We start from the raw sequence: 57,671 nt of genomic DNA, 5'->3' as shown, positions 1-57,671 counted from the left end.
CCGCATGGAGATCGAGGAGCTGGCGCTGAAGAAGGAAAAGGACGCCGCCAGCCAGGACCGTCTGAGCAAGCTGCAGCAGGAGCTTGCCGACGAACGCGAAAAGCTCGGGGAGCTCAAGGCTCGCTGGGCCAACGAGAAGAAGGCTATCGATGAAGTCCAGCACGCCAAGGAGGAATTGGAGGATCTGAAGCGCCAGGCCGAGATTGCCGAGCGCGACGGTGACTACGAGAAGACTTCCGAGCTGCGCTATGGTCGCATCCCCGAGTTGGAGAAGCAGCTTGCCGACGCCGAGGTGCGCGCCAACGCGCAGTCCAACACCATGCTGGTAGAGGAGGTCACCCCAGACACCATCGCTGAGGTGGTTTCCGCGTGGACCGGCATCCCAGCGGGCAAGATGTTGCAGGGTGAGACCCAGAAGCTGCTCAACATGGAGGCCGAGCTGGGCCGCCGCGTGGTGGGGCAGAAAGAAGCGGTCAAGGCCGTCTCCGATGCCGTGCGCCGCGCCCGTGCGGGCGTTGCGGACCCGGATCGTCCGACCGGCTCCTTCCTCTTCCTTGGGCCTACGGGCGTGGGTAAGACGGAGCTGGCCAAGGCTCTGGCGGACTTCCTCTTCGACGATGAGTCCGCGATGGTGCGCATTGACATGTCTGAGTACGGGGAGAAGCACTCCGTGGCTCGCCTCGTCGGTGCCCCTCCGGGATACGTTGGCTACGATGCCGGCGGCCAGCTCACGGAGGCCGTGCGTCGCCGTCCGTACACGCTCGTGCTTTTCGACGAAGTGGAAAAGGCGCACCAAGACGTCTTCGACGTTCTGCTGCAGGTCCTCGATGAGGGCCGCCTGACCGACGGCCAGGGCCGCACCGTGGACTTCCGCAATACGGTCATCATCTTGACCTCGAACCTCGGTGCCGGTGGCACCAAGGAGGAGGTCATGGAGGCCGTCAAGCGCAACTTCAAGCCGGAGTTCATTAACCGTCTCGATGATGTCGTGATGTTCGAGTCTCTGTCCTCTGAGCTGCTGGCCGGCATCGTCGACATCCAGCTCGATGCTCTGGCATCGAGGTTGCAAGGGCGCCGCCTGAACCTGCAGGTTTCCGACGCCGCGAAGCTGTGGCTCGCCGAGCGCGGCTACGACCCTGCTTACGGCGCCCGCCCGCTGCGCCGCCTAGTGCAGCAAGCTATTGGTGACCAGCTTGCCCGCCAGCTTTTGGCCGGCGAGGTCGTGGACGGCGACACCGTCCACGTTGACGTCGCTGACGGCGGCGAGCACCTGGAGCTCAATAGCAAGCGCGGCTAACCTGCGTAAGAAGCGCCGAAGTGCTCATGGCCCTAGAATCTAGAGCCATGAGCAATTTGGTTTCTCCAAGCGAACTCCAGCAATCCATTTACCGCGGCAAGCGCGTCGCACTTCTTGCATCTTTGTGGGCACCAGGTGAGGGTGAGGCATACAACCAGTTCGCCTCCCTGCACATTCCTACCGCGCAGTTCGCCGACGCTGCGCACTCCTTCGTCGGCCTTCCTGGCTCCAAGGTGGGCCGTAACCCGCTTGTTAACCCGGAGCGCTTGAAGGAGAGCTGCGAGGCATGGGGACTGCGTCCCGATTGGGAGATCGTGGTCTACGACGAAGGCCGTGGCCTCTTCGCTGCACGCGCTTGGTGGACCCTGCGCTGGGCGGGCTTTAAGAACGTACGCATGCTCGATGGTGGCTTGGCTAATTGGCGCCGCCAGGGCTTTGCCACCCTTACGGGCCCAGGAAACCTGGGCCTTGCCACCGAGGTCGAAATCACGCCGGGCTCTATGCCGACTGCCACTATTGAGGACGTCAAGGCCCACGACGGCCTGTTCATCGATACTCGTACGGCAAACCGCTTCGCTGGCCGCCGTGAGCACCTCGATCTGAAGGCTGGCCACATCCCCGGTGCAGTGAACCTGCCGGAGCGCCAGTTCCACAACGAAGACAAGACCATCAAGTCTGACGAGAAAATCCTAGAGATCCTCGACAACGCTGGTATCACCAAGGAAAACGTCAAGGACGCCATCATCTACTCTGGTTCCGGTAACCACTCCGCGCTGACCATCGGCATCCTTGAGGGCCTTGGATTCACCGGCCTGCGCCACTTCGTCGGTGGCTGGTCCCAGTGGTCCGCAGACCCATCCAATCCAGTCGAGCGCGGCGACCGCACGACTGTATAAATAACCTGCGTAAATTAACCAGCGCGCCAGCCTACTCACCCCAAGACTTCCTACTAAAGCCTACTCACCCCAAGACTTCCTACTAAAGTCTTGGGGTGATGCCTATTCTGATCCTTGCCCTAGTCCTCGCCGCGGCCGGCGTCGCGCTTCTTCTCCTCGACAAGCGCCAGCGCACCAACCAGCTTGACGGCACTACCCCTGTCGAGAGCCTCGAATCGCCAGAGCCTCCCACCGCTGACGAGGCACAGGAAGCCGAAACGTTTGAACAGCACGAGGAAGGACTTGCGTCTGCAGAGAACGCAGTGGAGCAAGAGCCTGCCTCAGTAGAGAAGGACCAGGTGGCCACTGAAGCAGCCATAGCCGAGCAGCAGCAGGAGGCGCCGGAGCGCAAGAACGAGCACCTGCTGCGTGCGCGTGACTTGGTGCCCGGGTCGCTGCGCCGTGAGCGTAAGGCTTGGGGCGAGCGTCACCAATTCGAGTACACCAAGCAGGATGACTATCTGGCTGATGAATGGATGCGTGGCGCAGCGGCCCTGGGCGCGGCGCCGAAGGATATCGTGGCAGGGTTCGTGCATGGTCACGAGATGCTGCTGATGGACTTGGGCGGCATCAACGTCATGGCAATGCGCACCGGTGCGGCATCAGACATCGTGGTGGATTTCCGCCGCATTGGCTTCGCAGAAGAACACTTTTCGGAGGACCTGATCAAGGTCGACGACGTTGAAGGATTCGAGATGTTCGCAACCGACGCGGGCGTCGGCAAGCGGCTCATCGATGAGCGCCTGGAAGTAGCCCTTGAGCAGGTGCCCGAGGAGGTCACCGCGGCGTGGATGGAATCCGAATGGGTGCTTGCCCAAACCACCAAGCACGCGCGCGGCGCGCAGTGGGATGCCATGCTGGCGCCACTGGCAAAACTTGCCGATTGCGCCCGTGTTCTGCCGCCGCGTTCGGCCGCGATGCAGGTGCTGCGCGTGGCTGAGCTGGATCCGAGCCGCGAGATCCCTGAGCCGCCGCAGCCTGAGCCGACCGGGCCCACCCTCGTGCCGGACCACGAGGAAATCCAGCGCCCGCACATCCAGCGCCCGGAAGAGCCGGTAGAGCTGCCGAGCCGCACCCGCAGTGAGACCCTCGGCGAGGTTGACCACAGCGCGCTGGGGGCAGACGAAGTCGACGCCATTGCCGACGGCCGCGAGCGCCCCCTGCTCGATAAGGCGCAAGCGCGCATGCGCCGTGATCTCAACGGCCGCTCGACCATCTTCGGCGACGAAGAAGCAAACGAGTAGTCTTAAAGCGATAATCCCGCAAAACATGGCGGGGACAAGAAGCGGCATAAGAAACAAAAAGGAGAGCCATGAGCTTGGATGCACAGAAAAAGGCCCGTCTGGCAGAGCTGGTCAAGGAACTGGCTGTTGTACACGGCAAGGTCACCTTGTCCTCCGGCAAGGAGGCTGACTACTACGTTGACCTGCGCCGCGCCACCCTTCAGCACGAGGCCTCCCGCCTCATCGGCTCCTTGCTGCGCGAGCTGACCGCGGACTGGGACTACGTGGCAGTTGGCGGCCTGACCCTGGGTGCTGACCCCGTCGCTACCTCCGTCATGCATGCCGACGGCCGCGATATCGACGCCTTCGTGGTACGCAAGGAAGCCAAGAAGCACGGCATGCAGCGCCGCATTGAGGGCTTCGACGTCACCGGCGCTAAGGTCCTCGTGGTTGAGGACACCACCACCACCGGCAACTCCCCGCTGACCGCCGTCGAGGCACTGCGCGAGGCAGGCGCCGAGGTCGTCGGTGTGGCCACCGTTGTGGATCGCGCAACCGGCGCCGGCGAAGTTATCGCCGCTGAGGGCCTGGAGTACCGCTACCTGCTGAGCTTGGAAGACCTTGACCTCGCCTAATAACCCATCCGCGCAAGAGCCTGTAGAGACAGGCAAGGGCCCTACCGAGTGGAACGAAGGCCGCCACGGCGTCGGGCCGTGGGAGGGCCCCTGGCCAGACGGTGCGCAGTATGACCCAGAGCTGCTGCGCGAGGGTGATCGCCGCAATGTGGTCGACGCCTACCGTTACTGGAGCAGGGAAGCGATCACCGCGGACATCGATAAGCGCCGGCACGCCCTGCACATCGCCATCGAGAACTTCGAGAACGATTCCAACATCGGAACCGTGGTGCGCACCGCGAATGCCTTCGCCGTCGACACCGTGCATATCGTGGGGCGCCGCCGCTGGAATCGCCGCGGGGCCATGGTCACTGACCGCTACCAGCACCTGCAGCATCATGCCACGGTGGAGGAGCTTTTGCAGTGGGCCAACGCCGAAGGGCTAACTGTTGTCGCCATCGATAACACCCCCGGATGCGTTCCCCTTGAAACGGCCGAGCTGCCGGAGCGCTGCCTGCTTTTGTTTGGTCAAGAAGGCCCCGGCGTTACCCAAGCAGCCCAAGATGCAGCGTTAATGACCTGTTCCATTGCCCAATTTGGCTCGACTCGTTCGATCAACGCGGGCGTTGCCGCGGGCATCGCCATGCATGCGTGGATTCGTCAGCATGCTGACTTAGAAAAAGCGTGGTAAATCGTTATCTCGAGTAGATAAGATGGGGTAACGAAACCATAATCGAGAGTGATAGATCTACAGTGGAAGAGAAATGGGCACACCGCGCGGACCTCGCGGAAACCGCCATCAATGAACGCCATGCGCAAAACGTATGGTCAATTCCGCGTACCAATCTTGCGGTCGTCAGCTGGCCGCCGACTGGTAAGGAGAAGCTCTTCGTCCACTGGCACTACTGGTGGCAAGCTCATTACCTCGATTGCCTGGTAGACGCCGCGCTGCGTAACAACACCAAGGCGCGCCGCGCCCGCATCGTGGACACCATGCGCGGTATCCGTATTCGTAACATGAGCCAGCTTACGAAGAATCGTTATTACGACGACAAGGCGTGGCTGGCCCTGGCTATGGAGCGTGCCGAGCAGCTCAAGCGCATCAAGCCGCATAAGCGCCTAGGCTCCTTGCAGCGCAACATCCTGGAAGGTACCGACCCCCAAATCGGCGTGCTGCCGTGGCGCGAGGGCGAGACCTTCCTGAACGTGCCATCCAACGGCCCCGGCGCCATCATGCTTGCCCGCATGGGGCGCATCGACGAGGCCCGCCACATCGTGGACTGGATCTATGACCATCTGGTTGATGATGACGGCTTCATCATGGACGGCGTGCGCATGCGTATGGACGGCCCGGAAATCGTGAAGGCTATCCACCCGTATTGCCAGGGCGTGGTTCTGGGCGCCTGCCTGGAAATTGCATTGGCACTGCGCGAGAAAGCTGGGTTGACCTCCCTGGAGAGCATCGACACCATTCAGGAAGCCGAGCTGGCAGCGGATACGATGCACTACATCACCAACATCCGTGGCCTAGTGCAGGCAGTGGCAACCGGAATGGCTACCCCGTCCGGCGTTATCAACTGGATGACGGGCGACGGAGATGGTGGCCTGTTCAAGGGCATCCTCGTGCGCTACCTCGCGGACGTTGCTGTGCGATTGCCGGGCGATTCCCCGGCTAACCGCGCCACCAAGAAGCTTGCGGCTCGCATGGTCGTGGCCTCTGCTGAATCCGTGTGGGAACACCGCCTGGAGGTAGATGGTCTACCTATCTTCGGCTCCGACTGGACCACCGATGCTCGCCTGCCACATAATTACGGCTTCGGGCCGCATACCGTCGGCGAAAAGGTAGGCATCATCCGTGTTGCAGAGCGTGATCTTTCGGTCCAATTGTCAGGCTGGATGCTGCTCGAGGCCTGCGCACGAGTCATGAAACACCAGTCCCAAGAAAAATAAAAACGCATTACAACCGTACTATTTTGTGGTTTCACCTGCGTATCGGCAACCGCCCACCAGGCGCCTGCCTGCATTAAGGAAGTTCACAAAAATTCTGGCGGCGAAATCGGGCAAAAACAGGCATACTTGGGACTTGGAACGTGATTGCCCCAACACACTAAGGATGGAACTTCATGCCAATCGCAACTCCTGAGGTCTATAACCAGATGCTGGATACCGCCAAGCAGGGCGGTTTTGCATTCCCAGCCATCAACTGCACCTCTTCTGAGACCATCAACGCGGCTCTGCGCGGTTTCGCAGAAGCTGAGTCTGACGGCATTATCCAGTTCTCCACCGGCGGCGCTGAGTTCGGCTCTGGCCTTTCCGTGAAGAACAAGGTGGCAGGTGCTCAGGCTCTGGCAGCTTTCGCTCACGAGGCGGCAAAGCACTACGGCATTAACGTTGCGCTGCACACCGACCACTGCCAGAAGGAAGTTCTGGACGAGTACGTCCGCCCCCTCATCGCCATCTCCCAGGAGCGCGTTGACCGCGGCGAGCTGCCTTTGTTCCAGTCCCACATGTGGGATGGCTCCGCAATCCCAATCGACGAGAACCTCGTCATCGCCCAGGAGCTGCTGGAGAAGGCACGCAAGGCAAACATCATCCTCGAGGCTGAGATCGGCGTCGTTGGCGGCGAAGAGGACGGCGTCCAGGCGAAGGCCGGCGCAAACCTCTACACCTCCGTTGAGGATTTTGAAAAGACCATCGATGCACTTGGTACCGGCGAGAAGGGCCGCTACTTGCTGGCTGCTACCTTCGGCAACGTCCACGGCGTTTACAAGCCGGGCAACGTGAAGCTGCGCCCAGAGGTTCTCGACGAAGGCCAGAAGGCTGCCGTCAAGAAGCTCGGCCTGGAAGAGGGCTCCAAGCCATTCGACTTCGTCTTCCACGGCGGCTCCGGCTCCGAGAAGGAAAAGATCGAGCAGGCTCTGTCCTACGGCGTTGTGAAGATGAACGTTGACACCGATACCCAGTACGCGTTCACCAACCCGGTTGCCCGCCACATGTTCGCTAACTACGACGGCGTCTTCAAGATCGACGGCGAGGTTGGCAACAAGAAGGTCTACGACCCACGCTCCTACATGAAGAAGGCAGAGCAGTCCATGGCTGAGCGCGTGGTTGAGGCCTGCACCGACCTGCACTCCGTGGGCAAGTCCATCTCCAAGTAAGACTGACCACCAAACCACACCACACAGAGCCGTTCCCCCCAGACCCCGCAGCCGCTGGGAACCCCGCAGCCGCTGGGAGGGAGGAGCGGCTTTGCTGTGTTTAGCGTCAAAGAATGCGCCGGCAAAGTCCCTGGCCAACATCCTCGTCCGAGTCAAACCGGAATCAAAACCCAAATGGTGAGGTCACCGCACAACAAAAGGGACTAGTGTAAACCAATGGGGCAAATGGGAACCGCAGATGGTGAGGTGACCTCACCATCTAGAGCGAACCCAGCCACGACCCAGCCACGACCCAGGCCGACCTCAACCAGAGCCAAGCAATCCACACGGGCGAACTAAGATAAGGAAACCATGGCGGAAGCAAAGGATAAGAGCACCAAGGAACGGGCCAAGCTGACCACGCGCCAACAGCTGCGCAGCTTTGACCGCTCGGTCAAATCCCGGTTTGCGCGCGTGAAGTCCCGCTTCCTCTACATCGTCCAGTCCACCCTCGGCGCCGGCCTGGCTTTCTTCGTCGCGCACGTCGTCTTCGGCCACGCTCAGCCGTTCTTCGCGCCGATGTCCGTCATCATCATCTTGGGCCTGTCCGGCGGGGACCGCCTTAAACGCGCGGTGGATCTCTCCATCGGCGGCATCGTCGGCGTTATCGTGGGCACCCTCCTGGTTGACGGCCTGGGCACCGGCCCTATCCACATGACCATAATCATCGGTTGCTCGCTGCTCATCGCGTCCTTCGTGACCGAGTCGCAGCTCATCAGCAACCAAGTGGCCATCGGCGCCATCCTGATCGCCACCATCATGCCCCCGGAGGAGATGGGCGGACTCTCCCGCGCCATCGATGCCATCATCGGCGCCTTCATCGGCATCTGCATGGTCGCCCTCATTCCGACTTCCCCATTGCGCGCCGTGCGTAAGGAAGTATCCAAGGTTCTGCGGGTGGCTTCTGCAGTGCTTTCCGACGTCGCCGGCGGCCTCCGCGCCGGCGATGAGAAGGCGATCCTGGAAGCTCGCGACGCCGTCCGGGGTACGCAGAGCGATATCAATGACATGCTCCAGGCGGCCAAGGGCAGCGCTGAGACCGTCAAAGTTTCCCCATTCCTGTGGAGCTGGCAGCGCAACATCCGCTCCCTGGAGCGCATCCTCACCCCGGTGGACAACGCTATCCGCGGTGTGCGCGTGCTTTCCCGCCGAGCCTTGGTGCTTTCGGAGGACGGCGACCACGTCACCGAAGCCCAGCTTGATCTCATCGACGAGCTTTCCGACGTCACGTATGAGCTCGCCGAGCTCTACGGCCGGGCCAGCAGCAAGGAATCACGCGCCAACGAGGCCGTGGTCATCCCGGAAATCGTGCGCCGCCTACGTGTCCTTGGCGCGAACGCCACCATGGACGTGCTTGGCAAGGACGGCGTTCTTTCCGCCTACTCACTCCTCGCACAGACCCGCTCTATCATCGTCGACCTGCTGATGGTCTGCGGCATGTCCCGCGAATCAGCCGTGGCGCAGCTTGCCCCCACCTCTGACCATCCGGCCTACCCACCGGAAGTTCTCGACACCGACTAAACGCACGGAGTAAAGCCGCGATAATTAAGGCCGTACAACCTGCAGATCACGCAGGTGCCGGTAGAAGGTCACGCGTTTGACGGCTCGCTTCGCGCTGACGCCATCGACGATTACGCGCAGCTCCGGGCCGCCTGCTTGCACCGCGCGGCCGGTGCAGATGCTGGTTTCATCGAGCTGGCCGGAGGCGATGGGGGAGGAGAACTTCGATCGCAGCCATCCTCCGAAGCCGGACTTTTGCTCTGCATTAATGCCTAAATCTGCGGATTCAGCAATGGGGGAGACAGCCTTCGCTGCCAAAATTCCCGGTGCATCGATCATCGGTACCAACCGGGCACCATACGTACCGATGCCGGCCTTGCCGGTACCTTCGTGGCGGACGACAACATGATCATCCACGATGATCTCGCCGGTGATGTCCGTGTTATTCCACTCGGAAATCGAAGCCGAGCCTGCCACGGCAAGACCTGCATCGTTGCGGATGAGTGGCACTGGGTGAACCGGTGCTGAAAGCGCAACGATGAGCGCAGATTGCAGATCAGTAGGCAGGCCCCAGTTGCGGGCAGCGGGCGAAGAAGAATCCGTGGGCACATAGGCGAGCTCGGCCCACAGGTAGTCGCCGCGCATCATGCGGCTAAGAACTGCGCTCAAGGCGGCGTCGTCTCCAACCACGACGATGCGTAGTGGTTCCACCAAGTGGGGCGCTTGCGGCGCGAAGGCGGGGGTACTCAAATGCCGGACGTCTGGCTGGGCGGCAATCTCATCGAGGGAAGGGGTGGGATCTTCCGGCAGTGCGGTCTTCGCGGCTGCGTCTAGCGGACGAAGCTCGGAGCGGGTTGGAACCGCGCTGACGTCGAGAACCTCTGCGTGTGGGGGCAAATCCAGGCTGAGTCTGCTTCCGCAACGAACAACGATTAGGGCCACCGTGAGTTACCTTGCCTTTCCCAGCGAATCACCCCGCGAATTGGGGCATAACTTCTACACCCTACAGCGCAAATTACCCCCATTGATAACCGCCAATTGGGGTGGAGGGGGTCACATGGGGATATATTTTTAGTCCACACTACTTTCAACTTCACATTTTATTTATCTTCGTGCCGTGGCACACAGGTAACTATCCCGACAACTTCACGGAGGCTTCATCTTGGCAATTGAATTCACCATGATCCAGTCCATCGGCATCGCTGTCGTGTTGCTCTTGCTGGGTATTTGGCTCAAGCAGCGGATTTATTTCTTTGAGCGCTTTGCTATTCCGGCCCCGGTTATCGGTGGCTTCCTCTTTGCTTTGATCAACCTGGTGCTGCACCAGACTGGTATCGCTGAGATTACGTTCGATACCACGCTGCAGAGCTTCTTCATGGTTATCTTCTTCACCACGGTGGGCTACGGCGCATCGTTGAAGGTGCTGCGCGCCGCCGGCCCGAAGGTAATGGTCTTCCTCGTTGTGGCGATTGTTCTGACCATTCTGCAGAACGTAGTTGCCGTGGGCCTGGCTCCAATCGTTGGTGTCGATGCCAAGCTGGCCTTGATGACGGGCTCTGTTTCCATGACCGGTGGCCACGGTGTTTCGGGCGGTATCGCGCCTCTCGTCGAACAGTCTGGTGTTAGCGGTGCAGAAACCGTGGCCTACACCGCAGCTACCTTCGGCCTCATCATGGGCTCGCTCATGGGCGGCCCGCTGGCAAACCGCCTGATTACCAAGGGCAATCTGATGGATCAGAAGGCAGTAGAGGTCGACGTTGACGAGTCGCTGATTGCTCACGTCGCCCGCAAGCTGCGCGGCGACGCCATGCTGCACGCCTTCGTGATGATCCTGGTTTCCATGCTCATCGGTAGTTTCGTGACCGATGCGATGAACCACTTCGTGGGCATGCTCACCGATAAGGCAGCCTTCCCGCTTTACTTCGGCTCCATGATCGTGGCGATCATCCTGCGCTTTATCAATGACTCCCGTGAGCAGAAGGAATACAAGGAACTGGTCCCAACCCAAGAGGTTGAGATTCTCGGCGTCATTGGCCTGAACTTCTTCCTGGCGATGGCACTTATGAACATCAAGCTCTGGGAGCTCGCTGAACTGGCTGTCCCGATGCTCATCCTGCTGGTGGGTCAGACGGCACTCATGTGGCTGTTTGCCAACTTTGTCACCTTCCGCGTCATGGGCCGCGACTACGACGCCGCGGTTCTTACCGCTGGCCACTGCGGCTTCGGTATGGGCGCTACCCCGAACGGCATGGCAAACATGGACTCCGTGGTCACCAAGTTCAAGGAATCCAAGCTGGCTTTCTTCATCCTGCCGATCATTGGTGGCATGTTCATCGACTTCGCGAACATCGTTAATATCTTGGTATTCCTGAACATCGCGTAAACGCGGTGAGGCAGCCGTGTTAAAAATGAGAGCTGTCAATTAATACCCGTCTGCACACTTCTAGGGGTAAAGTGGTTGCGTATTTGGCTTCAATCATTAGGAAGTGACACCCAGACATGGCAGCAATCGTCATCGTTGGCGCTCAATGGGGCGACGAAGGTAAAGGTAAGGCCACCGACATCCTCGGTGGCAAGGTTGACTACGTAGTCAAGCCGAATGGCGGCAACAACGCTGGCCATACTGTTGTAGTTGGCGGCGAGAAGTATGAGCTCAAGCTCCTTCCCGCTGGCATTCTCTCTGAGAACGCAACTCCGGTATTGGGCAACGGCGTTGTCATTAATCTTGAAGCTCTCTTTGATGAGATCGACGGCCTTGAGGCACGCGGCGCGAATGCCTCGCGCCTGCGAATCTCCGCGAACGCTCACCTGGTAGCGCCGTACCACCAGACCCTGGACCGCGTGCAGGAGCGTTTCTTGGGCAAGCGCGCCATTGGCACCACGGGCCGCGGTATTGGCCCGGCTTACTCCGATAAGGTCGCTCGCATCGGTATCCGCGTGCAGGATATCTTCGATGAGTCCATCCTGCGGCAAAAGGTTGAGTCTGCGCTGGACATCAAGAACCAGATGCTGGTGAAGATGTACAACCGCAAGGCGATTGACCCTGACCAGATCGTGGACTACTTCTTGAGCTACCGCGAGCGCCTAGCACCGATGGTTATCGATGCAGAGCTGGAGCTCAACAAGGCCTTGGAGGAGGGCAAGCACATCCTGATGGAGGGCGGCCAGGCCACCATGTTGGATGTGGATCACGGCACCTACCCGTTCGTTACGTCCTCGAACCCGTCTGCCGGCGGTGCTTCCGTGGGCTCCGGTATTGGCCCGACCCGCATCAAGACCTCGCTGGGCATCATCAAGGCCTACACCACCCGCGTGGGTGCCGGCCCGTTCCCAACTGAGCTCTTTGACAAGTGGGGCGAGTACCTACAGACCACCGGTGGTGAGATCGGCGTTAACACCGGCCGTAAGCGCCGCTGTGGCTGGTACGACTCCGTCATTGCGCGCTACGCCACGCGCGTTAATGGCTTCACCGATTACTTCCTGACCAAGCTGGACGTGCTCACCGGTATTGGCGAGATTCCGATCTGCGTGGCTTACGACGTCGATGGCAAGCGCTACGATGAGATGCCGCTGACCCAGTCTGAGTTCCATCACGCAACGCCAATCTTTGAGACCATGCCGGCATGGGAGGAGGACATCACGGGCTGTAAAACCTTTGAGGAGCTCCCGCAAAAGGCTCAGGATTACGTCCTGCGTCTTGAGGAACTCTCAGGTTGCCGCATGTCCTACATCGGCGTGGGCCCCGGCCGTGACCAAACCATCGTCCGCCATGACGTCATGACCGACCACTAGATGTACGTTACTTAAGTTCGACAAATGCGAGATATCTAATCCGATATCTCGCATTTCTATTGCTGTATCCGTGTTTTTCGGATCACAGTGAGCAGGTTTTTGGCGGCGCGGCACTGGTTGCTACAGGGGCATTGGTAATTAGTCTCCTGGCTTAGCTAGATGCATCCGGATATGCCTGCGGAGCTTGATAAGCCTGCGAAAGGCCAGCCTGGCTTTTCGTTAATATGTCTGTGGGGTTGGTATGCAATAATTCAAGGATGGATATTTCAGGCGACATCGCAGGTCATATAGGTACCCCCCTTACCGGTAACGCCACCAAAGTGCTGCTGCTTGGTGCAGGCGAGCTGGGCAAGCAACTAGTCATTGCCTTCCAGAACTTGGGCCTTGAGGTACACGCTGTTGACCGCTACGCCGGCGCCCCTGCACAACAGCTCGCGCACTTTAGCTACATCGCGGACATCACCGATGAAGCCAAAGTCCTTGAAATCGCCCAGCGCATCCGGCCAGACTATATCGTTCCCGAAGTTGAGGTTGTGGCCGTCGAGGCGCTGTCGCGGCTTGAGTCGGAGACCCCCGCCGTCGTCGTCCCTAGCGCCCGGGCGTGCGAACTGACCCAGTCCCGCCAGACCATCCGTGAGGCGGCCGAAAACATTGGCCTGCCCGTAACCGCATACCGTTTTGCCAGCTCCGCGGAGGAGCTTGCCGAAGCCGTCCATGAGCTCGGCATGCCGTGCATCGTAAAGCCGGATGTGGCAACCTCCGGCAAGGGCCACATGCTGGTCAAGGACGAGGAAGATCTCAAGGACGCTTGGAACCTCGTGCGCCGCGTGTCCTCCGATGAAAAGCGCGTCATCGCTGAGCGCTTCGTGGACTTTGACTACGAGGTCACCCTCCTCGCCGTTCGCTCCATCGACCCTGCAACGGGCAAGCTCTGCACCTGGTTTAGCGAGCCCATCGGTCACCGCCACGAGCGCGGCGACCTCATCGAATCCTGGCAACCGCTGGCCATGAGCGAGATCGCACTTGAGAACGCACGCTCCGTTGCCGCGCGCATCTCCAACGAGCTAGGCGGACGCGGCGTCTACGGCGTCGAGCTCTTCGTCGCCGGCGAGGATGTGTATTTTTCTTCCGTCTCCCCGCGCCCTTCCGATACCGCCATGCTCACCGGTTACACGCAGCGCTTCTCCGAGTTCGAGCTGCACGCCCGTGCCATCTTGGGCTACCCAATTGACGTCACCCTAACCTCGCCAGGTGCCAGCGTGGTGCTGCATGCCGACGCCGCGACTGACGACGTCGCTTATAGCGGCGTTGCAGAGGCCATGGCCTTCGAAGAGACCGACGTCTGTCTCTTTGGCAAGCCCGGTGCCTACGCTGGCCGCCGCATGGGCATGGTGGCAACCACCGCAGAAGACGTCGAGACTGCGCGCGACCGTGCCGCGCTTGCCGCCGCCAAGATCAGCATCAGCCAGACCCCGAACGCGCACGTTGTCGCCAATGCACAGGCCGTGGACCCAGTAGCTAACGACGCCGCGGACATCGATTTCGTCGAGGTGGCTGAGCCCGTCGTCGAGGTCGACCCAGTTCTCAACCGTTCCGCAGACGATTAGCTCTCGCGGCGCAGAATCATCGGCTGGTGGGGGATGCCCTCGTCGTCGAAAAGCGCGCCGCACACCTTAAAACCATAGGCGCCGTAGTAATCCACCAGCGGTGCCTGTGCCTCCAAGTAGACCGGCTGGCCGCTCATGGCCACCGCGGCATACTGCAAAGCCGCTTCCATGACCTGCTTGCCCAGCCCCGTGCCGCGGGCCTGCTTGTCCAACGCAAAGCGGCCAAACTGGGCTACCTCCTCGCCATCCAGCGTGGAGGGGAAGACGCGCGCGGTGCCAGCCAACTGCTGGGTCTCATCATCAATTGCCAGGATATGCACCGTGCTGTCGCGTGCATCCGTATCGTCAATCTCTGCATACGGGCACTGTTGCTCGTGCACGAAGACGTCCACTCGCAACTTATACAGCTCGTGCACCTGCAGCGGGCTGAGATGAGACAAGTTCGCAGCGGAAATCGTGTAAGTCATGGCACACGATTGTACGTGAGCGTTAGCCCTGTTCGATGTCTTGCGTGGACGCTTTCTGCAGGCGCGCAATGTGCAGCGTCAGGTAGCTGACCTCATCCGCGGTAAGTTCCGTGTCCATGCGCAGCTCGATGAGCTCTGCGATAGTGCGTGAACAGTCTGCTGCCTGCGGGTACTGGGCGTTGATTGCTTCGCCGATTGCGGTGCCCTGCGAGTCCAATTGCGTGTGCTCTGCCATGCGGACGAAGAGATAGCGCAAGTGTGTAATGAAACGCGCGACGGAGATTTCCTCGCTGTTTAGCTTCACTCCGGCATGCTGGCCGATGATGTCGAGCAGCTGCTGGATTAGACCCGTCATGCGGTAGGTGCCAGACAAGTCGCCCACCAAGAACCCCGCATTGACCAAGTGCAAAGTGATGGCAATGGCCTCTGACTCCGCTAGCGGCGTGTGCAGCTGCTCGTTAATTACGCGCAAGAGGCGCTTCGCTAGTTCGAAATCCTCCTGATAGAGGTGGCGAACCTCCGCTTCGAGCGGATAGTTGATGGTGGCGCCGCGTTGGACTGCGGAGTGGACGTGGTCCGCCAATGCGACGACGAGGGTTAGCTTGTTGCGGTAGCTCTCCGGCACCGCGGCCTGATCCATGGCCTCTAGCACCAGCTGGATGAACTCGCCCGGCACGGATGCGAGCATGAGGGCCGAGTGGTCGGGGTCGCGGCCGGAGGCTGGCACGAAAACCTTGACCACCTTGGCAGGGTCCACCTCGTCGCCGGAGCGGGCCTTGAAACCGATCCCGCGCCCGGTAACGATCACTTCCTCTGCTGCGGCACCAGTGCCGCGGCGAGCGAGGATGACGTTGTTATTGAAAACGCGCAGGATCTGCATGAGGCCCGATGATAATAGAACTCATCGGGCCTCATGGAATAGCGCGCCGCATACGCGCCGAAGTGGTTTTAGCGGGTAGCGGTGATGATGGTATCGCCAGCCGTAGCCTTCTTAATTCCGGCCGGAGTTACCTCGGCCAGGGACTTGGTGTTGGTGACTGCTACGACGATGGTGGTGTCGAAACCGGCGGCGCGGACTGCGTCGAAGTCCACGGTGGCTAGCAGATCGCCAGCCCCCACGGTATCTCCCTTCTTAACGGCAGGAGCAAATCCCTCGCCCTTCATCTTCACGGTGTTGATGCCGATGTGGACGAGGACCTCGACGCCGGACTCGGTCTTGATGCCATAAGCGTGGCCGGTCTTCATCGCGCTGACGATGGTGCCCGTAACAGGGGAGTAGACCTTGTCATCAGCAGGGATGACTCCCACGCCATCGCCCAGCGTGCCGGCGGAAAAGACCGGGTCATCGATCTCGGCCATCGGGATAACCTCGCCCTCTGCAGGGGAGGAGATGTCGGTGACGGTGCCGGCAGTGGCGGCTGCGGGTGCGGCTGTGGACTCGGCCGGGGCGTCGGCAAGCGGTGCGTCCTTCTCCTCTGCGGCTGCGGCCTTGAGCGCTGCGCGCTCTTCCGGGGAGCGGTAGTCAGTGATGAAGACCGCCAGGAAGGCTACGACGAATGCCACAGCAATGGCGATGGCGTACTTGGCCATCGGGCTAAACACGGAGATGGTCAGCAGGGAGGTGAAGACGAAGGCATCCGTGGTGATGCCGTTGGAGCCCAGGGTCAAAAGTGCCACGGTCAGGCCACCGGCAAAGCAGCCCACCAGCATGCGCGGGTAGATGCGCTTGTAACGCAGGTGAATGCCGTAGAGAGAAGGCTCGGAGACGCCGCCCAGCAGGCCCGCAACCAAGGCGGAGCCGGCGGTCTGACGCATTACGGTGTCCTTGTCGCGGATGGACAGTGCCAGCACGGCGGCGGTGGCGCCGAAGCAGGCGAAGTTCCAAGCACCCATTGGGCCTTGGATGAAGTCATAGCCCAAGGTCTGGATGTTTACCAGCATCAAGGCGTTCAGTGGCCAGTGTAGACCCAGCGGAACCAGGAACGGGTAGATCATCGGGATAGCCAGGGCGAAGACGAATGGAACGTTGTCATTCATCCAGGACAGGCCGGCGCCGATGCCGTTACCGGCCCATACGCCGAACGGGCCGATGATAAATGCCGTGAGAGGGATGACGATGAGCATGGTGAAGAACGGGACGAACACCATGTGCAGAGCCGAAGGGATGATCTTCTGGAAGAAGCGGTAGACCAGCGCTGCCACAAAGGCCATCATCAACGGTACGAAGACGTTGCCGCCGTACCCCGGAAGCTGCATGGTCATGCCGAAGATAGGAATGGAGCACTGCTCGCTGCCCAACGTATCGTTGACCACGCACTGGACGGCAGGGTTCTCAGAAAGGCCCAAGAACTCCGGAGTCAGCAGGGCGGCCATGATGGCGCCCGGGACCCATGGGTCGATGCGCAGCTTCTTGCCGGCGTTGTAGGCCACCATCAGCGGCAGGAAGTAGAAGACGGAGCGCCACATGGCGTCGACGAAGAACCACGAGGCGGGCTTGTCCTCGGCGCGGAAGTCGACGATTCCGAATGCGTCGAGGATCGACGCGAAGGCGATGATCAGCGAGGCGCCGAGCAACACACCCAGAATTGGTCGGAAAGAGTCGGACAAGTACTCGAAGAACTCGTCCATAAAAGGAACCTTGCCCTTCGCCTTCGAGCGGGCCGCGGCTTTGATGTCCGCATCCGAAGCGCCGCCGCCTTTCATCTCCGGCAAAGCGTTGATCTCGTCGTAGACGGTAGCGACGTCGCCACCGATAACTACCTGGTAATTTGAGTCGCCTTGCGGCACGGCGCCGAGCACCTTGGGGATGGCGTCGAGCGCTTCCTTGTCGGCCTTCGAGGCGTCGTTAAGCTGGAAGCGCAGGCGGGTGGCGCAGTGCGTGAAAGAGGCAATGTTTTGCGCGCCGCCGATGCCATCCAAGATGGCCTCAGCTGTAGAGCGCGTTTGCGTCGACATGAGATTTCCTTTCGAACTTCTTTCAGGGCGCAATGCAGTTCGCGGAGGTTCCGGGGGCCTGCCCAGGAGGCCTAAAAACTACAAAAAGACCCAGGAAGCTGGGTCTTTGCATTTCACAGTTCAGTGGAATGCGCGGTGCACACAGCATCCTAGGTCTTGCCCGAAGTAACAATCCTTATAAATTGAACCTACTCCGCGGCTCTCACTCTGGGCAATTTATGTGACTCACCACACCGCTTTTTCGGGCGGCTGGGCGATTGGAGGTTCCTAAATGTGTTTTAGATTGCACTAAGCCTTTTTAAAACGGCTAAATTCGGACATCTCCAGTATGGTGAAGAGGTCACTGTATGTTGTGCCTCGTGACGCGCAACACACAACATCGTCTACTCTTTGGAAAGAGAAAGGCTAGCAGTAAATGTCTTCACAGAACTCCGCACTCGTGAGCGTCATTGGCCGTGGCTTTGACGGCCTCGATATCGCCTCCCTGGCAACCGACCTCGGCGCGACCTTCGCGCAGCTCGATGACCTGGGCACCACCCTGGACCAGATTCTGGTCACCGTTCCAGAAGGCGACGTCGTGTTGCAGGGCACGGGTGTGATGGACTTTGACGCCAAGGCCGCAGCGGCCCTGGGCATCCCGTTCGTTCTGATTTCCAACGCTCCGCAGCGCACCTCCGACCTGGCCCTTGCACATGCCCGTTCCCTGGGTGCTGAGGTAGTAGGCGCGTTTACCGACGTCGCGTCTGTCCCTGGTGCGCTCGCAGCCATCGAGTCCGTCGCGCCGGTCATGAGCGCGGAGGTCTTCCAGAAGCAGTTGCTTGACCAAGCCCGTGCCGCCGGTGCGCACATCGTTCTGCCGGAAGGCGAGGACGACCGCATTATCGAGGCAGCCGGAGCGCTTATGGCGGGCAAGGTGGCGAAGCTGACCATCCTGGGTGATGAGGCGGACGTCGCCAAGCGTGCGGAGCTCCTCGGCGTGGATCTCACTGGCGTGGACGTCATTGACCACCTGAACTCCCCGCTGGCAGAGGAGTTCGCGGCCGACTTCGCGGAGCTGCGCAAGAAGAAGGGCGTTACCCTCGAGCAGGCGCGCGAGACCATGAAGGATGTCTCCTACTTCGCCACCATGATGGTGCACAAGGGCCTGGCAGACGGCATGGTTTCCGGCGCTGCGCACACCACCGCACACACGATTAAGCCTTCCTTCCAGATCATCAAAACCGCGCCGGGCGCATCCGTTGTTTCCTCCATCTTTTTGATGGTGATGCGCGGACGCCTGTGGGCCTTCGGTGACTGCGCGGTCAACCCAAACCCGACCGCCGAGCAGCTGGGTGAAATCGCCGTGGTTTCTGCGAAGACCGCAGCGCAGTTCGGCATCGACCCACGCGTGGCCATGCTGTCTTACTCCACCGGCACCTCTGGCTCCGGCCCGGACGTCGACCGTGCAGTTGCTGCTGTTGAGGCTGCCCGCGGCATCGATTCCTCCGTCAAGGTGGACGGCCCGCTGCAGTTCGACGCCGCTTGTGACCCAGGCGTTGCCGCCAAGAAGGCACCGGAGTCCGAGGTGGCTGGTCAGGCAAACGTCTTCATCTTCCCGGACCTGGAGGCAGGCAACATCGGCTACAAGACCGCCCAGCGTACCGGCGGCGCACTGGCAGTCGGCCCGATTCTGCAGGGTCTGAACAAGCCGGTCAACGACCTTTCCCGCGGCGCTACCGTTCCGGACATCATCAACACCGTCGCAATCACGGCTATCCAGGCAGGAGTCAAGTAAATGGCTTACGTACTCGTTCTTAACTCAGGTTCCTCCTCAGTCAAGTTCCAGCTGGTTGACCCAGCAGGCAAAGCTACCGACGCCCCGCTGGTCTCCGGTCTCGTGGAGCAGGTCGGCGAGCCGATGGGTGCCGTCACCGTCAAGACTGGTGGCGAGGAATACAAGGAAGAGTTGGAGATTCCTACCCACTCTTTCGGCCTGGAGCGCGCGTTCGACATCATGCACCAGCACAATGTGGGCCCGATGGACGTTGAGGTCATCGCCGTGGGCCACCGCGTTGTGCACGGCGGCCGCCTCTTCTCCGATCCACAGCTGATTACGGACCAGATTGAGTCCATGATTGAGGACCTCATCCCGCTGGCTCCGCTGCACAACCCGGCCAACCTGGACGGCATTCGCGTGGCTCGCAAGATGCTGCCGAACATTCCGCACGTGGCCGTGTTCGATACCGCGTTCTTCAACACCCTGCCGCCGGCTGCTGCGCTTTACGCCATCAACAACGAGGTGGCCTCCAAGTACGACATCCGTCGCTATGGCTTCCACGGCACCTCCCACGAGTTCGTCTCCCAGCAGGTTCCGCGCCTTCTGGATAAGGACCCGAAGCGCGTCAACCAGATCACGCTGCATCTGGGCAACGGTGCTTCGGCAGCAGCAATCCGCCATGGCCGCCCGATTGACACCTCGATGGGCCTTACCCCGCTGGCTGGTCTGGCAATGGGTACCCGTTCCGGTGACATTGACCCGGGCATCATCTTCCACCTCTCCCGCCAGGCGGGTATGTCTATCGATGAGATTGACAACCTGCTCAACAAGCAGTCTGGCGTAAAGGGCATTTCCGGCGTCAACGACTTCCGTGTGTTGCGTGAGCGCATCGAAGCCGAGGACCAGGATGCATGGCTGGCATACAACATCTACATCCACCAGCTGCGCCGCTTCATCGGCTCGTACATGATTGCGCTGGGCCGCCTGGATGCGATCACCTTCACCGCGGGTGTGGGCGAAAACGACACTGAGGTGCGCCAGGATTCGCTGTTCAACCTGGGAATGTATGGCATCCACTTTGACAAGGAAGCAAACCTTGTGCGCTCGAAGGAGCCGCGCATGATTTCCACGCCGGACTCGCCGGTCAAGGTCTTCGTGGTGCCGACCAACGAGGAGCTGGCTATCGCACAGAAGTCCGCTGAAATCGCCGATATGGCGCGTGAGGCGGGGCTGTACTAGTCCGCGTTTGGAAGGGGCCAACCTGGTGGTTGGCCCCTTCGTCGCGATGAGTTATCCACAGATTTGACCTGTTGCGCCAATTCCCTCTTGCGCTAGTACTGGCCCTGCTAGTGGACTAGCCCTATGGAACAATTCGGGGGAGTAGTAGAAGGGCAGTCGCTGCCTTGGCATGAAGAGCAGCTGGCGCGGTGTTTGCGGGCGGGCCATTGTGCTAGGCGGGCTGTGCTCGTGGGAGTTTCGGCGGCGCGGGTGCATGGGTTGTGGGTCCTTCCGCCGCGGTGCGGCGAGGAGCCGGTGACGCTCGCTCTGCGCTCTGGCGTTATGCCGCCGCGGAGAGACTGGGGCCACGGCCGAAGTTACAAGAAGATGCGTCTGCCAGATTCTATGGTCGAGAAGGCGCAGGGCGTTCGCGTGACGTCTGCTTTGCGCGCCGCGTTGGATGTCGCGCGCTTCGAAGGCTGGATTCGCGGCTTCGTGGCACTCGAATCATGGTTCCGGATGCATCCTGAACTCGATGTCGAGGCTGCTAAGGCTATGGCTATGGATTGCCTCGAAACTATGGGGCGGGTCAAAGATATCGCTGAAGCACGTCGAGCTATATCGCTTCTCTCTGGTCAATGCGAGTCGCCCTACGAGGCATTATGTATCGCGTTATTGGCACACGCAAAGATGGGTCATTCCATCCAACAGCAAGTCTGGGTGATTCCCAGTGTTCGAGTTGATGTTCTGATTGATGGTTGGCTGGTATTGGAAATTGATGGAGCCGTGAAGTATGACGGCGAAACCTATGGCTCGGATACCCGGCGGGTAATCGTGGAAGAGCGTCGCCGCGAGGTGCGATTGCAGAATGCCGGCTACACGGTATTCCGTGTGACTTCGACTGAGCTGTTTCATCAGCCGCAGAAGTTCCTCGCAGAGCTGCGGGCAACTTGGGTGTCTGGCCGTGAGCGGGGACTGCAGCAAGTGGTGCGCCAGGCGTAGGCGCTTCCTCTCACCAGGGTCCTCACCATTTGCAGGTGGTTGGCCTAGATGGTGAGGTCGAGCTGTAACTACTGTGACTGGCGCTGTCTGCTGGGGCTGGTGATCACTCACCTCACCATGTGGTCCTCACCATTTGGGCTGAGGCACGACGCGAATAGTCAAATGGTGAGGTCGCGATGTGGCTAGTGGAGTCAGTGTTCATGGTTGGGGCTAGTGATGGCTATTGAGGTGACGTTCGGGACGGTTGACCTCACCATTTGGAAGGGCAGACATGGCGGAAGGCAGAGCCATCGAGGGGAGCCGCGGAGGCGGACCAGGCTAAAAGTTGGTCACCGGCCGCACCTGGTTCGCCAGGTCCACCAGCGCGTAGCGGTGCCGCGCGAAGGGCGCCTGCCGAGCCAGGGCGCGCAGAGTATCGGCCAAGCCGTAGCGTAAGCCACGCTGCGTGAAGGCGAACTCGAAGAGGTCATTCGGAGAGGCCGCCGCATCGAGGTCACAGTCGCGGAGGAAGTTCAGGCCCGCGGAGATGACTGCCGCCTTGACCTGCAAGAATCGCGGCTCATTTTGCGGGATCTCCTCCAGACGGCGGGCAGCGCGGCGGATACGAGATTCGGAAAGATCGTGCAGTACCAGTTGCAAAATGGTGGTCAGCCGGGCCATGCGGTAGTGGCGCGAGGCGTTGGGCACGCGATCTAGCGTCGTCACGGCCAGCTCCACCTGCTGCTCCGAGCGCAGCTGGCGGGCCAGGCCGAAAGCGGATGAGACCGTGGTCGGGTAGGTGGCCCACACGATTCCGTACAGACGCATCGAGTTAAAACGCAGGTGAGCCGGGTCATCGGTGACGTGATCCCAGATTCCTCGATCGTCGGTAAACAGTTCGTTCGGCAGCTCGTCCAGGCTGGTAGTGAGGTTCGCACAAGCCCGCGCGATGGCAGGATCGATGAGCGAGACTTCGTTGTAGCCCAGCTGCTGCAAGATGAGCTCGTTAATCGCCGCGATAGCCAGCTTCGGCGCCGGCTCGCCCGGCAGTAGGTTGAGGACGTTCGCGAAGTGCACTTGGGCGGCGCGATAGTCGTCGAGAAGCAGCACGGCGACGCCGGAGTACCACTGGAAGCGCCAATCGTTTCCGAGCTTGTCCTCGATCGAGGCGAGCCATTCGCGGGCCTGGCCGGTATAACCCAGGTCGATCATGGAACGCACCACGCCGAGCGGGATTTCTGCGGATTCCTCGTACTCCGGGGCCTGCATGGCCTGGCGCAGCGTTTCGAGGGCTTCCTGCGGCTCCGTGTAGGAAGCACCCTGCAGGAGCGCGGCGCCCACGTCCGAGCGGTCCACCAGGGGCGCCGGCAGTGCCGAGACCACCTCGGAGGCGGTGATGCGCACGGTGCGGTCGATGCCGTCAATCAGCTGATCCGTGCGAAAGACCAGGTGCTTGGTGCCGAAGGTCGTACGCTGTGGGGAAAACAGCGAGTGCTGCGAGGGATGCTGAACGCCATCGCGCAGGGCGATGACCTCGCGGAGCACACCAAAGAGCTGGTCCCGCAGCTGCGATACGCTCTGAAAGCGCTTGGCCGGATCTGGGTCCGTGGCGCGCAGCAGCAGCCGGTAGAAGGAGAGGTAGCGGCGCAGCAGCGGCTCCTCGGCAGGGGAAGGCAGCCCGGGTAAGTAGACGCCGTCTTCCTGCGGCAGATGGAAGGTCAGGCAGGCCAGCGTGCGGCCGATGGTGTAGATATCGGAGGCTACCGAGGGGCCATCCTTGGCAATCTCCGGGGCTTGGAAGCCCTTCGTGCCGTAGATGTGCCCGAAGGCGCCGATGCCGGAGACCGCGCCAAGGTCAATCAGCTTGACCTGGTCCTCGGTGATGATGATGTTCGAAGGCTTTAAGTCGTTGTAGACAACCCCGCGCGCATGGAGATAGTCCAGCGCCGGCAGCAGCTCCAAGATGTAGGCAATCGCGGTATCGACCGGGAACAGGCGGTCTGCCTGGTCGTTGCGCCGCTGTTTGAGCGAGGGGCCGCCCACGTACTCCATTACGATGAAGCCGCCGTCCACGCGGGGGTCATCGATGAAGTTGAAAATCTTCACGATTCCCGGGTGCGTAATATCCGCCAGGAACTCGCGCTCGACCTCTGCGGTGGCGGTCTCGTCTGAGGACTTCTCCGCCTGCATGCCCTTGAGCACCACGATGCGCCCGGAGACGAAGTGGTCATTAGCCAGGTAAATCCAGCCCAGACCGCCGTGGGCAATAACGCCCAGAATTTCGTACTGACCTGCCACGATATCGCCGGGAGAAAGCTGCGGCGGGGCAACCTTCTCCTTTGCGGGGTCGATGAGCGCCGCCGTAGGGTTGCGCGGCACGATGAAAGGCAAGCGCGCCATGCCGTCGGCCACCTCGCGGTCGGTGCGCTTGGCCGCACGCCGCTGGCGGAAGGTATCGATGGCCGCGCGCCGCGAGCGCTGCGAGGCATCCTCCTGCTTGCGGCGGTCACGCAGCTGCCCCAGCTCCGCAATCAGGGCGCCGATATTATCCGGGTCGTTGAAGTCGCTGTCCGCATCCGCGCCGTCCTCGTCCGCGAAGGGGTCGAAGGCCACGGCCGAGGTACCCTCCTCATCTGCAAACGGGTCGAAGGGCACTGCTTGGGTGGCATCATGCGCCGCGCTAGCCGACGCCGCACTGGACGCCGTGTGCATCGCCGCCGCCGTCGCTTGATCGTCCGCGTGCTCGCTGGGCTCTTCCAGCTTCTCCGGCTCCAAGTGGTCGAGCTCGTCCTCGCTGAAGCTATGGCCTTGAGTAGGGCTCAACGCTTATGCCTCCTCATCGTCTAGGTAGTCAGGGCTGCCCAAAGCCGGCTTGGCCAGGTAGTCACCGAGCCAGCGATCAAAAAGCTTGTCCCAGGTGCCGTCGCTGTGGATGCGCTCCAGGGTGGAATTGACCTGGCGCAGCAGCGGCCGCGAATCATGGGTGGAATCGGGCTTGCGCACGGCCACGCCGTAGTCCTCCGTGGTCAGCGGCTCGCCGACGATCGAGGTATAGGAGTCTTGGGCCACCATGCCCGAGAGGAGGGCGTCGTCAGCCACCACGCCGTCGACCTGGTTGAGCTGCAGCGCCATGAGGCAGTCTCCCCAGGCGCGGGTCTGCAGGATATTCGCGGTGGAGGCCTCACGGCGGATGGTGTCCACGATGGTGGAGCCCTGGACCGCGCACAGCGTCTTGCCGGCGGTGTCATCGATCGAGCGGATGCCGGAGCTGGTCAGCACCAAAAGGCGGGTCTTGGTGGTCATATACGGCGCGGAGAACGCAACCTCACGCTGACGCTCGGCGCTAATGGACATCGTGCGAATGACAATATCCACGCTTTCATCGTTGAGCGCTCTCGTGCGCTCTGAGGACTCGACGAAGCGGAAGTCAACCTTGTCCGGGTCGCCGAAGATATCGCGGGCAATCTCGCGTGCGATATCCACCTCAAAGCCACGTACTTCGCCCGTTGCGGTGTCGCGGTAGCTCATCAGGTTATTGGAGCGGTCCACGCCGACGATAATGCGCCCGCGTTTATAAATGGCAGGAATTCTTTCCTTCGCGCTCTTGCCGTCCGGTTTATAGGTTCCTTTCAGCGGCGCGTCCAACACCGGCCGGGGCTCGGCGCTGCCGGCGGGCTCGAAGATGGAGTTATCGGGAAGGGGAGGGCCCGCCTCTGCGTCTAAGGAAGCGCGCGGAATCCTTTCCTCCTTGCTGCCTAAGTCGGGGACACCGCAGGAGGCGGCACACAGGGCGGCCGCAGATAAGACGGCTAGAAGGCGAGTGGAATGAGCCATTAGAGGTACTCCTGGAGTCGCGGACGAATACCCAACCAGACGGCGATGATAGCGCCCATGGTCAGCAAGAATACGGCCGTGGCCACCATGGTCATCGCGTTGAGGCCTTCTTCCAGATAGGAACGCATGGCCACGCGCGCCTCGCCGATGAGCTCCGCCAGCGCGGAATCCACGTCGTTGAAGGAGCTCGCGGTGGTCGGAGCGCCGTCCGGGGTAATCGCCGTGGCTTCGTGGATAGCGTCGTCATAGTGGCCGTCGGCAAGCGCGTTCATGAAGACCTCGTGTGAGGCCTCCCATTCTTTGGTGGCGCTTTGTGCGGCTGGCAGGAGGGCGGGATCGGTGACGGGAATGTCGTCGTCGGCAAGCGCGGCTTCGTAGTACTCGAGGGCCTGGTTGATGGAATAGACCGTCGAGCCAAAGCGCACCGTCATGTCGGACTCGGAAGAGCGCAGGACCAGCGCCAGGGTCTCCGAGGTGCGGGTCTGCTGGGCCTCAATCCGGGAGGCGGTGAGCGAGTCCCACGGACGGGAGACCGTTTCGAAGCCGTGATAGCCGGAGCTCCAGGTGGCGAAGTTCGCCATCGCGGCCCAGGAAAGCGCCAGGAAGAGCAGCACGCTGGCGGCTAAGAAGCCACGGTTGAAGCGGCGGCGCGTCAGGCGCCACAGCCACCACTGTGCGACAAAGAGGAAGAAAAGCGCCGCCACTAAGCCGGAAAGCGGGACCCACTGGGGGCTGGTCAGGCGCTGCTGTTGCTCCTTGACCTTGGCCGTGGTGAGCGAGAAAAGCTCGGCGGCCGCGGGCAGGATCTTGTCACTCATCAGCGAAGAGGCGTTGGACATATACGAGTTCGCCACCGCATTGCCCGCGCGGTGGTTGGTTCGCGCCTTTTCCACCAGGGCGGTATAGACGGGCAGCTCGCGCTGGATAAAGGTGACCAGCTCGCGAATGCGGGCGTCGTTAGTGTTGGTGCCCAAAACGGACTCGGTGGCCGCCACGGAGGCAGCGTCGATGGCCTTGTTATAGCGCTTGCGGTTGATCTCGGAGTCCACGCCCGCCTGGACGAAGCCCGTGGTGGCGACGGTATCCGCCAGCGAGAGGTTGGTGTAGAGATGGTGCGCCGCGTTAGACATCGGCTCGGTGGAATTGAGCAGCTCGTCCAAGGCCTCGTGGCGGCTGGCGGAAGTATTCGACATCGACAAGCCGGCGGCGGCGAGCGCCACCGTCAGAATCACAGTGACGGTAAAAAGCTTGCCTGGGGTAGTGGCCGCGAAGTGGTAGAGACGGCGGGCCAACCGCGCCGGGCCAGCGAAAGAGCTCATGGCCAGCTGCGTGGCGTTGTTGAAGGCCGGGGTAGCGGGCTCGGTGACTTCGTCGAGCCAGTGATCGCCTGGATGCGCTTCGTGCGCGGCCGGATGCTCGCTGGTACGTGCGGCAGCATCCTCCAACCCTGTGCCAGTCATTCCCATAGAATAGCGCAGTTCCGCGCCGCTTTGGTGATGCACGCCACCGCTGTGCGCTGTCGCCTGCAGCGAGCGAACCGTAGGATGGGCGCCATGAAGCAAGGAGAGCACATAAGTGGCGATGGCTGGGCAGCCGGCCCGGGCGGGATAAAGCTATGGGGCAAGTTTGGCGCGGCCGGGCTTTTCCTCCTTGCCGGCGAGCGCGTGCTGCTCCAGCACCGTGCGGAGTGGACCAACCACGGCGGCACCTGGGGCATTCCCGGCGGCGCGCGGGATTTCCACGAAAGCGCCGTTGCGGCTGCACTGCGAGAAACGCAGGAGGAATGCGCCATCGCGCCTGCCGACGTCCTGGTGCTCGGCGAGCGCGTCACCGCCGGGCCCTATCCCGCAGTGGGCGAGCTGCCCGGCAACTGGACCTATACCACCGTCATCGCACGCACCCGTGGCGATGAGCCGTTGGACGTTATTGCCAACGAGGAGTCCAACGAGCTGCGCTGGGTGCACCTCGACGAGGTGGAAAATTTACCTCTGTTGGGGGCATTTCGTGAGGCCATCCCCTCCTTGCGGGCCTTTATTGCGGGCCAACCTCGGTGAGGAGGCTGAAACTATGGCACCCTTGACAGCATGATTGAAGTTGAGGGACTGACGAAACAATATAAGTCTGTCCGCGCAGTAGACGACCTCACCTTTAAGGTGGAGCCAGGCATCGTGACCGGCTTTCTAGGTCCGAACGGTGCGGGCAAGTCGACGACCATGCGCATGATTCTGGGCCTGGATACCCCCACGGCGGGCCAGGCCCGTATTAACGGCAAGGCCTACCGCGAGCTGAAGAGCCCGCTGCGGGAGGTCGGCGCGCTGCTCGACGCCAAGGCCGTGCACCCGAACCGCACCGCGGCCAACCACCTGAAGTGGATGGCGCAGTCCAACGGCATTCCTACTTCCCGCGTGGACGAGGTGCTGGGGCTGGTTGGGCTTTCCGACGTCGCCGGTAAGAAGGCCGGCGGCTTCTCCCTCGGCATGGGCCAGCGCCTCGGCCTGGCCGGCGCCCTGCTGGGTGACCCGGGAATCCTCATCCTGGACGAGCCGGTCAACGGCCTCGACCCAGAAGGTATTCGCTGGGTTCGCTCCTTGGTCCGCGCGCTCGCGGCAGAGGGCCGTACCGTCTTGATTTCCTCCCACCTGTTGTCGGAGATGTCCATGACCGCAGACCACCTCGTGGTCATCGGCCGTGGCCGCCTAGTGGCTAGCCAGTCCACCTATGACTTTGTAAAGCAGCACTCGGATTCCTCAGTCATCGTGCGCTCCGATCACCTCGAAGAGTTCGGCGGCGCGCTGCGTGAGGCCAACGTGGCTTATACAGACGGCAGCGACGAGGAAGGTCGCAAGACCCTCATCATCAATGACGTCAGCACCGATTTCATCGGCCAGCTGGCATATTCCACAGGCGTTCCGCTCAACGAGCTTAGCCTGAAGCGCGCTTCGCTGGAGGATGCGTTCATGCGCATGACCGGCGAGGACGTGCAGTACCACGCCAGCACCCCAGGTGCTGGGCAGCCGAACCAGCCTAACCAGCCTGCCGCATAGGAGGAATGCTAAAAGTGATTATCAATACCCTCCGCGCCGAGTGGACCAAGCTGCGCACCACCAAGTCCTTTTACTGGACCACCGGCCTGATTTTTCTCCTGTCCTTCCTGTGGGCGCTGTTCAACGGTCTCAACGCTGAGATGGACCCAGCGATGCCGATTAGCCCGCTTACTGCCGAGGGCATGAACTCCATCCTGCTGATGCTGGGCATCCCGATCATCATGATCCAGGCCATCATGATCGTGACCACCGAATACCGCTTCGGACTGCAGTCCACGGTCTTCATGACGAACCCGAATCGCTCCATCGTCGCGCTGGTCAAGCTCCTGATGTATGCGGTTATTGCGGCGGTCATCCTGTTTCTGGCGCTGGTGCTGATTTACTTTGTCTCGGACCTTTCCGCATCCAAGGAAATCGCGGACATTTACAAGCCTTTCGAAGAAGACGGCGGCAAGCGCGCACTGTGGCTCTTACCTCTGCTGGGCTTTATGGTCGTGATCTTTGTGCAGGGCTTGGGCTGGCTGCTGCGCCAGACCGCTGGCACCGTGGCACTGTCCCTGATTCTCTACCTGGGCATTGAGAACGTCGTGCGCCTGCTGCCGAAGGTCGGCGACGACCTCATCCCCTACATGCCATTTTCCGCCTTCGGCAACTGGGCTTCGGACACTGTGCCGGAAAACGTCCCATGGGACTCCTCGGCGGGAAGCGCCATCGTCTTCATCGTTTGGGCGGTAGCGCTGTGGATCCTCGGCGTCTTCGTGCTTGAAAAGCGAGACGCATGATCTCTTGGCCACTCCTGGCTACCTTGGCGCTGTTGTCTTCAACAGCGCCTTTTGTCACTCGTCGCCATTTGCAGCGTGCTTCCTCACCATTTGGCTATCTACCCAGGGCTGAAAACCCAGACCTCCTGTTCGTGGATCGCTGCGCTTGCCGACGCCCCTCATTCCAGCAGAGAGCTGCATTTCCAGGTCTGGGTATTTAGTGGGGAAGGGGCCAAACGCGACGGGAGCGCAGGCAGTGTGCGGGGGAGGGCGGCCCAGGCGGCGCTGACGGTGCCGGTGGCGCTATTGCAGCGCCGAGGTCAGGCGCATCACGTTGTCCATGTAACGGCGCACGAAGCCGCGCTCGTTCCATTCCTCCAAGGTCAGCTCATGGCACACCGCGCGGTAGTTGCTAGCAAGCTGGTTAAACTCCGCCAATAAGTTGCCCTTGGCCACCAGCATCGTGGATTCGTAGTTCAAACCGAAAGAACGCATGTCCATATTCGAGGAGCCGAACATGCACAGCGGGTGGCGGCCCGGCTCGTCTGGGTCCGTCATGATGAACTTCGAATGCAGCACGAAAGGCTCTGGGAATTGGAAGATCCGCACCCCTGCCTCCAAAAGTGCCTGGTAGTAGGAGGACTGCGCGTGGTTGACCATGAACTGGTCCGCCTTGGCCGAGACATAAAGCTCCACGTCCACGCCGCGATAGCAGGCAGTGGTGACCGCCTCCATCAAAGATTCATCGGGCACGAAATAAGGCGAAACCATTACCAGGCGGTCTTTGGCGTGGTGCACCAGTGAGTTGAACATGCGCAGGTTTGGCTCCGTGGTGTAACCCGGGCCGGACGGGATGAGCTGGAGGAAGTTGGAGTCCTCGGTATCCGCGTCGTCGTAAGGCAGCGGCTCCAAAGAAAGTGCTTCTTCTGATTCCAGGTACCAGTCCACCGCAAAGACCGCCGACATGGAGGTGACCACCGGGCCGGTGAGCTCTACCATGTAGTCCACCCAGTAGCGGTCCTTGGTGCGGTAGCTGCGCTTAATCATGTTCATCGAGCCCAGAAAGCCCGTTTGGCCGTCGATGATGACCAATTTGCGGTGGTTACGCAGGTCGGGGCGGCGGAAACGAAGCTTGTGCAGCTGCAGCGGCAGCATCAAGTGCCAGTCGACGCCGATGGCGCTAAGGCGCCGGCCGAATTTCCAATAGCCGTGGTACTTCAGGCTGCCAATCTGGTCTAAAAGCAGCTTGACTTCCACGCCTCGCGAGCGGGCGCGTTTGAGAGCCTGGTAGAAGACATCGGTGGCCTCGTCCCAGGATTGGATATAAATCTCGATGTAGACGTACTTCTCGGCGCGGTCGACGGCGCTGGAAATCGCGCGTATTGCCTCGTCGTAGTCGGCGTAAATGCCACGATTGTGGCCCACGAGCGCCGGGAAACCCGTCAGATTGCGATTGAGCGCAATGACGGATTCCACCTCCGGAGAAAGCCTGCCCAGCGGATGATTCGGCGTACTCGCCGTGACGTCTTCCATCAGGTCATGGGCCTCCTGCTGGATGCGGTGGCGGCGGCGATTGATATATGGCGAGCCCATCAGCAAAAACAGCGGCAGGCCCACGATGGGCAGCAGCAAAATAGCCAGCAGCCAGGCCGTAGAGCTCGAGGGTCGGCGGCCTTCGGGCACAAATCCGATGGCCAAGATTTTGATGCCGTAGTCCAAGATGAGGAAAAACAGCTGCCAGAAAGAAAGATCGATGTTTAGTGAGAAGTCCATGCCCCAGTAGGTGCTCCTAACGCACCGAATCGAAGTCAGGCAGATCGAAATCTGCCAGCAGCGGGCAGTGGTCAGAGGTCTTGTCGCCGGCGCGTTCTACCATGTCTACCTGCGCAGATTCCACCGTCGCGGCCAAGGACTTCGAAGCCAGCTGGAAATCGATGCGCATGCCCTCGTTCTTCTGAAAGCGCATCGACTTGTAGTCAAAGTAGGTCCAGCGCTGCTCTTCCGTAAAACGCCGCGTAACCTCCTCAAGGCCTGCCTCCTCCAGCATCTGGAAGGCCGCACGCTCTGGCTCCGTAACGTGGGTCTTGCCGCGGAAGGCCTCGATATCCCAGACGTCCTCATCGCGCGGGGCAATGTTGAAATCGCCGGTGAGCAGCAGCTTCGACTGCGCGCGGCTCTCGCTGTAGTGCGCCAGCGCGTAGAGGAAGCGCAGCTTGTAGTCGTAGTGGCGGTCGGTGATTTCGCGGCCATTGGGCACATAGAGCGACCAGATCTCTACGCCGCGAATCCGCGCGCCCACCGCACGGGCTTCCAAATCCTGCGGCTTTTCTGGGTCCTTGGCAAAGCCTGGCTGGCCGGGGAAGGAGTAGAAGACTTCCTCCGGCTCCGCCTTGGAGACGATGGCCACGCCGTTCCACTGGTTCAGCCCGTGATGGGTGACGTGGTAGCCGGCGGCTTCGAATTCCATGACAGGGAACTTATCGTCGGCAACCTTGGTCTCCTGCAGGCACAACACGTCGATGTCGTGTTTGGCCAGCAGGTCTACCGCCCGCTGCACGCGGGTGCGGACCGAGTTGATGTTCCATGTGGCTATGCGCATGGACTACAGGGTACCGCCTTTGCGCACGGCATACCCACGGCGATGGTGTTCTAAAAACCCGACTTCACTAAGCAGGGCCAACGCTGCGCTTTCCGACGCCTCCACCTCCACGAATGCATTCTCCGCACCGTTTGCTTTGCCCCAGGCCAAAAGCGCCTCCAGCTGTGAGGGGGTGGCGTTTCCAAGCAGCGAGATTCCCAGCCACACGCGCTCGTCGCCGGATTGGCTGAGCGTGGCGTCGAAAAGCGCGGAGTCAAGGTGCGGCTCGGCGCTCGCAGTGTCTAGGGAGCGGGTAAACACGAGGACCTCGGGCTCGAGCTGCCATGCCGCGGGCTCGTTATCGAGTACGCGCAATGCCGCCTTGCCGATGCGCTCCGGGATGGCCAGGCGGGTGGGCAGGTTGTGCTCGGCGTAGAAGGCGTCGATTTCTTCCATGGGCGCGGGCATGAAACCTGCGGAGGGGCCCAGAGGAATGGCGGAATCGGTGCCTTCGCCGAAGCGCATGAGCCATTGGCCATCATTGGTCCAGACTTTCGTCCCGCCGCGCGCTGCCGCGGCTGCCACCTCGACGGCGCGGATTTCGGAGTTGCGCACCGTGCGCGGCGAGAGCTTCTTGATGATCTTCAGCTGCTCGGCGGGGATTTCCACCGCCTCTAAGTCGGAAGGGTAGCCACCCACCGCCTGCGGCCGGATGACAAGCGGTGAGGTGCTCAGCACATGGCCGATGACATCGGAGTGGGTGCCGCCGAATTCGCGCCGGGCAACCACGCGGTCGCCGACGCTGACGGCATCAGAACGGAAGATATAGCTCATGTCGATTAAGGGCGATTAGGGGCGATTAGGGGTGCAGTCTATTTACGCGCCGTGGCCGAAGGGATCCTCGTCCTCGCCTGGCATCCAGGTCCAGCCGGCCTCGGTCCAACCGTTGCGCTTGATGGTCTTCTTGGCCTGGCGCTTGAAGCGGCCGGTGAGCACGTCGGTGTAGACGTAGCCGTCCAGGTGGCCGGTCTCGTGCTGGAGCATGCGCGCGAAGAATCCATATCCTTCGATGGAAATGTCGTTGCCGTGCTCGTCCTTGCCTGTAACGCGGGCCCAGTCGGCGCGGCCGGTGGGGAAGCCCTCACCGGGCACGGAGAGGCAGCCTTCGTCCTCGGAGCCGTCGTCGGCAGGCATGCCCTCGGGAATCTCGGAGGTCTCCAGCACCGGGTTGATGACGCAGCCCTTGCGCATGCCGCTTTCTCCAGCACCAAGCTGCTTGGCGCTACCGTTTGGGCCGTCGGTGTCAGGGCAGTGGTAGACAAACAGGCGCTTGTTCACTCCTACCTGGTTGGCGGCAAGGCCGACGCCATGGGCGACGTCCATGGTCTCGTACATGTCGGCGATGAGCTGCTGCAGCTCTGGGGAGTCGATGGGCTCAGTGACCGGCTCGGTGGGATTGTGCAGAACCGGGTCGCCGTGGATAACGATGGGGCGAATAGTCATGCCCTACAGTTTAGGCATGCAATCCTTGTCAGACCTAGACGCGGCCATTTTGGAGTTCGAATCGCATGCCCCGCGCGGTATCGGGCCTAAGGAAGAGGCCATTCGCGCGGAGCTGGATATCTCGCCGGTGCGTTATCACCAGCGCTTGAACGTGCTTCTCGACGCCCCCGCTGCCGCCGAAGCCTATCCGGTGCTGGTTGCGCGCTTGCGGCGCGTGCGGGATGGCCGTCAGGAGGTGCGGCGCGCCGCGCGGGAGGATGCACCAGATCTCCCTAATTAGAGACTAGGGTTGCTGCTGTGACTAATGTGAATTCAGATAAAGCAGCAGAATCCACCTCCACACAGGGCTCACAGGGCTCAAAGGCGGGTGCGCACCGCAGCTCGTCTAGCGGCCTGCCGCTGCGCGGCTTCGCAATGGTGCTCATTGCCGTTGCTGTCATGCTCGGCATGTGGGGCCTTTACACGCTGACCTCCAAAGACTCCACCGATACTGCCCAGACCGGCAGCACCGGCGTCGCCACGCTGCCGGCTCCCGCCGAGGGCGAGCCCGGCGCACAGGGCGGCCCATCTGCGCAGCCGGGTGCTGCCGGCAGTGCCGCGCGGGGCACGCAGGATGCCAAGGCTGGCCAAGACGCAGCCGGACAGCCTGCCAAGGAAGGCCAGGATGTAGCCGGCCGCGAGGCAGCCAACAAGGACGGTGCCGCTGCTGGCGCTGTAGGTGCAGAAAGCGCTGCGGGTGCCGAGCGCGCCGCCAAGGACATCCCGGTCAACGTCTTTAATAACTCCGGCCGCGCGAACTTCGCTGCGGAGCAGGCAGACAAGCTGAAGGAGAAGGGCTTCAAGATCGGCGAGGTGGGCAACCTAGCCGGTGATATCCTCACCGTTCCGCAGACCACCGTCTACTTCCCAGCAGGCGATAAGGACGCAGAGAGCCTCGCACGCGAGACCGCAGCGCAGTTCTACGGCGCGCAGTCCATCCCGGAGGGTGCCATCGCCGAGTACCCGGCAGAGCTCAAGGCTGAATTCACCAAGGGCAACGCAGTCGTTGCAGTTCTGGCCATCCCGCAGGCCTAAAAGATTCGCAAGATAGATGCACGGTGGAATAAAAGACAAAATCCACCGTGCATTTAATGCATAAGAAAATGCTCTAGCTGGACCTTGCTGCGGATAGACTCACAAGGGTGAACATTCCGGAAGAATCCTTCACCCGTTCGGCCGGGCCCACCTTGGGCGTTGAATGGGAAGTAGCCCTCGTCGATCCGCACTCTTGGGATCTGGTCCCACGCGGCGCCGAGCTGATTGAACGCGTGCAGGCGGCCACGCCCGAAATCCAGCTGGAGAAGGAATTCCTCCAAAACACCGTGGAACTGGTCACCGGAATTTGCCACACGGTGCCGGAAGCAATCGCGGATTTGTCGCACAAGCTAGAGCATGTGCGTGCCGCTGCTCAAGGAATGGGCGTGGCCCTGTGGGCCTCCGGCGGGCACCCTTTCACGGACTACCGCGAGAACCCTGTCTCGGATAAGGCAAGCTACTCCGAAATCATCAACCGCACCCAGTACTGGGGCAAGCAGATGCTGCTGTGGGGAACCCACGTGCACGTGGGTATCCGCCACGAAGACCGCGTGTGGCCCATCATCAATGCGCTGATGACCAAGTATCCGCACCTGCTTGCAATCTCTGCCTGCTCGCCAGGCTGGGAGGGCATGGATACTGGTTATGCTTCCAACCGCACCATGCTCTATCAGCAGCTGCCCACCGCCGGCATGCCTTATCAGTTTGCGGATTGGCGCGAGTGGCAGGACTATATGCGGGATCAAGCCATCTCCGGCGTTATCAACCACACCGGCTCGATGCACTTCGATATTCGCCCGGCGGCAAAGTGGGGCACCATCGAGGTGCGGATCTCGGATGCCTCTTCTAATCTCCGCGAGCTTTCGGCCATCGTCGCGCTCACGCATTGCTTGGTGGTCCACTATGACCGCATGCTTGATACAGATCAGGAGCTGCCCACGCTGCAGCCGTGGCACGTGGCTGAGAATAAGTGGCGCGCCGCCCGCTATGGCATGGACGCCTTGGTGATTACCTCTCGCGCCACGGATGAACGCTGGGTCAAAGACGAGTTGGTTGACTTGGTCGAGGAGCTAACTCCTCTGGCTCGCGAGCTGGGCTGCGAGGCCGAGCTGCAGCTCATCCATGAAATCATCGAGCGCGGGGCCGGCTATGAACGCCAGCGCCGCCTCTACGAGGAGACCGGCAGCTGGCAGAAGGTCGTGGAGGCCACGAGTAAGGAGATGGATAGCCTCCGTCCGCTCTAGGCCCCTCAACTCGGCCTACTTGCGCACTACCGGAATGCGCACGTCGGTGGGGTAGTCTGCCACGTTACTCTGGCGTGCGGCATGCTTGCCGGATGGCTTGCCGTGCGGGAAGCACCCCCAAATGCCATAAACCGCGATGTAGAGGAAGCATGCAAAAGGCCACAGCAGCCATGCCCACGGATGCAGGTTCTCCATGGCCTCTAGGCCATGGGAGGACATCAAGCGCCACACCGGTGGGGAGACGAAGGGCAGCTCCACGAGCAGCAACGCCACGAAGGATGCCAGGCCCGCCAGCTGCGCACCCCAGAAGGAGGGCAGACGCTTGCCGACGGCCTCATTGACCGCCAGCATCACCCATACGCCGAGCGGTACTACCCAGACGAAGTGGTGGTACCAGGAAAAAGGCGAGACCAAGCAGGTGGCCAAGCCCGCCAGCGCCAGCGCGGCGGAGGAATTCCTATTGATCCAGGCGGTGCGCAGCGCCAGCATGGTCACCATCACCACGATGACCACGGCCAGGACCCACAGCGCGGTGTTCTCTTCGCCGTTGAGACGCGCGATGATCGAGCGCAATGACTTCGCGCCGGGGTGGTCCAGGTTGCCCACGCGATCAGAATTGAACATCTTATCCGTCCAGAAATCCCAGGCATCGGGGATCGTCCGCACTCCCACGTAGACGGTAAAGAAGAAGGTAAACACGCAAGCGAAGGCGGACCACCAGCGCTTCTGGAATAACAAAACCAGGCCCATGAAAGCAGGCGTTAGTTTCATGCCAGCGGCAAGGCCGATGCCGATGCCAGGCAGGCGCAACTTACGCGGCAGCAGGTCGAGGGAGACTAGGAACATCAAAAGGATGTTGATCTGGCCATAGAAGAAGGTGCCGTTTACCGGATCAGTAGCCAAGCTGCTTATAAGCAGCGCGAGGCCTACGAACCAAGAGGCTGGGCCCATCTTGTAGCCACGCTCGCGGATGACCAGCATGATAACGGCGAAAAGAGCGATGCCCGTGATCCACTGCCAAGTCACCATCAGGCCATGGTCGGAAAAACCAGCCATCCACTCGAAGAACCAGCCTGCAAACGGCGGGTAGGTGAAAGGAAAGTTGTGGATATACGGGGCGTCGTAAAGATCGCCGCCCGCCTTCACGTCGGCGCCGGCGAGCTGGTAGATCTTCAGGTCGAAAGGAATCCTGCCAAAGAAGGCGCGCCCGCGCTCATCCGAGACGTTGAAGCGGTAAATCACGAAGGCGGCGAAGGCCGTCAGGACAGTAGCCAACGTGGGCAAGCCGTAGAGCTTTTTCACCTGCTGTTCCCTTCAAAGGTTATTTTTTACGCAAAGCACGGGTTGCTGGTTTGTCGTTTCGGGACATCAGTTCCGGCGACCCGTAGAGGCCCTCACGGCGCGCGATTCGGGAAGTGCGCTGCGCCGTAACGGGACTCGTAATCATGGCAAACAGTACCAGCAACAACAGGATTCCCAGATCACCACGCTCTGCCGGGCCGAAGGAATCTGCGCCGGTGACGCGGAAGAATGCACCCAGGATGCTCAAGATGAGACCTGTCGTTTGCGGCTTAGAAATGGCATGCACGCGCGACATGGTGTCGGGAAAGCGCGCGACGCCGATTGCGGCTGCCAGCACCAAAAGCGCACCGGCGAGGATCAAGATGATCGAGATGATGTCGGCGAAAAGGTGATAGCTCACTAGGCATCCCTCTTTCGGAATCTGGTGACAGACACGGTGGAGATAAATCCCAAAAGGGCCACGACCAACATCGCGGAGACCACCGAGGTGTTCAGCGTCCAACAAATATAGGCGGCCATCGCGCATTGGAACATGGCCACGAACCCGTCCATGCCCACCAGGCGGTCCAGCGAATTCGGGCCGGTGATAATCCGCCAAGTGGTAATCAGGAAGGCCACGACCAAGATGCCGGCGGCAACGCCCAGAAGAATGTCATAAAGCTGGGGATCCATTAGGGGTGGCTCCTTTCAAAAATCTCAATCATGCTTGCTTCGAGCCCCGCGACGTTCGCGATTTCGCGCTCTAAAGCGGCTTCCGACGCCGCGTCCAGGACGTGGATGGTCAGCATGCGGTTGGCGATGTCGATGTCGGTTACCGTGCCGCCTGGCTGCAGGTTGTACAGGCTAACCGCCAGAGACAAGATAAACTCGCTGTCCAGGCGCATCGGCAGCTCGAGGATGGCCGTCTTCGGTGGATCTTGCGGGCGCACCGCCAGCCAGGCCACCTTGAACGAGGCGTGGAATAGGTCGATGGTCCAGCCCACCATGAATAAGGCTAGCTTGCCCCAGGAGACCTTCAGCTCGGCAATCGGCATGGCAGGCAGTGGCAGCGCAAGCACCACGAACAGGCCCACCAGTAGTCCGCCAACTAGGTTGGCTACGGTGACCTCGCCCATGAGTAGGCACCACATGGCGGTGATCCACGCGATGAACCAGGGGCGGAAGCGGTGGCGGAGTCCAGCAAATTTCATTACTTCGCCTCGCTTTCGGTGGGTTGTGATTTGGGCTGTTCCTGAGGCGCAGTTTCTATCGCCGGAGCTGGGTCCTTGATGGGCCCACGGCGTACTTCAAAAGAATCCTGCTCGTTGGTGTAGCGATCCTTCTGGTTCTTGTGCCGGGTGGGGTTATCTGCGTTATCGCCCAGGACCGCGTAGCGGTAGATGGAATCATCCTGCGCAGACTCGGCGGCGCGGCTGGTCACGCCGGAGATCGGGCCGGCCAGGAAGGTGATGGACACCGAGGCCAGCACCAGCAGGCAGGTGGAAGCCAGCATGCCAAAGGGCACGCGGCCGACGTCTTGGCGCTCGTCGAATTCGACGACATCCGTGACGTCGGAAAGCGGCGATGGATGCGCCATCACGATGTTGCCTTCCGGGGCGTCGGCGCGGTCACGCAGGAAGCCCTTGGACCAGACCAAAACCATGACGTAGAGGGTAAGCAGGGAGGTCACTACGGCACCGCCGATGACCACCCAGGCCTGCCAGGAACCCTCGTTGGCGCCGGCCTGCAGGAGGATGACCTTGCCTAGGAATCCGGAAAATGGCGGGATGCCGCCCAGGTTCATCGCCGGAATGAAATACAAGATGGCGATGAGCGGAGCGGTATAAATCAGCGAGCCCAGGCGCCGCAGGGAAGAGGTGCCGGCCTGGCGTTCGATGAGGCCGACCACCAGGAATAGTGCGGTCTGGACCAGAATGTGGTGCACGGCGTAGAAGATGGCACCGGACAGGCCCTCGGCAGTGCCCAGCGAGACGCCGAAAATCATGTAGCCGATGTGGCTGACCAAGGTAAATGACAAAAGGCGCTTGATGTCGGACTGCGCGATGGCGCCCAAGATACCCACCAGCATCGTGGCGAGGGCAACCCACATGAGCAGCTGGTCCAGCCCGCCAGCGGTGAAGATAGAGGTGCGGGCGCGGATAATCGCGTAGACGCCGACCTTGGTGAGCAAGCCCGCGAAGACTGCTGTCACCAGCGAAGGTGCGGTGGGGTAGGAGTCCGGCAGCCACGCCTCCAGCGGGAAGACGGCGGCTTTGATGCCGAAGGCGATGAGCAGCACCGAGAAAATAGCGGTGCGGGTACCGGCCGGGATTTCCTCCATGCGCATGCCAATCTGCGCCATGTTCATGGTGCCGACCGCGGCGTAGATATAGCCCAGCGCCAGCACGAATATCAGCGAGGAAGCCATCGAGACCATCACGTAGCCCACGCCCGCGCGCACGCGCGCCGGGGAAGCGCCCAGCGTCAGCAGCACGTAGGAAGCCACGAGGAAGATCTCAAAGCCGACGTAGAGGTTGAAGAGATCGCCTGCCAAGAAGGACACGTTCACGCCCATGGTCAGCAGCATGTACGTGGGCAGGAAGACCGCCACCGGCTCGTCCTTGGAACCGTCGCGAATACCCTGCGAGATGGCGTACCACATCACCGAAAACAGCACTACGGACGAGGTAAACAGCATCACGGCGGAAAGGCGGTCAGCCACCAGCGTGATGCCCACCGGCGCGTCCCAGCCGCCCACCTGGAGCGTTTGAATTCCGGCCGTATCGGCGATGAAGATCAGCAGTGCGTTCGCGGCGGCGAGCAACAGCAGCGAGAAGAATGCGATCTGGCGCTGCACGCCGGTAAAGCGTGCGCACAGCATGGTCAGGGCCGCAGCCAGTGCCGGGATTATCACCGGCATGGGGATGAGGAAGCCGGTATAGGGCAGCAGGAAGTTAACCAGCGGAAGCAGCGTCTCAGTCATCGTTTGCCTCCTTTACTGGCTCTTCGAAAAAGTTGGGGCCAAAGGCGTCGCCCTGCTTGGTGGCGCGGCCGGTGGTTGGGTCATTGGAAGCATCGTGGTCCGGTGCCGCCGCGGCGTTGCCAGGGCGGGTGGCCATCGCTGCAATCGCGGTATCTTCCGCGTCATCCTCAATGACGTCGGCGGTGCGGTAGCGGTACTGGCGGTAGGCCAGGGTCAGGATGAAGCCGGTCAGTGCCATGGAAATGACGATGGCCGTCAGAATCATGCCTTGGGCCAAGGGATCGGCGATTTGATCGCCATACTGGGCGGTCTCGCGGCCGTCGATAGGCGGCGAACCCGCCTTGCCGCCGGCCTGCAGCATGAGCAGGTTAGCGCCGTTACCGAGCAGCAAAATGCCCAGCAGCATCTTGGTCATCGCGCGGTCCAGCATGAGGTAGACGCCGGTACCGCACAGCACGCCCGCGGCGAGGAGAAGGAACAGGTTTGCTTCCATGTTTATTTCTCCTTTCCGGAGGTCATTGTTCGGCTTGCGGATTGCGCCGTGGCGCGGTTGCGCTGGCGGCGCGCGAGGGAGCGGGCGCGGTCGCGGGCGCGCTGCTTACGCATGTCCTCTTCCTCGTCGAGCTTGGCGCCCAGCGAGTTCAGGATGTAGAGCGTGAGCCCCACGACGATGAGGTAGACCCCGGCGTCGAAGACCAAGGCCGAAGGTAGTGAGACATCGCCCACCAGCGGCACCGGCAGCTTGGTGTAGCCGGTGGTCAGCGGCGGATGGCCGAAGGCAAAGGGGACTACCACCGAGGCGATCGAAATCAGCAGGCCGGTGCCCATGGTGCGCCCGCCGTCGATTGGCAGTGCCTCATCGAGCTCCGCGCGGCCGCCGGCGAGGTAGCGCAGGATGAGCGCGAGCGCGGCCACCAGGCCACCGGCGAAACCGCCGCCCGGCGTGTTGTGGCCAGAGAAGTAGAAGTAGAGCGAAAGTGCAATCATTGAGGGGAAGAGCAAGCGCGTGGTGACGTCCACCATGAGCGAACGGTTCAGCGCCTGCTCGGATTCCGCACCGGCTGCCAGCCAGCGACGCCCGGTCACGCGCAGCGTAGGACGCCGCGAGGAGCGGGTAAAGGACTGGGTGCGGTAGATCAGCGAGGCGATGCCGGTGGCCGCGATGACCAGGACGGTGATCTCGCCGAAGGTATCCCACGCACGCAGGTCCACCAGCAGCACGTTGACGGTGTTTGCGCCGTGGCCGATTTCCTTGGCCAGCTCCGGCATGAAGGTGGAGATGGACTCGCTGCGACGGGCATTGATGGAGAACATGCCCACCAAGGTCACGCTAAGGCCAACGCCAACGGCAAGCCAGGCGCGCAGGCGCGAGACCTTGGGGTCTTGCTTCCAATCGGTGTTTGCCGGCATGCGGCGCAGCACCAGCATGAACAGCACCATGATGATGGTCTCCACGAGCAGCTGGGTTAGCGCCAAATCCGGTGCGCCGTGCAGGGCGAAGATGAAGGACAGACCATAGCCGGTCACGCCGACGATGATGACGCCGGAGAGGCGGTTATCGGTCACCGTGGCCGCAATTGCCGCGACCATGATGATGACGGCGGCGACTATCTGCCATGGGTTTTCCGCGACTTCCATGTGCACGTTGGTCAGATCGCCGCGGATCAGCATGATGACCGGCAGGATCATGAGCGTGCCGAAGATGATGGACATGTTCATCTGCAGCGAACCGCGCTGGGTGGAGGCGGTGGTGCGCAGCGAGAGGGTGCGCAACGCCTGGAGCACGGAATCGTAGGCGGCGTCGGCTGAGCCCAGCGCCGGGTACTGGAACTGCCACTTGGCCACCACATTGCGCTGCCAGTGCACGATGAATCCCACCACCACGATGAGCAGCGACAGGCCCAGCGGGATGGTGATGCCGTGCCACAGTGCTAGGTGGGTGTGCTCGTGGTGGCCGAAGAGATTGTCCAGGTGCTGGTTGATGCCGAGGGAAAGCGGGTTTGGCTGCAGGCCCAAGAAGATGGTCAGCGCGGTCAAGATTGCCGGCGGAATCCACAGCAGCGGGGCGAGCGCATGCATGTTCTCCACGGCTTCGGAGGTGCCCAGACGCTCGCCGTCTTTATCCTTCTTTACGGCGAAGGCGCCCCACAGGAAACGTAGCGCATAAGCCATGGTGAGCATAGAGCCCACCACGACGCCGACGAGCAGCATGTTGCGCGGCATTCCTACGAGGAGGGACTCGTGGAGGATGGCCTCCAGCGTTGCCTCCTTGGCCACGAATCCCAGCAGCGGTGGGATACCAGCCATGGACAGCGCGGGGATGATGGCCAGCAGATACAGTCCCGGTTTAGCGCGGCCAAGGCCGGAAAGCTTGGCGATGTCGCGTGTGCCCGAGGCATGGTCGATGGCGCCGACAATCATGAACAAAGCAGCCTTGAACAGCGAGTGTGCGAAGGTCAGTGCCAGGCCTGCTTGCAGCGCCTCGCGGGAGCCGATGGCCACGATGGAGGTGATAAAACCCAGCTGGGAGACGGTGCCATAGGCCAGAATCAGCTTGAGGTCGCGTTGCTTGAGCGCCATCCAGCCGCCCAACAGCATGGTGAATAGACCCAGCGGAATGAGGACGAGATGCCAGGTGGCGACCTCATGCAGCTCAGGGGCGAGGCGGGTGACCAAGTAAATACCCGCCTTCACCATTGCCGCGGAGTGTAGGTAGGCCGAAACCGGTGTCGGCGCTGCCATGGCGCCGGGCAGCCAGAAATGGGCGGGAGCGATGGCGGACTTGCTGATCGCACCGGCCAGGATCAGGACGATAGCGATCGTGATATAAGGCGTCTGTGTGATCTGCTCGAAATCTGCGAGTGCGCTGAAGGTCCACTGGCCGGTCTGTCGGCCCAGCAAAATGATGCCCATGAGCATCGCCAGGCCGCCCAGGGTGGTGATCATCAATGCCTGCTGGGCCGCACGCCTCGAGGAAGCTCGTTCTCCGTAGTAGCTAACGAGGAGGAAGGAAAGCAGGGAAGTGATTTCCCAGAAGACGTACATCATCAAGATGTTGTCTGAAACCACCAAGCCAAACATGGCGGTGGCAAAGGCAGTCATCTGCGCGCCAAACATCGCAAGGCGCCGCCGGGTTTGGTCGAAGTAGCCCCAGCAGTACAAAAGCACGAGCGCGCCCATACCTAAGATGATGAGGCTAAATAGCGCCGATAGCCCATCCATCCGCAGGGTGATGTTGAGGTTGGCGTCCGGCATCCATTTCAGGTTGTACTGCAGCGAGTTGCCGTCATTGAACGTGGAGTTTGTCAGCTGGCTGAGTACCCAGAAAAAACCCGCGCCCGGGGCGATGGCAAGAATGCCGAAGGCAGGCCTGCCCAAGTAATAGATCAAAAATGGCGCGAGGACTGTGGCCAGAATTAGAGCACTCAGCACTGCTATCACAGTTAAGCCGGATCTCCTTTGCAAGATGGAGACGCGCGAGCATTTTTAGGCGCACGTGCGACGTTGTGTGTACACGAAATCGAGCATGCGCCGATGAAGACATCTAGGCCACCGAAAAGACCTGGTTGATGAACCACTGTGAAAAGGAAACCCCACTAGAGGGGTGCCGCTGGCAGCGTCAACGCCCTGCCTTAAAAGAAAGTAGGGGGCGTATCACATTTGGCGCAGCCAATACGGCCACTATACCGGCATAACCAGCAAAAGTCACTGATTTTTAATCAGGCAGTATTATATGGGGCTATTTTGGCTGAACACAGCCTCAATAGCCCCACGAGTTCAACGCAGCCACAGCGTCTGCTGTGCGGTCTGCCGCGCGATTAGGCGAAGCGCTGGAGGAAATAAGCCTCGGCGGTGGCGATCTTTTCGATCTCGTTTGGATCGACGGACTCGTTTGCCGAGTGGATGGTGGCCTGTGGATCCTCCACGCCGAAAAGCGCGATCTCTGCGTTCGGGTGCTTTTCCTGCAGCTCCACGGTCAGCGGGATGGAACCGCCCATGCCCTGGGAGCTGGTCGCAGTGCCGTATGCCTCAGCCAGGCACTCGCCGAGCAGCGCTGCGGCTGGCTTTGTAGGATCGGTCTCGAAACCGCGGTTGGCCTCCAGAATGTCGACCTTGATGTGAGCGCCCCACGGAACGTGGTTCTTCAGGTGCTCGGCAACTGCCTCGGCGGTGGCGCGCGGATCCATGGTGGCCGGGGTGCGCAGGTTCAGTTTTGCAGCGGCGGTAGCTGGAACGGCATTGACGGCCTCGGTAACTGGGGTAGAGGTAAAACCGGTGACGGTCACGGCCGGGCGTGCCCAGATCATGTCAGCGATTTCGGTGGCGCCGGCCGGATCTTGTGAGCCCATGATTTCGGTGCCCTCAAGCATCTGCGCGTCGGTACGGAAATCTTCCGGCTTATAAGCGGTGGTCTGGCCCTCAGCCAGAGGCCAGGTGCCGGCGCAATCGACGCCGTCGATAGTGGTGCGTCCGTGCTCGTCGCTCAGGGAATCGAGTGCGCGCATCAGCGCCTTAACGGCATCTGGAGCGGCGCCGCCGAACTGGCCGGAGTGTACGCCGGCTTCGAGGGTGTCTACCTGGACATAAATCTGCGCGCCGCCGCGCAGGGAGGTGGTCAGCGTGGGCTGGCCAGCCTTGGCGTTGCCGGCATCGGCGATGAGGATGGCGTCGGCAGCGAAAAGCTCCGGGCGCTCCTCGATGAGTGCGGACAGGCCCTCGCCGCCGCGTTCCTCAGAACCCTCGATGAGGAAGGTCAGGTTGAGGTCGGTGCCACCGTTTGCATCGATAGCGCGCAGGGCGGCCAGGTGCATGGCGATGTTGCCCTTGCAGTCTGCCGCGCCGCGGCCGTACCAGCGGGTATCGCCGGAAGGTGCAGTGCGCTCGGTCAGGGTCAGCGGGTCAGATTCCCATGGCTCGCGTGGGCCGACCGGGACTACGTCGTAGTGGGAGTAAAGCAGGACGGTCTTGGCACCCTCTTTGCCGGCGCGCTTGCCGACGAGCGCGGTAGAACCGTCCGCAGTCTTCACCGCCTCGACCTTGACGCCGGCGTCAGTAAGGGTCTTCTCAACCCACTGCGCTGCCTTCTGGGCTTCTTCCTCGAGGCCCGGCTCGTTGTGTACGGAGTTGAAAGAAACGAGTTCTTTGAGCTGCGCGAAGATATTCGCGCGATCATTTGCGATGTAGTCAGAAATAGCAGTCATGTTGTCCAACATACTCGCAGGCTTGGACACGCACGCCAGGTGCTGTTTGGGGAACCTGTCCGAAAATTAGTATTGCCTGAACGTTTGAGATCGTGCCCGGGTGAACTAGAGTTCTAAGAATATTTAATTCCGATAATTAAATACACATACCTTCACATTGGTTTCTCGTTAGAAAGGTCTCGGCATGGCACACGACGCCGTCCAGGCTTCCCCCGCTTCTGCGTCCCACTCACCAGGGGCAACAGACAATGATGCAAGTTCTTTGCGCGAGCTGACGCTGCGCGGCATCCTAATCGGCGGACTCATCACGTTGGTCTTTACCGCAGCCAACGTCTATCTCGGCCTCAAGGTCGGCCTGACCTTCGCCACCTCGATTCCGGCAGCCGTTATTTCTATGGCTGTGCTGCGTCGCTTTGCCGGGCACAATGTCAAAGAAAACAACATTGTGCAGACCATCGCTTCTGCGGCCGGCACTCTTTCTGCCATCATCTTCGTCCTGCCGGGCCTGGTCATGGTGGGTTACTGGAAGGGATTTAGTTTCTGGGAGACCGCAGCTGTCTGCGCCATCGGTGGCGTGCTCGGCGTAATGTACTCGATCCCGCTGCGCCGCGCGCTGATTACCAGCTCTGACCTGCCCTACCCGGAGGGCGTTGCCGCCGCTGAGGTTCTCAAGGTAGGCGATGGTAACGGTGCGTCGGAAGTCGCTGCGGAAGAAAACGCCCAGGGCTTGCGCGTCATCTTGGTTGGCGGTGTTATCTCCGCGGTGATGGCGCTGTTGGCTGCGATGAAGGCTGCAGCCTCCTCAGTCTCGACCTACTTCAAGCTGGGTTCTGGTGCCACCACCTTGGGTACTTCGCTGTCGCTGGCTCTTATCGGTGTGGGCCACCTCGTTGGCCCGGCTGTCGGCTTTGCCATGCTCATCGGCGTCATCATTTCCTACTTCTTCCTGCTGCCGATGCACACTGCGGGCGACGTCTCTGGCCTGGACGCCACTGCGCTGGCTGATACCGTCGATTCCGTTTTCTCCGGCGAGATCCGCTTCATCGGTGTCGGTGCCATGGCCATCGCCGCGATCTGGACGCTGATCAAGATCACTGGCCCGATCATCAAGGGCATTTCTGAGTCTCTGGCTTCCTCCCGCAAGCGCAAGGAAGGCCACACCGTCGACGTCTCCGAGCGTGACATCCCGTTCCCGTACGTGCTTGGCACCATCGTCATCTTGATGGTTCCGATTGCGCTGCTGCTGTGGGACTTCGTACGCGGCACGGATATCCACGAGCACATGGGCGTGCTGATTACGGTCTCGGTGCTGTTTACCTTGCTGGTTGGCCTCATCGTCGCTTCCGTGTGCGGCTACATGGCGGGGCTGATTGGTGCGTCTAACTCGCCGATTTCTTCCGTTGGCATCATCGCCGTGCTGGCTGCCTCGCTGCTGATTGCCGCGGTAACTCGCGGCAGCAGCGCGGACCCGCTTTCGCTGGTGGCTTATACCCTCTTCACCGCGGCCATCGTCTTCGGCATCGCCACGATTTCGAATGACAACCTGCAGGACCTGAAGACCGGTCAGCTCGTCGGCGCGACACCGTGGAAGCAGCAGGTTGCGCTGATTATTGGCGTCCTTTTCGGCTCCGTTGTCATTCCCCCGATCCTGCAGATCATGCTCAACGGCTTCGGCTTCCAAGGCATGGAAGGCGCGGGGGAGGACGCTCTCGCTGCCCCGCAAGCTGCGCTAATGTCTTCGGTGGCATCGGGCATCTTCGATAACTCCCTGGACTGGAACCTCATCTTCACCGGTGCCGTCATCGGCGCGGTTCTCATTGTTGTTGATGAAGTTCTGCGTAAGACCACCAAGAAGTTCTCCCTGTCCCCGCTGGCCGTGGGCATGGGCATGTATCTTCCGGCCGCGCTGACCATCATCATCCCGATTGGCGCAATCCTGGGTTACTTCTACGATAAGTGGGCGGCAAGGCAGGCTAATCCGGACTTCTCCAAGCGCATGGGTACCTTGCTGGCAACCGGCCTCATCGTTGGTGAGTCTCTGTTCGGCGTGGTCAATGCTGCCATCATCGCGGCAGCCGGCGGCGAGTCCCCGCTGGAGATCTTCGAAGGTGGCACCTCCGCTAACGTCTTCGGCCTCATCCTGTTCATCACAGTGCTGGGCTTTATTTACCGTTGGACCGCCAAGAAGGTGAAGAAGGCTGAGTAGAACCGCGAAAACGCGAAGAACTCAATAAACTTCGCAAACTCCGCAACTTAATTTCTGACACGAACACCCTCCGGAACGCTCACAGCGAACGTACTGGAGGGCGTTCGTGTCTTTCCTTGCACTCGTAGTGGTCGAGTGCCAGAATGGTCGCTAGCACTCCCACCGGGTAAGTGCCAGAAAATCTCATCTATGTGGTTGAGGCTGGTTAACACTCACCAGCCGTGCCGTCGCGGGCGTCCGTATAGATACAGACGTGAGTGTCGTCCTAAACAAATCAAGGAGCACAAACACAATGGCAAAGCTTATTGCTTTCGATGAAGAGGCACGTCGCGGCCTTGAGCGTGGTCTGAACACGCTGGCCGACGCAGTAAAGGTCACCCTCGGCCCGAAGGGTCGTAACGTCGTCCTGGAGAAGTCCTGGGGCGCTCCGACCATCACCAACGATGGCGTCTCCATCGCTCGCGAGATCGAGCTGGAAGATCCTTATGAGAAGATCGGCGCTGAGCTGGTTAAGGAAGTAGCAAAGAAGACTGACGATGTTGCCGGTGACGGCACCACCACCGCTACCGTTCTGGCACAGGCACTCGTACGCGAGGGTCTGCGCAACGTTGCAGCAGGCTCCAACCCGATGGGCATCAAGCGCGGCATCGAGACCGCTACCAAGGCAGTCGTTGACTCCCTGCTTTCTTCCGCTAAGGAGATTGAGACCCAGGAAGAGATCGCTACCACCGCTGGTATCTCCGCCGCTGACCCGGCAATCGGCGCCAAGATCGCTGAGGCTATGTACACCGTGGGTAACGGCTCCGTGAACAAGGACTCCGTTATCACCGTTGAAGAGTCCAACACCTTCGGCGTGGACCTCGAGGTAACCGAGGGCATGCGCTTCGACAAGGGCTACATCTCCGGCTACTTTGCAACCGACATGGAGCGCCAGGAGGCAGTCCTCGAGGATCCGTACATCCTGCTGGTTTCTTCCAAGATCTCTAACATCAAGGACCTCGTTCCGCTGCTGGAGAAGGTCATGCAGACCGGCAAGCCGCTGCTGATCATCGCCGAGGACGTTGAAGGTGAAGCACTGTCCACCCTCGTCGTGAACAAGATCCGTGGCACCTTCAAGTCCGTTGCTGTTAAGGCTCCGGGCTTCGGCGACCGCCGCAAGGCTACCCTGCAGGATATGGCTATCCTGACCGGCGGCCAGGTCATCTCCGAAGAGGTTGGCCTTTCCCTCGAGACCGCTGAGATTGAGTACCTCGGTCAGGCACGCAAGGTTGTTGTTACCAAGGATGACACCACCATCGTCCAGGGCGCTGGCAACCAGGAGCAGATCGACGGCCGCATCAAGCAGATCCGCGCTGAGATTGAAAACTCCGATTCTGATTACGACCGTGAAAAGCTGCAGGAGCGCCTGGCCAAGCTGGCTGGCGGCGTTGCTGTCCTGAAGGTCGGCGCTGCAACTGAGGTGGAGCTCAAGGAGCGCAAGCACCGCATTGAGGACGCAGTCCGTAACGCAAAGGCTGCCGTTGAAGAGGGCATCGTTGCCGGCGGTGGCGTCGCCCTCCTGCAGGCTGCTTCCGCTCTGGATGCGCTGAATGACCTGACCGGTGATGAAGCAACCGGCGTCAAGATCGTTCGTGAGGCACTGTCTGCGCCGCTGAAGCAGATTGCTCACAACGCTGGCCTGGAGCCGGGCGTTGTTGCTGACAAGGTTGCATCCCTGCCAGCAGGCGAGGGTCTGAATGCAGCTACCGGCGAGTATGTTGACCTGATGTCCGCTGGCATCAATGACCCGGTCAAGGTCACCCGCTCCGCACTGCAGAACGCTGCTTCCATCGCAGCGCTCTTCCTGACCACTGAGGCTGTCGTTGCTGACAAGCCGCAGCCTGCTGGTGCAGGCGCTGGCATGCCTGACGCTGACGCTATGGGCGGCATGGGCTTCTAATAGAGCCCAAACCTCGAAAGGCACTCATTTGGCTCCGTGCGAGCTAGATGCCGCCGATTTAAAGCGTCCTACGAGAGATAAAGAACGTCTCTCGTAGGGCGCTTTCGCGTGTCGCTACACGGAAAAGATGAAAAGTGCGTTTCCAAACCTCAACTTTCACACTGAATAACAATTTTCTCAGCCAGTGGTCCATTTTTGAGGCTGAATGGCGGTTGATTGGTTGCGCCTTCGCCTCTATTTGACTGCCTGGAACTCCGGGCGAAAGCGAAAACGGCCAATCTGGGGTCTTTGGTGCACCCCCGCATTAGGGCAATTTTGAAACTGATTTCCCGCTGAATTTCTGAATTTTGGACCGTGTTCATCGGAGCGTTCCTGATGTTTGTTACGCACGTTTACCAAAGAATTTGATCAATTCTGTCCAGCGTCAGAAAACCCGCTGGTAATAGGCATATCGATTAACTTTTGGGCAAGAAATGACTTAGAGTATGCTGTGTATAAAGTGACGGCTGGGAACTATGGGGAGCTTTCCCGGGGCTTAAAAACTCAAGAGTTTCGGATTGATCTTTGAGCGCTGTGTGACAAAATAGTTACTTGTGACGCCCACAGAGGGTGTCTGCAAATCCGCAATACCCTCGGGTGTAAGAACCCGAAACCTATTCAAGGAGTTCATTATGGACCTCTCCATGATTCAGACCCACCTCGACAACTTCGTTGACACCTGGGAAGGCTGGGGCAAGATCCTGGGCAACGTTGGTTCCTTCTTCCAGAACACCATCAAAGTCTTCGACTTCCTGTCCTCCGAGCCTGAGGCATCTGACTTCTTCCCAGGCACCTCTTCCCTGATTGCTGAGAACAAGTAATTCATTTACTTCTCATCGGGGCCTTTTAGGTTCTGATCTTCAATCTTCCAATACTAGTCCTAAGGAGATAAAATGGACGGCTTCATTAACTTCGCAATCGGTTCTTCCGAGTTCGCAAACGACCTGAACATCTACGCAACCCTGATCGATCCGCTCGTTCAGATTGCTAAGGGCGCTTCCCAGCTGATCGGCATGTTCGTCTAAGAACATCCATCGCGTAAGCGATTCTAAGAGCCTCACCTTTTGGTGGGGCTCTTTTGCTATGTCTGGGTGGGGGAGACCTTAGGGGTAAATCGGTAGAGTTGCAGTGTAATTTAACGCGCCGAATAGTTGGGTGACCGGTAAACTTTTAAGTATGGCTGATATTAAAGACGACGAACTTCCCGAGATCGACCTTGCTAAGACCGACGGCTACGTCGTCGATGATTCTGATGAGGATGACCCGGCGCTGATCATGCCGGACGGTTCCCCCATCGATACCTGGCGAGAGAACTACCCTTACGAAGAGCGCATGACGCGTGATGAGTATGAGGCCACCAAGCGTGCGCTCCAAATCGAGCTGCTGAAGTGGCAGAACTGGACCAAAGAAACCGGCCAGCGCCACATCATCTTGTTTGAGGGCCGTGACGCCGCTGGCAAGGGTGGCACCATCAAGCGCTTCAACGAGCACCTGAACCCGCGTGGTGCGCGCACCGTCGCACTGGAAAAGCCCTCCCCGCGTGAGTCCACCTCCTGGTACTTCCAGCGCTACATTCAGCACTTCCCAGCAGGCGGCGAAATCGTCTTCTTCGACCGCTCCTGGTACAACCGCTCCGGCGTCGAGCGCGTCATGGGCTTTTGCACCGAGTCCCAGCACGCAGAGTTCCTGCGCGAGGTGCCAATGCTCGAGAACATGATTCTTGGTTCCGGTATTTCCCTGACCAAGCTGTGGTTCTCCGTTACTCGTAAGGAGCAGCGCACCCGCTTCGCTATTCGTCAAATTGACCCAGTGCGTCAGTGGAAGCTTTCCCCGATGGACCTGGCGTCCCTCGACAAGTGGGACGACTACACCTCTGCGAAGGAGGAGCAGTTCCGCTACACGGATACTGAAGAATCGCCGTGGATCACCATCAAGTCCAACGACAAGAAGCGCGCCCGCATTAACGCTATGCGCTACGTGCTCTCCAAGTTCGAATACACCAACAAGGACCATGAACTGGTCGGCGAGCCTGACCCGCTCATCGTTATGCGCGGCCGTGACCAAATTGGTGACTAACGTTAGTTTCGCCGTGAGGCCCTAGGTTGGCTCTAACGCCGAAAGGCTGGACGCACGATGCATCCAGCCTTTTGCTTTGCGCCCCATCGCCCTAAGTACCAAATCGTGGGGCCTACGATGGTGGCGGTTGAATCTTCCCACGATATGGCATCTAGGCAGGCAAGCCGGCGAAAAATGCCGCTGCAGCCAATTCCGCAGAGGATAATCGGCGGCAGGCCGGGCCTAGTCCCACGGCTCAATTGGATTGCCCTGCCATACGGAGTTGGCGGGCACGCGGTCGCCGCGCATGACGAGCGAGCCGGGGCCGACGGTGCCGGCGTCGCCAAGCAGCGATGCTGGCAGTGCGACCGAGTGGGCAGCAAGGGTCGCGCCGTCTTCGATGGTGACGGTATCCAAGCTCATAACGCGGTCCTGGAAGAGGTGGGTCTGCACCACGGTGCCGGGGCCCACGGAAGCGCCCTTGCCCACGTAACAGAGATCCGTCTCCGGGAACCAGTAGGAATCGATCCAGGCGCCCGCGCCGATCTTTACGCCCAGCGCGCGCAGGCCGAGATTGATCTCCCCAGTGCCCAGCGTGTGCTGGAAGAACCACGGCGCCGCGACGGCCTCAACGAAGGTGTCCTGCAGCTCGTTGAGCCACACGAACGCGGACCACAGTGGGTGGTCGGCCGCGCGGTGCTTGCCCACGCAGATCCACTTCACGGCCACGGTGATAGCCATGCTGACCGCGCCAATTGCCATAAGCAGCAGTCCAGAGACAGCCCAGGCAAGGCCCACACCGTAGTTATCCACGAGCACGTACATGGTGGCTAACGTTGCTGCCAGCAGCATCGCCGAGGTCATCGGCGCGAGCAGGCGCATGGTCTCAACGAGACCGCGGGCCGCCTTCACTCCGAAGCCAGGGTTATAGGTCAGGGACTCGCCCTGTACGCCCTCAACGCTGGCCTCCACGCGGCGCATGCGCTCCGGCGGCGAACCCCACCAGTTCGAGCCCGACTTGGACTTCTTCGGCGTCGAGGAGAGCACCGCAACCAGCGAGTTCTTACCCAGCTTGCGGCCCGGGCCCGTGATGCCGGAGTTGCCCACGAAGGAGCGCTTGCCCACCTTGGTCTCGCCCGTGAGCATCCAGCCGCCGCCCAGCTCGTAGCCGCCGATCATCGTGTCGTCGGCCAGGAAGGCGCCGTCCTTGATGTCCGTCAGCTTCGGAATCATCACTGCTGTGGAAATCTCCACGTCTTTGCCGATCTTCGCGCCCAGCGAGCGCAGCCACGTCGGGGTTAGCTGCGAGGCGTAGAGCGGGAAGAGCGTCGTGCGGGCTTCGTCCATGAGACGCTCAACGGACCACAGGCGCCAGCCGGCAGCAGACCGTACCGGAGCCACGCCAGGCTTGAGGCCGATGGACAGAATCCGCACGCCCAGCCAGGTCTGCGCCATGAAGCAGGCGAATGCCGCCAGTGCGCCTAGCGGCGCGAAGAAGATCGAGCCGATGAAGTCGTTGCCCGCGGTCATGCTAAGGCCTGCGACAACGACGGCCGCGCCCACAGCGAGAGCTACCACCGGTTGGATGGCTAGCAGGATCGACGTTGCGCCGTAGAACGCAACCCACCACGGGCGGCGCTTCGGCGGCTCGGCGGGGAAGCGGTGCTTGGAGCGGCCTACCTTCTTGGCAGGCGAACCGGACCAGCGCTGACCGTCCTTGATCTTCTTTCGAGCCGTGACCGTGGAGCCGGCCTCCACGTGGGCGTACTTGCCCACATTGGTGCCCGGCAGCAGGGTAGATCGCGCACCAACGCGCGCGCCTTCGCCAACGTTGATGGCGCCAACGTGCAGTACGTCGCCGTCGAGCCAGTAGCCAGAAAGATCCACTTCCGGCTCGATAGCCGCGTGGTCACCCAACTTGAGCAGGCCCGTCACCGGGGGAAGAGAGTGCAGGTCAACGCCGCGGCCAATCTTCACGCCGAGTAGGCGCGCGTAGTTGTTCACCCACGTCGCGCCCGCAATCGAGCGCGAGCCCGAGGCATCAGTCCAGCGCTCCGCGGCCCAAATGCGCAGGTGCGCCGAGCCTCCGCGCGGGTAGTCGCCCGGCTTGATTCCCGCAGTGATAAGGCGCGCGCCGATGCCGCCTATCGGGATGCGGCCAATCGGAGTCGCAAAGAGCACCACCATGACGGCAACCAGCCACCACGGGGTAGTCAGCGCCCAATCCGCACCGAGCGCGTTCGCCACATTCGAGCCAAGCAGCAGCCAGGTCAGCCACGAAGTCGCAGCCAAGGTCATCACCGGAATCTGGATGAGCGTCTGCACCACGCGCGTGCCCATGCCCACCTTGCGCACCGTGCGTTTGGGCGCAGCCGAAGGCCGCTCCTCGACACCGCCGATGTGCTCGGCCAGCGAGCCTAGGCGCGGGTGGTCGTAGAGGTCACGCACCGCCACGGTGGGGTAGCGCTCACGGATGCGGCCTACCAACGTCGCCGCGGCCAGGGAGGTACCGCCCAGGGAGAAGAAGTCCGCGTTCTCATCCGAGACGGAAACGCCCAGCGTTTCCACCCACAGTTGCGCCAGCCACTGCTCGGTCTGGGTAAGGCCCGCGGCCTCCACACCAACGCCTGGAAGTGGCCACGGCAGGGCTTTCTTATCCACCTTGCCTGAGGTGCGCACCGGCAGCTCTTCCATCACGCAGATGCGCGGGACGAGTGCAGCCGGCATGGTCTCGGCCAGACGCTCGTGTGCGGCTTTTTCGTCAAAGCCCTTCGCCTCATCCTCCAAGGAAACGTAGCCCACCAGCACGGACTCGCCGCCCGGCGTCTTCTGCACTGCCACCGCGGAGTTATAGACGTTCGGCAGGGCCGCCACGTTGGCTTCGACCTCGCCGAGCTCGATGCGCCTGCCGCCAATCTTGACCTGGTCATCGATACGACCCACGAAGTACAGGCCGTCTTCCTCCAGACGGACGTGGTCGCCCGTGCGGTACGCGCGCTCCCACGCCATAGAGTCCAGCGGCGCGTACTTTTCCGCATCCTTTGCCGGATCCAAGTAGCGAGCCAAGCCGACGCCGCCGATAACCAGCTCGCCGACTTCGCCCACGCTCACCGGGAAGCCTTGCTTATCCACGACCACCAAGTCCCAGCCGTTCAAAGGCAAGCCGATGGAAACCGGCTGGCCCGGCACCATGCGCTGGGCACAAGCGACGACCGTCGCCTCCGTCGGGCCGTATGTATTCCACATCTCACGCTCGTCTGTTGCCAGGCGGTCTACCAGCTCCTGGGAACAGGCCTCGCCGCCGACGATGAGCAGGCGGATATTGTCCAGCGCCTCTGCCGGCCACAGGCCCGCCAAGGTCGGCACCGTGGAAACAACCGTGATGTCGCGGCGGATGAGCCACGGGCCTAGGTCCATGCCGGAGCGCACCAAAGAGCGTGGCGCCGGCACCAGGCAGGAACCGTGGCCCCAGGCCAGCCACATCTCCTCACAAGAAGCGTCGAATGCCACTGACAGCCCGGCTAGCACACGGTCGTCGGGGCCCAGCGGGCCATGTGGGTGATCGACCAAAAACAGTGCGGCCTCGGCATCCACGAAAGCGGCCGCGGAGCGGTGGGTGACGGCCACGCCCTTCGGCTTGCCCGTGGAACCGGAGGTAAAGATGATCCACGCGGTGTCATCCGGCGTCGGTGCACCCTGGTGGGCGTCCTTTCCTACGCGCTCAGCTGAACGCAGCGATCGGAAGCCCTCATCCGTAAACAGGCCATCGATGTCGGCCTCGCCAAAGACCATCTCGGCGCGCTCGTCGGGATCGTCTGCGTCGACCGGCACATAGGCCGCGCCCGCAGCCAAGGTGGCCAGAATCGCGAGATAGAGCTCTCGCTTGCCGGAGGTCATGCGGATGCCGATGCGGTCGCCGCGGCAGACGCCGTTGGCCTGCAGCTCGGCGGCCCATGCCTGGACATCGGTGATGAGCTCTGAGTAGGTGAGCACCTCGCCGTCGTCAAGCGCGGCGGCGTCCGGGTTTAGCTCTGCAGTGGTTTGCACGATGTCCCACAGTGTGCGCTCGCGCGGCGCGCGATCCCGCAACAGGTATTGCTCCGGAACATGCACGAAGCCCGCGCCGGGCTGCCGGGAATCTAAAAGGTCTTCGGGCAGCGCGTGGCGCCCGGTACTAGCGTCCTCTTCCGCCATTTAAGCATCACCCTCGCTTGAAGACATGATGGCGCGGGCCAGCTTGCGCAGGTGCTTGAGCTGCTTGGAGGTGGACTCGTCGAGGGCTTCGTCCTCGGCTGCGGCGACGAGCTCCGCGAGCTCCTTGTGGGCCTTCACGCCTTTCTTGGTGGAGGCCACGATCTGACGGCGGCGATCCTTGGGGTCGCGCTCGCGCTTGGCCCAGTTGCGCTCTTCCAGGGAATCGATGAGGCGCACCATGTCGGAGGCGTCGATCGCGAGGGTCTCGGAGAGCGCGGACTGGGAAGCAACGTCACCATCGACGAGGCAGGTAAGTACCCAGTACTCGCGGATGGTGGTCTGCCGGGTGCTGAGCGCTTGCTCGACGCCGTCGCGGGTGCGGCGGCGGAGGCGCTCCAGCTGGAAGGAAGGAGACTCTAGGAGCGCGGTAGGGATGGAAATAGAATTCAATGAAGGCATGCCGATGATTCTAACGCGCCTACGGCGGAACACCTAAATTATGGGTTATGGCCCATTAGTTTTACGCCGAGGCTAGCTTCTGAACAATGAGGGTGTTAAGGGATACGCCCTCTCGCTCCGCTTCAATGGTGAGGCTCCGGTGGAGCGATTGAGGGATGCGAAGGTTGAACTTTCCGGAAAAGCTGCGTTGGCCAAAAGGTTCTGGGGCTTGCTCATTGTTGCGTTGCATATCTTCTAGAGTTTCTTCGACGATGCTGCGCAGCTCGGACTCAGCGGTAGCTGCAGTGGAGTCGAGCCATGACAAGGAGGGGAACTCTAGGACTGTGGCAACGAATTCTCCATCCTCTTCGGACCACGCGGTTTGGTAGGTGTATTTGTCTGCGAGGTTCATGGTCTGCTCCTAGAAATAGAAGTCGCACTCAAGTTGCAGCTCAGAGAAGCGAACATTATTCCGAGAAGTCCGCATCTTGATGAGGATCTTTTCTATCTTTGAAACCACACAGTAGTGGTACCGTAAATGGTACCACTACTGTGTGGGGTAAACCATGGGACAACCTTGGGCCTTCCAACCATCCGTTCCGCCCTCGACGTTGATGACGTCCCAGCCCTTGGTGTGCTCCAAGTACTGGCATACCTGCATGCTGCGCCCGCCAAGGTGGCAGATGACGTAGACATCGCGGTCCGAGTCAATCTCGTCGAGGCGCTCGACAAGTTCGCCCATCGGAATGTGCGTGGCGCCTTGAGCATGCTCGGTGTTCCACTCGTGGTCCTCGCGGACGTCGATAAGCTGGGCGTTCTCAGGTACTTCCTGTGGCGTTACGTTTCTCATGCCCCATACCCTAGTCACGCGGAGGGCCTAGTGTTGCTACTCCACTCGTCGCGTCCATGGAAGAGCTTCAAACTCTGCGCGGTCTCCGTTCACAAACCGCTCAAGGAGGGACAAGGCTTCGTCGATGTCCTCAAGGAGCATCTGGAAGCTTTCCTCCTCACCGTTGTTGTGGCCCCATTCGACGAGGTAGCGCGCTGCTCCTGTTTCTGAGGGTTCCACGCGGTCGACCTGGCAGTAATCGCCCGGAACTATTCGGTCAAAGGCCGCTACCCACGCTCCCACTTCGGGGAAGCCGTCCTGGCGAACTGCTTCGAGAAGGTCATCGTTGAAAAGATATGCGGCCGAGCCGAAGACCGTGGCATTGACCATGAAGCGCTCTTCCTCAGGGATATCTGAGGACGACTTCTGATCTTGCCAATTCACTTTGTCCACCAATTGCGCTGGGGAGTAGGTGAATTCAACCATCACACCCAGAGCAAGGGGCAGTGGGGTAGAAGGGATTTCGTGTAGTTTCCCGTCGGGGGTGACAAGGTCAAGCGAAACGTTGTCGCCCGTGTAGGTGGTTGCCAAGGTATAACGCTCCTGGAAGTCCACCTGACTCCCGGATCGAACCTCAAGCTTCCATCCTGTGAAGAAGCGAAGCCCAGCTTCGAGTACGGAGGAGGATGTAGCCACCTCCCAAGTGTTCACATACAACTTATCCGCGAGTAGCTTCAACTGGCAGCTCTCAGCCCCTGGAAGCGGCTTGCCCGACGGGTTATACAGCGCCAGGGAATCATCGACAACAAGCGAAATGCCATAGTCCTGTGCCAGATGAGTTAGTCTCTCGATCGTGACCGTCCTGACGTCAGCAGGGATGAGCAGCCGAGTAAGTGCTTGGGCCTCTACCTGTTCCTCAGCGAGGA

Annotated in this window: 49 protein-coding genes (2 of these 49 only partly in view); 25 read left to right on the top strand and 24 right to left on the bottom strand. The window is 60.9% G+C overall.

Annotation, left to right across the window (positions count from 1 at the left end):
- The 8 genes from clpB to HMPREF2888_RS07045 all read left to right on the top strand — a co-directional run.
- Positions 1-1,297, top strand: partial view of an ATP-dependent chaperone ClpB gene (gene clpB / locus HMPREF2888_RS07080; RefSeq protein WP_070518576.1) — the 3' portion only. The gene continues 1,265 nt to the left of window position 1, outside the view; only the last 1,297 of its 2,562 coding nucleotides appear in the window; its start codon lies off the left edge, out of view; its stop codon occupies positions 1,295-1,297.
- 47 nt (positions 1,298-1,344) lie between these two features.
- On the top strand, positions 1,345-2,193 hold the full coding sequence (locus tag HMPREF2888_RS07075) for a sulfurtransferase (protein WP_070518575.1): 849 nt from the start codon (positions 1,345-1,347) through the stop codon (positions 2,191-2,193).
- 98 nt (positions 2,194-2,291) lie between these two features.
- The gene (locus HMPREF2888_RS07070) at positions 2,292-3,476 is read left to right on the top strand and encodes a type III secretion system chaperone family protein (protein WP_070518574.1); all 1,185 of its coding nucleotides are present in this window, start codon (positions 2,292-2,294) and stop codon (positions 3,474-3,476) included.
- Positions 3,477-3,544: 68 nt separating this feature from the next.
- The gene (gene pyrE / locus HMPREF2888_RS07065; protein ID WP_070432286.1) at positions 3,545-4,090 is read left to right on the top strand and encodes an orotate phosphoribosyltransferase; all 546 of its coding nucleotides are present in this window, start codon (positions 3,545-3,547) and stop codon (positions 4,088-4,090) included.
- Positions 4,077-4,760 (top strand): TrmH family RNA methyltransferase, encoded by a 684-nt coding sequence (locus HMPREF2888_RS07060; RefSeq protein WP_061924901.1) that lies wholly within the window; start codon positions 4,077-4,079, stop codon positions 4,758-4,760. Before pyrE ends, HMPREF2888_RS07060 begins: the two co-directional genes overlap by 14 nt.
- 62 nt (positions 4,761-4,822) lie before the next feature.
- On the top strand, positions 4,823-6,019 hold the full coding sequence (locus HMPREF2888_RS07055; protein WP_070518573.1) for a glycoside hydrolase family 76 protein: 1,197 nt from the start codon (positions 4,823-4,825) through the stop codon (positions 6,017-6,019).
- Between the two features lie 173 nt (positions 6,020-6,192).
- Entirely contained in the window at positions 6,193-7,227 is a 1,035-nt protein-coding gene (gene fbaA / locus HMPREF2888_RS07050) for a class II fructose-bisphosphate aldolase (protein ID WP_061924895.1), read from the top strand.
- A 351-nt stretch (positions 7,228-7,578) separates the two neighbouring features.
- Positions 7,579-8,787 (top strand): FUSC family protein, encoded by a 1,209-nt coding sequence (locus HMPREF2888_RS07045; protein WP_070518572.1) that lies wholly within the window; start codon positions 7,579-7,581, stop codon positions 8,785-8,787.
- 24 nt (positions 8,788-8,811) lie between these two features.
- On the opposite strand, the gene HMPREF2888_RS07040 is transcribed toward HMPREF2888_RS07045, so the two are convergent.
- Positions 8,812-9,708 carry a hypothetical protein gene (locus HMPREF2888_RS07040; RefSeq protein WP_070518571.1) on the bottom strand — a complete coding sequence of 299 codons (897 nt, stop codon included), beginning with the start codon at positions 9,706-9,708 and terminating at the stop codon, positions 8,812-8,814.
- Positions 9,709-9,928: 220 nt separating this feature from the next.
- Between HMPREF2888_RS07040 and gltS the strand changes: the two genes are divergently transcribed.
- From gltS to purT, 3 genes are all read left to right on the top strand, one after another.
- Positions 9,929-11,149, top strand: coding sequence for a sodium/glutamate symporter (gene gltS / locus HMPREF2888_RS07035; protein WP_210386809.1), 1,221 nt, complete (start codon positions 9,929-9,931; stop codon positions 11,147-11,149).
- A 116-nt stretch (positions 11,150-11,265) separates the two neighbouring features.
- Positions 11,266-12,558, top strand: a complete 1,293-nt coding sequence (locus HMPREF2888_RS07030) for an adenylosuccinate synthase (protein WP_070518569.1) — start codon at positions 11,266-11,268, stop codon at positions 12,556-12,558.
- 257 nt (positions 12,559-12,815) lie between these two features.
- The gene (gene purT / locus HMPREF2888_RS07025) at positions 12,816-14,165 is read left to right on the top strand and encodes a formate-dependent phosphoribosylglycinamide formyltransferase (protein ID WP_070518568.1); all 1,350 of its coding nucleotides are present in this window, start codon (positions 12,816-12,818) and stop codon (positions 14,163-14,165) included.
- Here the strand turns inward: purT and HMPREF2888_RS07020 are convergent.
- From HMPREF2888_RS07020 to HMPREF2888_RS07010, 3 genes are all read right to left on the bottom strand, one after another.
- Positions 14,162-14,632, bottom strand: a complete 471-nt coding sequence (locus HMPREF2888_RS07020; protein WP_070518567.1) for a GNAT family N-acetyltransferase — start codon at positions 14,630-14,632, stop codon at positions 14,162-14,164. The two genes, purT and HMPREF2888_RS07020, sit on opposite strands and share 4 nt — an antisense overlap.
- Before the next feature lie 22 nt (positions 14,633-14,654).
- Positions 14,655-15,512 carry a PRD domain-containing protein gene (locus tag HMPREF2888_RS07015; RefSeq protein WP_061924839.1) on the bottom strand — a complete coding sequence of 286 codons (858 nt, stop codon included), beginning with the start codon at positions 15,510-15,512 and terminating at the stop codon, positions 14,655-14,657.
- 68 nt (positions 15,513-15,580) lie between these two features.
- Positions 15,581-17,587, bottom strand: coding sequence for a glucose PTS transporter subunit IIA (locus HMPREF2888_RS07010; RefSeq protein ID WP_061924835.1), 2,007 nt, complete (start codon positions 17,585-17,587; stop codon positions 15,581-15,583).
- 415 nt (positions 17,588-18,002) lie between these two features.
- Here HMPREF2888_RS07010 and pta point away from each other — a divergent pair, with 415 nt between their 5' ends.
- From pta to HMPREF2888_RS06995, 3 genes are all read left to right on the top strand, one after another.
- On the top strand, positions 18,003-19,361 hold the full coding sequence (gene pta / locus HMPREF2888_RS07005; RefSeq protein WP_061924832.1) for a phosphate acetyltransferase: 1,359 nt from the start codon (positions 18,003-18,005) through the stop codon (positions 19,359-19,361).
- Positions 19,362-20,582, top strand: a complete 1,221-nt coding sequence (locus tag HMPREF2888_RS07000) for an acetate kinase (protein ID WP_061924828.1) — start codon at positions 19,362-19,364, stop codon at positions 20,580-20,582.
- Positions 20,583-20,705: 123 nt separating this feature from the next.
- Positions 20,706-21,563, top strand: coding sequence for a hypothetical protein (locus tag HMPREF2888_RS06995; protein WP_141744836.1), 858 nt, complete (start codon positions 20,706-20,708; stop codon positions 21,561-21,563).
- 318 nt (positions 21,564-21,881) lie between these two features.
- Here HMPREF2888_RS06995 and HMPREF2888_RS06990 read toward each other — a convergent pair whose 3' ends face one another.
- From HMPREF2888_RS06990 to HMPREF2888_RS06980, 3 genes are all read right to left on the bottom strand, one after another.
- On the bottom strand, positions 21,882-24,254 hold the full coding sequence (locus HMPREF2888_RS06990; protein ID WP_371326202.1) for a serine/threonine protein kinase: 2,373 nt from the start codon (positions 24,252-24,254) through the stop codon (positions 21,882-21,884).
- 114 nt (positions 24,255-24,368) lie between these two features.
- Positions 24,369-25,376, bottom strand: coding sequence for a glutamate ABC transporter substrate-binding protein (locus HMPREF2888_RS06985; protein WP_070432326.1), 1,008 nt, complete (start codon positions 25,374-25,376; stop codon positions 24,369-24,371).
- A complete protein-coding gene (locus HMPREF2888_RS06980) occupies positions 25,376-26,836 on the bottom strand; it encodes a hypothetical protein (protein ID WP_070518565.1) in 1,461 nt (486 codons plus the stop codon). Before HMPREF2888_RS06980 ends, HMPREF2888_RS06985 begins: the two co-directional genes overlap by 1 nt.
- 84 nt (positions 26,837-26,920) lie before the next feature.
- Between HMPREF2888_RS06980 and HMPREF2888_RS06975 the strand changes: the two genes are divergently transcribed.
- Genes HMPREF2888_RS06975 through HMPREF2888_RS06965 form a run of 3 tightly spaced genes read left to right on the top strand, consistent with a single transcriptional unit; the run spans position 26,921 to position 29,202 of the window.
- The gene (locus HMPREF2888_RS06975) at positions 26,921-27,430 is read left to right on the top strand and encodes an NUDIX domain-containing protein (RefSeq protein ID WP_062044452.1); all 510 of its coding nucleotides are present in this window, start codon (positions 26,921-26,923) and stop codon (positions 27,428-27,430) included.
- Between the two features lie 30 nt (positions 27,431-27,460).
- Positions 27,461-28,420 (top strand): ABC transporter ATP-binding protein, encoded by a 960-nt coding sequence (locus HMPREF2888_RS06970; RefSeq protein ID WP_061924817.1) that lies wholly within the window; start codon positions 27,461-27,463, stop codon positions 28,418-28,420.
- Between the two features lie 14 nt (positions 28,421-28,434).
- Positions 28,435-29,202 carry an ABC transporter permease gene (locus tag HMPREF2888_RS06965; protein ID WP_070518592.1) on the top strand — a complete coding sequence of 256 codons (768 nt, stop codon included), beginning with the start codon at positions 28,435-28,437 and terminating at the stop codon, positions 29,200-29,202.
- Positions 29,203-29,484: 282 nt separating this feature from the next.
- On the opposite strand, the gene cls is transcribed toward HMPREF2888_RS06965, so the two are convergent.
- From cls to HMPREF2888_RS06945, 4 genes are read right to left on the bottom strand one after another with little or no spacing between them, the layout of a single operon-like run.
- Positions 29,485-30,954 carry a cardiolipin synthase gene (gene cls, locus HMPREF2888_RS06960; RefSeq protein WP_061924813.1) on the bottom strand — a complete coding sequence of 490 codons (1,470 nt, stop codon included), beginning with the start codon at positions 30,952-30,954 and terminating at the stop codon, positions 29,485-29,487.
- A 16-nt stretch (positions 30,955-30,970) separates the two neighbouring features.
- Positions 30,971-31,780 carry an exodeoxyribonuclease III gene (locus HMPREF2888_RS06955; protein WP_070432323.1) on the bottom strand — a complete coding sequence of 270 codons (810 nt, stop codon included), beginning with the start codon at positions 31,778-31,780 and terminating at the stop codon, positions 30,971-30,973.
- A 3-nt stretch (positions 31,781-31,783) separates the two neighbouring features.
- Positions 31,784-32,593: a GNAT family N-acetyltransferase, cg3035/Rv0428c family gene (locus tag HMPREF2888_RS06950; protein WP_061924807.1), complete on the bottom strand. Its 810-nt coding sequence runs from the start codon at positions 32,591-32,593 to the stop codon at positions 31,784-31,786.
- Between the two features lie 42 nt (positions 32,594-32,635).
- Positions 32,636-33,262 carry a peptide deformylase gene (locus tag HMPREF2888_RS06945; protein WP_061924803.1) on the bottom strand — a complete coding sequence of 209 codons (627 nt, stop codon included), beginning with the start codon at positions 33,260-33,262 and terminating at the stop codon, positions 32,636-32,638.
- Between the two features lie 16 nt (positions 33,263-33,278).
- Between HMPREF2888_RS06945 and HMPREF2888_RS06940 the strand changes: the two genes are divergently transcribed.
- From HMPREF2888_RS06940 to HMPREF2888_RS06930, 3 genes are all read left to right on the top strand, one after another.
- The gene (locus tag HMPREF2888_RS06940) at positions 33,279-33,542 is read left to right on the top strand and encodes a DUF3263 domain-containing protein (protein ID WP_061924801.1); all 264 of its coding nucleotides are present in this window, start codon (positions 33,279-33,281) and stop codon (positions 33,540-33,542) included.
- A 17-nt stretch (positions 33,543-33,559) separates the two neighbouring features.
- Positions 33,560-34,336 (top strand): LytR C-terminal domain-containing protein, encoded by a 777-nt coding sequence (locus HMPREF2888_RS06935; protein ID WP_070518564.1) that lies wholly within the window; start codon positions 33,560-33,562, stop codon positions 34,334-34,336.
- 107 nt (positions 34,337-34,443) lie between these two features.
- Positions 34,444-35,580: a glutamate--cysteine ligase gene (locus tag HMPREF2888_RS06930; RefSeq protein WP_070518563.1), complete on the top strand. Its 1,137-nt coding sequence runs from the start codon at positions 34,444-34,446 to the stop codon at positions 35,578-35,580.
- A gap of 15 nt (positions 35,581-35,595) precedes the next feature.
- Here the strand turns inward: HMPREF2888_RS06930 and HMPREF2888_RS06925 are convergent, their stop codons facing one another.
- The 8 genes from HMPREF2888_RS06925 to HMPREF2888_RS06890 form a co-directional block, all read right to left on the bottom strand.
- Complete coding sequence (locus HMPREF2888_RS06925; protein ID WP_083281213.1) at positions 35,596-36,882, bottom strand: glycosyltransferase 87 family protein; 1,287 nt, start codon at positions 36,880-36,882, stop codon at positions 35,596-35,598.
- 19 nt (positions 36,883-36,901) lie between these two features.
- Positions 36,902-37,282 carry a monovalent cation/H(+) antiporter subunit G gene (locus tag HMPREF2888_RS06920; RefSeq protein WP_061924793.1) on the bottom strand — a complete coding sequence of 127 codons (381 nt, stop codon included), beginning with the start codon at positions 37,280-37,282 and terminating at the stop codon, positions 36,902-36,904.
- The gene (locus HMPREF2888_RS06915; RefSeq protein ID WP_061924789.1) at positions 37,282-37,554 is read right to left on the bottom strand and encodes a monovalent cation/H+ antiporter complex subunit F; all 273 of its coding nucleotides are present in this window, start codon (positions 37,552-37,554) and stop codon (positions 37,282-37,284) included. Before HMPREF2888_RS06915 ends, HMPREF2888_RS06920 begins: the two co-directional genes overlap by 1 nt.
- The gene (locus HMPREF2888_RS06910) at positions 37,554-38,072 is read right to left on the bottom strand and encodes a Na+/H+ antiporter subunit E (RefSeq protein WP_061924786.1); all 519 of its coding nucleotides are present in this window, start codon (positions 38,070-38,072) and stop codon (positions 37,554-37,556) included. The genes HMPREF2888_RS06915 and HMPREF2888_RS06910 overlap by 1 nt, the downstream gene beginning before the upstream one ends.
- Entirely contained in the window at positions 38,072-39,844 is a 1,773-nt protein-coding gene (locus HMPREF2888_RS06905) for a Na+/H+ antiporter subunit D (protein ID WP_070518562.1), read from the bottom strand. The genes HMPREF2888_RS06910 and HMPREF2888_RS06905 overlap by 1 nt, the downstream gene beginning before the upstream one ends.
- Complete coding sequence (locus HMPREF2888_RS06900) at positions 39,837-40,337, bottom strand: Na(+)/H(+) antiporter subunit C (protein WP_061924779.1); 501 nt, start codon at positions 40,335-40,337, stop codon at positions 39,837-39,839. Before HMPREF2888_RS06900 ends, HMPREF2888_RS06905 begins: the two co-directional genes overlap by 8 nt.
- Positions 40,338-40,339: 2 nt before the next feature.
- Positions 40,340-43,285 (bottom strand): Na+/H+ antiporter subunit A, encoded by a 2,946-nt coding sequence (locus HMPREF2888_RS06895; RefSeq protein ID WP_070518561.1) that lies wholly within the window; start codon positions 43,283-43,285, stop codon positions 40,340-40,342.
- Between the two features lie 377 nt (positions 43,286-43,662).
- Positions 43,663-45,045: a dipeptidase gene (locus HMPREF2888_RS06890; protein ID WP_061924878.1), complete on the bottom strand. Its 1,383-nt coding sequence runs from the start codon at positions 45,043-45,045 to the stop codon at positions 43,663-43,665.
- Positions 45,046-45,229: 184 nt separating this feature from the next.
- Here HMPREF2888_RS06890 and HMPREF2888_RS06885 point away from each other — a divergent pair, with 184 nt between their 5' ends.
- The 5 genes from HMPREF2888_RS06885 to ppk2 all read left to right on the top strand — a co-directional run bounded on the left by HMPREF2888_RS06885 (position 45,230) and on the right by ppk2 (position 51,305).
- Positions 45,230-47,251: an OPT family oligopeptide transporter gene (locus HMPREF2888_RS06885; RefSeq protein WP_082778656.1), complete on the top strand. Its 2,022-nt coding sequence runs from the start codon at positions 45,230-45,232 to the stop codon at positions 47,249-47,251.
- A 292-nt stretch (positions 47,252-47,543) separates the two neighbouring features.
- The gene (groL, locus tag HMPREF2888_RS06880; protein ID WP_061924773.1) at positions 47,544-49,190 is read left to right on the top strand and encodes a chaperonin GroEL; all 1,647 of its coding nucleotides are present in this window, start codon (positions 47,544-47,546) and stop codon (positions 49,188-49,190) included.
- A gap of 671 nt (positions 49,191-49,861) precedes the next feature.
- On the top strand, positions 49,862-50,050 hold the full coding sequence (locus tag HMPREF2888_RS06875; RefSeq protein WP_061924768.1) for a hypothetical protein: 189 nt from the start codon (positions 49,862-49,864) through the stop codon (positions 50,048-50,050).
- 72 nt (positions 50,051-50,122) lie between these two features.
- Positions 50,123-50,254, top strand: a complete 132-nt coding sequence (locus HMPREF2888_RS13200; RefSeq protein WP_256366445.1) for a hypothetical protein — start codon at positions 50,123-50,125, stop codon at positions 50,252-50,254.
- Positions 50,255-50,405: 151 nt separating this feature from the next.
- Complete coding sequence (ppk2, locus tag HMPREF2888_RS06870; protein ID WP_061924765.1) at positions 50,406-51,305, top strand: polyphosphate kinase 2; 900 nt, start codon at positions 50,406-50,408, stop codon at positions 51,303-51,305.
- A gap of 222 nt (positions 51,306-51,527) precedes the next feature.
- Here ppk2 and HMPREF2888_RS06865 read toward each other — a convergent pair whose 3' ends face one another.
- The 5 genes from HMPREF2888_RS06865 to HMPREF2888_RS06845 all read right to left on the bottom strand — a co-directional run.
- Complete coding sequence (locus tag HMPREF2888_RS06865; protein ID WP_070518560.1) at positions 51,528-55,478, bottom strand: Pls/PosA family non-ribosomal peptide synthetase; 3,951 nt, start codon at positions 55,476-55,478, stop codon at positions 51,528-51,530.
- Positions 55,479-55,937, bottom strand: coding sequence for a MarR family winged helix-turn-helix transcriptional regulator (locus HMPREF2888_RS06860; RefSeq protein ID WP_062037089.1), 459 nt, complete (start codon positions 55,935-55,937; stop codon positions 55,479-55,481). It lies immediately after the preceding gene.
- Between the two features lie 61 nt (positions 55,938-55,998).
- Positions 55,999-56,328 carry a type II toxin-antitoxin system HicB family antitoxin gene (locus tag HMPREF2888_RS06855; RefSeq protein WP_062037092.1) on the bottom strand — a complete coding sequence of 110 codons (330 nt, stop codon included), beginning with the start codon at positions 56,326-56,328 and terminating at the stop codon, positions 55,999-56,001.
- A 135-nt stretch (positions 56,329-56,463) separates the two neighbouring features.
- The gene (locus HMPREF2888_RS06850; RefSeq protein WP_070497955.1) at positions 56,464-56,766 is read right to left on the bottom strand and encodes a rhodanese-like domain-containing protein; all 303 of its coding nucleotides are present in this window, start codon (positions 56,764-56,766) and stop codon (positions 56,464-56,466) included.
- Between the two features lie 36 nt (positions 56,767-56,802).
- Positions 56,803-57,671: the 3' portion of a hypothetical protein gene (locus HMPREF2888_RS06845; RefSeq protein ID WP_070518559.1), read on the bottom strand. It continues 1,138 nt past the right edge of the window; only the last 869 of its 2,007 coding nucleotides appear in the window; its start codon lies beyond the right edge, outside the window; the stop codon is at positions 56,803-56,805.

Source organism: Corynebacterium sp. HMSC077D03 (genome assembly GCF_001808545.1).
GTDB lineage: Bacteria > Actinomycetota > Actinomycetes > Mycobacteriales > Mycobacteriaceae > Corynebacterium > Corynebacterium simulans.
The sequence above is the reverse complement of the archived record's forward strand: the minus strand, read 5'-3'. Positions and strand labels throughout refer to the sequence as shown.

What these genes read in the sequence shown, in the direction of transcription:
- HMPREF2888_RS06865 (WP_070518560.1), bottom strand. Translation starts at nt 55,478, where the DNA reads ATGGCGGAAGAGGACGCTAGTACCGGGCGCCACGCGCTGCCCGAAGAC.
- pyrE (WP_070432286.1), top strand. Translation starts at nt 3,545, where the DNA reads ATGAGCTTGGATGCACAGAAAAAGGCCCGTCTGGCAGAGCTGGTCAAG.
- HMPREF2888_RS07010 (WP_061924835.1), bottom strand. Translation starts at nt 17,587, where the DNA reads ATGTCGACGCAAACGCGCTCTACAGCTGAGGCCATCTTGGATGGCATC.
- HMPREF2888_RS07015 (WP_061924839.1), bottom strand. Translation starts at nt 15,512, where the DNA reads ATGCAGATCCTGCGCGTTTTCAATAACAACGTCATCCTCGCTCGCCGC.
- ppk2 (WP_061924765.1), top strand. Translation starts at nt 50,406, where the DNA reads ATGGCTGATATTAAAGACGACGAACTTCCCGAGATCGACCTTGCTAAG.
- HMPREF2888_RS06995 (WP_141744836.1), top strand. Translation starts at nt 20,706, where the DNA reads ATGGAACAATTCGGGGGAGTAGTAGAAGGGCAGTCGCTGCCTTGGCAT.
- HMPREF2888_RS06860 (WP_062037089.1), bottom strand. Translation starts at nt 55,937, where the DNA reads ATGCCTTCATTGAATTCTATTTCCATCCCTACCGCGCTCCTAGAGTCT.
- HMPREF2888_RS07030 (WP_070518569.1), top strand. Translation starts at nt 11,266, where the DNA reads ATGGCAGCAATCGTCATCGTTGGCGCTCAATGGGGCGACGAAGGTAAA.
- HMPREF2888_RS06885 (WP_082778656.1), top strand. Translation starts at nt 45,230, where the DNA reads ATGGCACACGACGCCGTCCAGGCTTCCCCCGCTTCTGCGTCCCACTCA.
- HMPREF2888_RS06850 (WP_070497955.1), bottom strand. Translation starts at nt 56,766, where the DNA reads ATGAGAAACGTAACGCCACAGGAAGTACCTGAGAACGCCCAGCTTATC.
- HMPREF2888_RS07070 (WP_070518574.1), top strand. Translation starts at nt 2,292, where the DNA reads ATGCCTATTCTGATCCTTGCCCTAGTCCTCGCCGCGGCCGGCGTCGCG.
- HMPREF2888_RS06975 (WP_062044452.1), top strand. Translation starts at nt 26,921, where the DNA reads ATGGGCGCCATGAAGCAAGGAGAGCACATAAGTGGCGATGGCTGGGCA.
- HMPREF2888_RS06990 (WP_371326202.1), bottom strand. Translation starts at nt 24,254, where the DNA reads ATGCACACGGCGTCCAGTGCGGCGTCGGCTAGCGCGGCGCATGATGCC.
- pta (WP_061924832.1), top strand. Translation starts at nt 18,003, where the DNA reads ATGTCTTCACAGAACTCCGCACTCGTGAGCGTCATTGGCCGTGGCTTT.
- HMPREF2888_RS06940 (WP_061924801.1), top strand. Translation starts at nt 33,279, where the DNA reads ATGCAATCCTTGTCAGACCTAGACGCGGCCATTTTGGAGTTCGAATCG.
- HMPREF2888_RS06900 (WP_061924779.1), bottom strand. Translation starts at nt 40,337, where the DNA reads ATGGAAGCAAACCTGTTCCTTCTCCTCGCCGCGGGCGTGCTGTGCGGT.
- HMPREF2888_RS06855 (WP_062037092.1), bottom strand. Translation starts at nt 56,328, where the DNA reads ATGAACCTCGCAGACAAATACACCTACCAAACCGCGTGGTCCGAAGAG.
- purT (WP_070518568.1), top strand. Translation starts at nt 12,816, where the DNA reads ATGGATATTTCAGGCGACATCGCAGGTCATATAGGTACCCCCCTTACC.
- HMPREF2888_RS06985 (WP_070432326.1), bottom strand. Translation starts at nt 25,376, where the DNA reads ATGGCTCATTCCACTCGCCTTCTAGCCGTCTTATCTGCGGCCGCCCTG.
- HMPREF2888_RS07075 (WP_070518575.1), top strand. Translation starts at nt 1,345, where the DNA reads ATGAGCAATTTGGTTTCTCCAAGCGAACTCCAGCAATCCATTTACCGC.
- HMPREF2888_RS06980 (WP_070518565.1), bottom strand. Translation starts at nt 26,836, where the DNA reads ATGACTGGCACAGGGTTGGAGGATGCTGCCGCACGTACCAGCGAGCAT.
- HMPREF2888_RS13200 (WP_256366445.1), top strand. Translation starts at nt 50,123, where the DNA reads ATGGACGGCTTCATTAACTTCGCAATCGGTTCTTCCGAGTTCGCAAAC.
- HMPREF2888_RS06915 (WP_061924789.1), bottom strand. Translation starts at nt 37,554, where the DNA reads ATGGATCCCCAGCTTTATGACATTCTTCTGGGCGTTGCCGCCGGCATC.
- HMPREF2888_RS06950 (WP_061924807.1), bottom strand. Translation starts at nt 32,593, where the DNA reads ATGAGCTATATCTTCCGTTCTGATGCCGTCAGCGTCGGCGACCGCGTG.
- HMPREF2888_RS06910 (WP_061924786.1), bottom strand. Translation starts at nt 38,072, where the DNA reads ATGAAATTTGCTGGACTCCGCCACCGCTTCCGCCCCTGGTTCATCGCG.
- fbaA (WP_061924895.1), top strand. Translation starts at nt 6,193, where the DNA reads ATGCCAATCGCAACTCCTGAGGTCTATAACCAGATGCTGGATACCGCC.
- HMPREF2888_RS06955 (WP_070432323.1), bottom strand. Translation starts at nt 31,780, where the DNA reads ATGCGCATAGCCACATGGAACATCAACTCGGTCCGCACCCGCGTGCAG.
- HMPREF2888_RS06875 (WP_061924768.1), top strand. Translation starts at nt 49,862, where the DNA reads ATGGACCTCTCCATGATTCAGACCCACCTCGACAACTTCGTTGACACC.
- HMPREF2888_RS06890 (WP_061924878.1), bottom strand. Translation starts at nt 45,045, where the DNA reads ATGACTGCTATTTCTGACTACATCGCAAATGATCGCGCGAATATCTTC.
- HMPREF2888_RS07000 (WP_061924828.1), top strand. Translation starts at nt 19,362, where the DNA reads ATGGCTTACGTACTCGTTCTTAACTCAGGTTCCTCCTCAGTCAAGTTC.
- HMPREF2888_RS06945 (WP_061924803.1), bottom strand. Translation starts at nt 33,262, where the DNA reads ATGACTATTCGCCCCATCGTTATCCACGGCGACCCGGTTCTGCACAAT.
- groL (WP_061924773.1), top strand. Translation starts at nt 47,544, where the DNA reads ATGGCAAAGCTTATTGCTTTCGATGAAGAGGCACGTCGCGGCCTTGAG.
- HMPREF2888_RS07020 (WP_070518567.1), bottom strand. Translation starts at nt 14,632, where the DNA reads ATGACTTACACGATTTCCGCTGCGAACTTGTCTCATCTCAGCCCGCTG.
- HMPREF2888_RS07045 (WP_070518572.1), top strand. Translation starts at nt 7,579, where the DNA reads ATGGCGGAAGCAAAGGATAAGAGCACCAAGGAACGGGCCAAGCTGACC.
- cls (WP_061924813.1), bottom strand. Translation starts at nt 30,954, where the DNA reads ATGGACTTCTCACTAAACATCGATCTTTCTTTCTGGCAGCTGTTTTTC.
- HMPREF2888_RS06905 (WP_070518562.1), bottom strand. Translation starts at nt 39,844, where the DNA reads ATGACTGAGACGCTGCTTCCGCTGGTTAACTTCCTGCTGCCCTATACC.
- HMPREF2888_RS06970 (WP_061924817.1), top strand. Translation starts at nt 27,461, where the DNA reads ATGATTGAAGTTGAGGGACTGACGAAACAATATAAGTCTGTCCGCGCA.